This is a genomic window from Qipengyuania sp., from assembly GCF_043423005.1.
Lineage (GTDB): Bacteria > Pseudomonadota > Alphaproteobacteria > Sphingomonadales > Sphingomonadaceae > Qipengyuania.
Genome location: NZ_JBHWMI010000032.1, coordinates 1 through 55675, shown reverse-complemented (window position 1 = coordinate 55675; position 55675 = coordinate 1). Strand labels below are relative to the sequence as shown.

The following is a 55675-nucleotide window of genomic DNA, read 5'->3' as shown; positions in this document are numbered from 1 at the left end:
CTGGGCCAAAAGCTCAGTCCTCTCCCTCCTTTTCCTCGTCGTCATCGGCTTCCTGCTGGTCTTCCCAGTCCAGCGATCTGCCCGGCGTCCACGACGTTCCTTCGGCGACCGTGGCCAGTTGCTCGTGATGACCACGCGCCGTTTCCGCCAGCTTCTTGTAATGCGGGTCCGCCATCAGCGGCTCGAGCTGCGTCCGCGCCAACGCGATCTTGCCTTCCTCCGCCAGCATCAGGGCCGTATTCAGTGTCAGCGCGCGATCGAACGGCGCGAGCTGCGATGCGCGTTCCAGCGCATGACGGGCAGTCTCGCTGGGCCTTACCCCTCGCTTGATTTGGCTGCGGTACAGATAGATCAGCGGCAAGGGATGGTCGGTTTCAAGCGCGTTGAGCGCCGAGAAGGGTGCCATCGCAGCGTTGTAGGCCGACGCCTTGTTGTCGGCATCCTCGGCCTTGCGGAACAGGGCAAACCCCTTCTGCACGAGGGCGTTCTTCTGACGAGGATCGAGCGCCAGTGCCTGATCGGCCGCCTGAATGGCCCGATCGTCGTTCCCGGCGTCGAACTCGGCTTCGGCAAGGGCGGCCAGAACACCGGGATCGCCCGGATAACGGGCCGCGAGCTCGCGCGCATCCTCGACCAGCTTGGCCGCTTCTTCCTTCGACACCCCGCGCTGTGAAACGATGCGCAAGTTCATCGCCGCCGCCTCGCCAGCCGGCAGGCGGCGCAAGGTGATGTTGTCGTCCCTTGTGGCATCGGGCTTGAGATCGAAGCCCAGCAGCCGACGTTTCTGGAGATAACGGCGCAAGTCGCGGTCGAGCTTGCGCAGATCGCCAAAAGCCTCCGTCCCGGCCTGTAGCGACGGGACCCCCGTGCGTACCTTTTCCCAATATTGCGCCAGTTGACCGCGGCGTTCCTCGGCAAAGGTCAGGTAATGGTACAGCAGCCAGCTACGCGCATAGAACTGGTCGTAGAGGATGCCGCGCTCTTTCTCGTAAATTTCCGGATCGAACAGAGCCTCGATGCTGACCCGCTCGGAATAGGCGAAGTCGTTCTTGCGGTGGAGGGCAGGGCGGCCGATCGAAACCGAGCCATCCTTGGCAAAGAACGCCGAGGCGAAGAACTCTGCCGCACCTTCGCTGAGCCAGGTCGGCATGGCGAAGCGTGAACCGGAGATCAGGAAATGGTGGGCGTATTCATGCAAAAGCACGGTGGTGCTGAAATGCGGGTAGCCCCCGCTGCCATCACGAATGTCCTGAACAAATGCGCGCGAGGCACCGGCACGCGGGATGTAGAAGCCCGCCACGCTCCTGCTGCCGGCAAGCTGGCGCATCTTGCTTTCGGAACCGACGACGAAGATCGTTACGCGGTTCGAATCGCTCGGCTTGGGAACGCTGCGCCGGGTGACGAATTCCATCGCCCAGTGAAACTTCTCGAGATTGCCGACGAACTCGCGGATATCGTCCTCTTTATCGTCGGCATAGACGACGAAATGATCGCTGGACGCCTCATACCAGTCCGCCTTGGCCGGCACGGCGACCATCGTCACAGCAAGCGCTGCCAGAATACCCTTGAACATGCGAACCCCCTTGTGCGTCTGGCGAGACTAAGCATTACCTTGAAAGAGTAAATGGCGTTTTAGGCGGCTGGTCGAACCGAACCCTGCCGGCCTGCAATGTGACGCGAAACGTTTTGCTCGAGCACGTCGAGCGGGACATTTCCGCCCAGAACCACCGCATCGTTGAACGCCGCGAAACTGTACTGCGAACCTAGCGCGGTCTCTGCGCGGGTGCGCTGGCGCCGAATTTCGCTATGGCCCAGCTTGTAGCCGCAGGCCTGCCCCGGCCAGCTGCAATAGCGGTCGACTTCGGAGACCACTTCTTCGTATTTCGAGCCGTTGCGTTCCACGAAGAATTGCCGCGCCTGTTCGCGGGTCCAGCGCTTGTGGTGCAAGCCGGTGTCGACCACCATCCGGCAGGCACGGAAAGCCAGGCTCTGCAGATACCCGAGCCGGCCGACCTTGAACTCGTCATAGGCACCCAGCTCGTCCGCGAGCTGTTCGGCATACAGCGCCCAGCCTTCGCTGAACGCATTGAAGGCGAGGATCGACCGGATCAGCGGCAGGCGGTTCGAATATTCGCCTTCCCACACATGGCCGGGAATGGTCTCGTGATAAGTGAGGTCGGCGAGGTCGTATTTCCGGTGCAGATCGGTTGTCCGCAGGTTGATCCACATGCGCCCGGGGATCGTGCCGTCCTTGCTGCCCGCACCGCCATAGGCACCCGGCGCGCCGGGTTCTTCGGCCAGGGGCAGGCGGCGCAATTCGAGATTCGGATCCATCAGCGTGTTGAACGCCCGCGGCATCTGCGCCGTGATCCAGGCGATCCGTTCGTTGATGAAAGCCATGATCTCTGCGCGGCCGGGATCGCCCTCGGCAAACATGTACCGGGGATCGCGGCTGAGCGCCTGCATCCGTTCGCCGACCGTCCCCGATATATAGCCGATCTCGCGCAGGATCGGGCCCATCCGCCGGTGCAGATCGTCGAGTTCCGCCAGCCCTTGGCGATGGACCGCTTCGGGATCGAGTTCGGTAGTCGTACTGGCCTTCAGTGCCCAGCGATACCATTCCTCTCCGCGAGGCTGCGCCCACAAGCCGGCATCGTTGCGAGCCACCGCCCTTGCGGTGCGGATTTCGGCAAGCTGGCGTCCCAATGCCGCGGCAATCGGACCCTCGACCAGCTGCTCGACCCCGCCGGCATAGCTTGCGGGCAATCCGGCGGCATCAAGCGCGGTCCGCATTTGCGCGGTGAACAGCGTGCCTTGCGCGGCTTCAGCCTGCGTGCGGGCGAGCTGCTTCTCCGCGGCATCGAGAAGGAAGTGGGGCGGCACCACACCCAGCGCGCGCGCGTCCTTCATGCGCTGCAATTCGCCATCCAGCACGGCGGGAAACTGGGCCAGCCGGGCGATGTAAGCGTCGGCATCGGAGGCATTGCGCACCGGGTGCACGCTGTCCATGAATCGCGGCATGTCGAGATAGCTGCCGACGTTCTGGATGACGACATAGGGGGCATTGCGCCAGCTTCCTACCGCGACGTCGCCATAGGGCAGGGCGAAACCTTCAAGTGCGGTATCGTAGGCGCTTTCGACCACCTCGAGGCTGGTCATTGTCTCGGGCGAAAGGCCTACCTTCGTCACCGCGCGGACGCGGGCAAGATCGTCCTTCAAAGTAGCGGCGTAGGCCTGCTGGCCCGCCGGCCCCTGATCTTCGAGCCGGGTACGCAGATAGGCATGGGCGCCGCTATCGACGCCAAGACCGGTCGCCCGTTCCGGCTCGTGCTCGAGAAGATTGTAGGCGACCTGTTCGAGCAACGTATCCGCATCGAGCGGACCGGCATCCGCCAAACCGGCGAAGCGCGCATTCGTTGCGCATCCGGTCAATGCCAGAAAAGCGGTGCCGCCAAGCCCTGCGAGGGCTTGGCGGCGGGTGAGTTCGCTGAAATGTGAAGCCATAAGGGGATGTTGCGGACCCCTTATGGCGGTGTCAATCAGTCGCGCAGGTCAGCCGGCACCTTTCCGCCGTTGGCGGCCAGTTCCTTCATGACCCGCTTATGCAGCCAGATATTGTCTTCGGCGCTGCCGCCATAATCGCTGCGGCCGAGTTCCTGCGCCAGTTCCTTGCGCGATGCAAAATCGGAATCGATCCCGACCAGCTTCATCAGATCGACGATCGAGGTGCGCCAGTTCAGATTGTCGGCACCGGGCATCGCGTCGAGGCTCTGCTCGACATCCACGACATCGACCGCCTTTTGCTCGACCACCGGGGCTGCGGCCCAGGCGTTGCCCGGTGCTGCCGGCGTGGCCGAAGGGGTCGCCTGCGGGGCAGTCTGCGCATGGGCCTTCTTGCCGAAGATCGCGTCTTTCAACTTGCCGAAGAGATTCATTGGGTCCTCCTTCTCGGCCGCCTCGATGAAATTGGCGGCGGGGTCGGCTATCAAACGGCAGGCCATGCGGCGCGTTCCGCCTTTTCTCCGCCGCGGCCGCTCTGTATGCCCGCGGGTGATGGATACTGTTCTTTCGCTGATGGTCCTCGCCGCTCTGGTACTGATCGTGGGGGCGCTGATGCTTTGGCAACGCACAGGCAACCGCAAACAGGCGCTGCTGATGCTGTTGCTGGCGGTGATCGCGCTGGTCAATGTGGGTATCTGGACGGTTCCGGATGCGTCCGGTGACGCCCCGCTCGACAAGGTCGAACAGGGCGCCAGCTGAACCTTTCCGGCGGCGCACCGCCTATTCCGGCAGCACCCAGCGGACCGCACCATCATAGGTCCCGGCAACCGGTTCGCCTTCTCGCCCGCGGGCCGGCTCGAACCGCGCCCGATTGCGCAGAAGGGAACAGGTGGCCCGGTCAAGCTCGTCATGCCCGGTGCTGCCCGTGACCCGGCAGCCGGTGATCGTACCACTAGGCGAGATATCCAGCCGGAAGCGGGCGGTGCCGGTCAACTCGCGATTGATCCACGAGGAACGGTAATCGTCGTCGCGAAGCCAGCGGGCGGGATCGTTGCGCGGTTTGGCACCTACCGGAGCGAACCCGGTCGCCGTTGCCGAGGGCAACGGGGCGGGCGGCGGCAGGGGGTCCGCCACCGGTCCGGGTTGGGGCAGGGGCGCCGGAGGGAGGATAAGGTTTGTGGTTGGTCCGGAAAGGGGCGTTGTCGCCAACTCCACCGCGGTCGGCGGAACATGGCGGGGTTGGCTCGTCTGCGGCTGCGTCTCGGAAGTCCGCGGCGTGGGCGTCGGTTCCGGCGGCGGCGGAGGTACGGGCGTCCTGAACTCGATAACCGGCAGGGTTTTCTCGTCTGCCTTGATCACGCCCGATACGGTCAACCCGGCGACCAGCGCCAGTCCGATCGCGGCATGAACCCCGATCACCGCCGCCAGCGAACCCGGCGAGGGACGCGATGTTTGCGTTACGTACGACATCAGCCGACTCCTCTCTGCTGTTATGTTGTATCGTGTATGATACAACATAACTAGCCATCGGCAAGCGTCTAGTGTTCGCGCTGCGGCGTCGGAGCCAGGCGTGAGGGTCAGGTTATCGGGCAGTCCGGCGAAAGGCGGAAATTGAGGTAATTGTCCACCGCCGCCATCAGCTCGGTCTGCTCGTTCTCGAAGAAGTGATTGGCGCGCGGAATTTCTTCATGGTGGATGGTGATGTGCTTTTGCGTGCGCAGCTTGTCGACCAGCTTCTGGACCGAATTGGGCTGCACCACGGTGTCCTGCGCGCCGTGAATGAAGATCCCGCTAGCCGGACATGGGGCCAGAAACGAGAAATCGTACATGCTCGCCGGTGCCCCGATCGACAGGAATCCGCGAATCTCGGGGCGCCGCATGAGGAGCTGCATGCCGATGAGGGCGCCGAAACTGACCCCGGCGACCCAGGTCACCTGTGCTTCGGGATGGATCTGCTGCACCCAGTCGAGCGCGCTTGCGGCATCCGACAATTCGCCGACGCCATTGTCGAAGCTGCCCTGGCTGCGGCCGACACCGCGGAAATTGAACCGCAAGGTCGCAAAGCCGCGATCGACGAAGTTCTTGTACAGCTTCTGCGTGATTTGCTCGTTCATCGTGCCCCCGCCCTGCGGATGCGGATGAAGGATCATCGCCACAGGCGCGCGCGGGCGTGGAGCGGGCGAGAAGCGGCCTTCGAGGCGACCTTCAGGGCCGGGAAAGATCACGGTCGGCATGGGGAAACACCCTGTCGGAAAAGTTGGAAACGCACCGCCCGAAGGGCTTGCGCGGAGTGGCGCGCTATATAGGGTTCCGCGCGAAAATCGCAATCGTTTCGAGCTTTGTCATCGTCGACCGCATCTACCTCGATCATGCTGCCACCTCGCCGCTGCGTCCCGAAGCACGGGCCGCGATGGAGGCCGGCTTCCGGCTATGGGCCAATCCGTCGAGCCCACATGCCGAAGGGCGCAAGGCGCGGGCGGCGCTGGAGGACGCACGGGACCGGGTGAAGGCCGCGCTCGGCTGGCCGGGAGAGGTGATCTTCACCAGCGGGGCGAGCGAGGCGGCGGCGCTGGGCCTGGCCCGCGCGAAAGGCGGCGCCCGGCTGGTCAGCATCGTCGAACATGATTGCATCCTGCAGGCCGCCCCCGACGCGGAACGCCTGTTCGTCGGTCATGACGGCGCGCTCGATCTCGATGCCTTGCCGCAAACCCTCGACCGTGAACGGCCGGTCGTGGCGGTGCAGCATCTCAATTCCGAAACCGGGGCCGTCCAGCCCCTGCATCTGATCGCATCCATCGTCGAGGAGGCGGGTGGGACGCTGCTTGCCGATTGCGCGCAAAGCGCCGGCAAGCTGGCCTTGCCGCCGTGCGACATCGCACTTGTATCGGCGCACAAGTTTGGCGGCCCGATCGGGATCGGCGCGCTGCTGGTGCGTGATTACGCGATGCTGGAGCCTGCCGGAGGTCAGGAACGGGGCTATCGCCGAGGCACGGAAAACCTGCCCGGCATACTGGGCATGGCGGCGGCGCTCGATAAGTGCGGCGACCCATATGTCCCCCATGACGTCCTCACGCCGTTCGACGAACTCGCCGAGGCCTGCCGTGCCGTGGGCGGGATGTGGTTGTCCGACCGGTTGGCTGCGCCGTCCCCCTATGTGAAGGCGCTGTCGATGCCGAACATGAGTGCCAGCGCCCAGGTCATGCGCTTCGATATGGCCGGTATCGCGGTCAGCCAGGGCAGCGCCTGTTCGAGCGGCAAGATGAAGACCAGCCGCGTCCTCGAAGCAATGCAAGTGCCGCCTGAAATTGCTGCGAACACCATCCGCGTCAGCATCGGGTGGAACACCACCCGCGCAGAGGTGGAGAGGTTCTGCGAGGTCTGGCTCGACCTTGCCGCGCGGCAACGTCCGGACGCGTCGCGATGATCTATCTCGACTATCAGGCAACCACCCCCTTGGCCCCCGAAGCGCGCGAGGCGATGCTGCAGTGGCTCGACGGGACGGACGGGGGCGGCTTCGGCAATCCACATTCGCCGCATCGGATGGGGCGGCAGGCGCGGGCTGCAATCGAGGTCGCACGGGATCAGGTGGCGGCGCTGTTTCCGCCGGGTGGAAGCATCGTCTTCACCGGCAGCGCGACCGAGGCGATCAACCTCGCAATCCGCGGCAGCGGGGCGGGCGGGACGGTCGCAGTATCTGCGATCGAACACGCCGCGGTGCTCGATACGGCCGGCGCGATCGGACCGTGCCATCGGCTGAAAGTCGACGGTAAGGGTGTCTGCGATCCCGACCAGGCCTTGCCCGCGGATACGCGGCTGATCTGCGTGATGCAGGTCAACAACGAGATCGGCACGATCCAGCCCGCCGGCCGGTGGCATGGGCGGGCGCAGGATGCAGGGGCCCTGTATCTCTGCGATGCGGTGCAGGCCTATGGCAAACTGCTGCTCGCCGACGCGGACCTTATCACGATCAGTGCCCACAAATTCCATGGTCCGAAAGGCGTCGGCGCCTTGTGGATCAGGGACGGCGTCAAACTGACGGCGCAGATGACCGGGGGTGGACAAGAGGCCGGCATCCGGTCGGGTACCCTCAGCCCGGCGCTTGTTGCAGGAATGGGCGCTGCGGCGGCCGTGGCGGCGCAGCGGATGGACGACGACCGTGCGCATGTCGAACGGCTGTGGAAGGCGGCGCGCCGCCTCATGGCGGATTGGGACCTGAACGGCAGCGAGATGGACCGCTGGCATGGCAATCTGAACCTGCGCCGTGAAGGGCTCGACGTGAACCGCCTTATGAACGATTGCCGGGAGGTGATGTTCTCTGCCGGCAGCGCCTGTGCCAGCGGCTCGGGCCGGACCAGCCATGTGCTGGCAGCCATCGGGCTCACCACGCGCGAGGCCAAGAACTCGATCCGTCTCGGCTTCGGCCGCTATACCACGATGGTACAGATCGAGGAGGCGGCCCGCCTGCTCAACGAAGGCGCGGAGGCGCAAGGGGTATGAGGCTGCATTTCACGACCGCGCGCGGCGACGAGGTCGAGGCCGAAGGAGAGCCGGGCGAGACCCTTCTTCGCGCCGGCCAGCGCGCCGGCATGGCTTTGGAAGGGACGTGCGAGGGGCAGATGGCCTGTTCCACCTGCCATGTGATCATCGCGCCGGAGTGGTTCGAACGTCTCCCCCCGGCAAGCGACGAGGAGGAAGACATGCTCGACCTTGCCGCCGGGGTGCGGAGGACCAGCCGGCTGTCCTGCCAGATCGTCCTTGGCGAGGAGCATGACGGGCTGGCTCTGACGATCCCCGCGGACAGCTACGACATGCGCGCGCGTTAGCTGTTCTCCAATTCGGTAAGACGTTGAAGAATAGCATATGCTCGACACAGCAGGTTGGTAGCAACAGCAAAAACCCCGCCGGTAAGGACGGGGTTTTTTCAGATATGTGAATGGGCGGTCAGGCGGTCGCCATTTCGCTCTTGTTCGCTTTCGCGCCGACCGCGTCGATCAGCGCCTTCGAAAAGGCGGGAATATCCTCGGGCTTGCGGCTGGTGATGAGATTGCCGTCCGCCACGACTTCCTGATCGACGACCTTGGCACCGGCATTTTCGAGATCGGTCCGGATCGAGGGCCAGCTGGTCACGGTCTTGCCCTGGATGAGGCCCGCTTCGGCCAATAGCCACGGAGCATGGCAGATCGCCGCAATCGGCTTGTTCGTCTTGGCGAACATCTTCACGATCTTCACCGCCTGATCGTTCATGCGCAAAATGTCAGGGTTCATCTGGCCGCCGGGCAGCAGCAACGCGTCATAGCCTTCGCAGCTGGCAATCTCGTCGACCGTCTTGTCGACTTTGACGCTGTCGCCCCAGTTCTTGTCCTTCCAGCCCTTGATCTCGCCTTTCTCAAGGCTGACGATCTCGGTCTGGATTCCGGCGTCCTCGAGGTTGGCCTTAGGCTTCATCAGTTCGGACTGTTCGAACCCGTCTGTCGCGAGGATGAGTACCTTGCTCATTGCTTTTCCTTCATATTGCATATGTCATTTCAATGGCTGGGGACGGGGGTGCGTTCCGCGTTGTTAGGTGGGGCGAGACAGTGATAGGGCGAGCCGCATGGCCACCAGCGAGACTACCCGGCGCGGCGGGAAAGACCCGTTCGATGCGATCGTCGATGCCCCGTTCGATTCCGCCCTTTCCGAACGCTATCTCGTTTATGCGCTCTCGACGATTACCGCCCGCTCGCTGCCTGATCTGCGCGATGGCCTGAAGCCGGTTCACCGGCGTCTGTTGTGGGCGATGCGCCAGCTGAAGCTCGATCCGTCCAGTGCGTTCAAGAAATCCGCCCGCGTCGTCGGGGACGTGATCGGCAAGTATCACCCGCACGGCGATGCATCGGTCTATGATGCGATGGTGCGCCTCGCGCAGGATTTCGCCCTGCGGTATCCCCTGGTCGAAGGGCAGGGCAACTTCGGCAACATCGATGGCGATAACGCGGCCGCCTATCGCTATACCGAGGCCCGGCTGACCCGCACGGCCCTGCGCCTGATGGAGGGGCTGGACGAGGGGACGGTGGATTTCATCCCCACCTACAACGGCGAGGAGCAGGAACCGGAGATTTTCCCGGGCCTGTTTCCGAACCTTCTGGCCAATGGCGCCAGCGGCATCGCCGTCGGCATGGCGACCAACATCCCTTCGCACAACGTCGCCGAGATCATCGATGCGGCGCTCGAAGTGATCGACAATCCGCACGTCGGCCACGAACGGCTGATGGAACTGTTCCATGGCCCCGACTTTGCGACCGGCGGCGTCGTGCCTGAAAGCGCCGCCACAATCTCGGCGGCCTATGAAAGCGGGCGCGGTTCGCTAAGAGTGCGGGGGCGGTTCTACGCCGCCGAAGCCGAAAGGGATGAAGATCGCGAGGCCGGCATCGAACGGCTTGGCGGCGGTCAATGGCAACTGGTCATCAGCGAAATCCCCTATCAGGTTCAGAAGGGCAAGCTGATCGAGCAGATTGCCCAGGCGATCGCCGATCGAAAATTGCCGATCCTCGAGGACATCCGCGACGAAAGCGAGGAGACGGTCAGGCTCATCCTCGTCCCGCGCAGCCGGAACGTCGATCCGGAACTGCTCAAACAGAGCCTCTACAAGCTGACCGATCTCGAAGTGCGGTTCGGGCTCAACCTTAACGTCCTCGACCATACGCGCACCCCGATGGTCATGGGCCTGAAGGAACTGCTGGACAACTGGATCGCCAGCCAGATCGAGATCCTCCAGCGTCGCAGCCGCTACCGGCTGGAACAGATCGCCCGGCGGCTGGAACTGGTCGAAGGCTATATCGTGGCCTTCCTCAATCTCGACCGGGTGATCGAGATCATCCGCACCGAGGACGAGCCCAAGCCGGTGATGATGGCCGAGTTCGGACTCACGGATCGCCAGACCGAGGCGATCCTGAACATGCGCCTGCGTTCGCTCCGCAAGCTCGAGGAAATGGAATTGCGGCAGGAACGCGATGCCCTGGCGAAAGAACAGGCAGAGCTGGAGAAGCTGCTCGGCTCGCCTGCCCGCCAGCGGACCAGACTGAAACGCGATCTGGCGACGATGCGACGCGATTACGGTCCCGATACGCCGCTTGGACGGCGGCGGACCACTATCGCGGAAGTCGCCCCGACGATCGAGTTCAGCATGGACGCCATGATCGAAAAGGAACCGGTGACGGTCATCCTGTCGCAAAAGGGGTGGATCAGGGGCGCACGCGGGCACCTGCCGCTCGATCAGGATTTCAAGTACAAGGAGGGCGACGGACCGGCCTTCGTGCTTCACGTCCAGACGACCGACAAGCTTCTGCTCGCAGCGGACAATGGCCGTTTCTATACCCTGGGGGCGGACCGCCTGCCGGGCGCGCGCGGGTTTGGCGAGCCGCTGCGCAACACCCTCGATATCGAGGCCAGCGCCAGCATCATCGCCGCGATCGTGCACCGCGAAGGGCAGCGGCTGCTGCTCGCGGCGGATACCGGGCGCGGGTTTGCAGCGAACACCGCCGACCTGCTCGCCGAAACACGCAAGGGACGCAACGTCGTGACCCTGCGCGACGGAGCGGCCCTGCGGGTAGCGCGGCCGATTGCCATGGGGCACGATCATGTCGCCGTGGTGGGGGACAATCGCAAGCTGGTCGTCTTCAACCTCGACGAACTGCCGGTCATGAGCCGGGGGCAGGGGGTCAAGCTGCAAAGCTATCGCGACGGCGGACTAGCCGATGCGACGACCTTCACACTGGACGAAGGCCTCAGCTGGCGGATGGGCGGCAAGGAAGGCCGCACCCGGACCGAACAGGAGATGTGGCAGTGGAAGGTGGCCCGCGGCGGGGCGGGGCGCCTGCCGCCGCAGGGCTTCCCGCGGGACAATCGCTTCAGCTGATCAGCGCAAGACACAAAGAGAAGGGGCCGGAAGCTGATGCGCTTCCGGCCCCGTTCTTCTATGCCCGATCAGGCTTCGGGTTCGGTGACGCTTTCGTCGTCCTGCGGAGCATCGGCCGGTGCGGTCGCATCATCCGTGGGGGCAGCCTGAGCCGCGGCCGGAGCAGCGGTCCCGGCCATCGCGGCATCGATCTGCGCATTGGTCAGCCGGGCCATAAGGCCATGCTCGCCCGCAGTGAAATATTCGCGCAGCAACGTCACCTTCCTGGTTTCGTCACCGCCGCGGGCGATCACGATATTGTCGCCATTGATCTCGATGATCGTTCCGAGCGGGGCGTGATCGGCAGCCATCACGTTCGCACCGACAACAAGGGCGGCATCGCGCGCGGCAGTGGCTTGGGCGGTGGCTTGCGCCACCATGCCTTCGAGCTGGGCCTTGGTGACCGAAATGACCAGCCCCTTGTCGTTCTGGCCATAGCTTTCGATTGCCAGCGGTACCTTGTGCGTACCGGTATCAAGGACGGCCTGACCGTTGCCCACGGATACTACGGTCCCGACCTGATTGCCTTCCGGACCATACACGGTCGCGCCTGTAGTGACCTCGGCCTGCGCCTGAGCCAGCACTGGCGAGGCAGCAAAGACTGCAGCGACGATCGCCATTTTCGCGAACTTCATGTCGTATTCTCCATTTGTTTTCCGACCCGAGCCAAGCCCCGCGGGCAAGGCCGCAGATGCAGCAGGCACCAAGCCGTGAACTGCATCCTCCATTTCCCTCATAGGGACGCCGCAGATACGGCGCGCATGCAAGATCGCTTGCGTGGAGGCAAATTCGCTCCGCCAGATTAAGCCTGGATGAAGCGGCCCTAGCCCGGGCCCTTCGAAGCAGACAGGGCGACCTTCCGCTGCGTCAAAACCTCCTCAAGCAGCTGCTGGACCCGCGGTTCTTCGGGAAACCCTTCGTCGATCCAGCGGGATTCGACCGTGCGCAGGATCCGGGCGACATCCGGGCCAGCGGCGATTCCGCGGGCGACGATGGATCCACCCGTAAGCGGCAGCCGTGGTACCTCCCACCCGGAAAGGGGCGCGGTGTCGCCGCCGCCCAGCAGCACCCGATCGAGCGCACAGTCCAACCCGGCGCGGTAGGCAAGCGGCCGCGCGCCGTCGGCATCGCCGGGTTCGCGTTCGGCGATGCAGACCAACCGCGCCCGCTGCTGGCGCGAGAGGCGCAGCCGTGCGGCAACGTTTTCGGCGATCGGCGGCATCGGCGGTATCAGCGCCCCCAGGCGCCGCACGGGATCGCCCGCGATGCCTTCGCCGCGTTCGTGAAGGACGAGCATGCACAAGGTTTCGATTTCGCGCTGGCCGGCTTCGGGAAGGATGACTGCCAGCACGCCGAGCGTCCTCATCAGCATGACGGTAGGCGAAGGATCGGGAAGCGCGAGAATCGCAAGCAGTTCCATCGCCACCCGTTCGCGGCTCAGCCCCTTCAGCGTGGGGGCAAGGTCGCGGCAGGCCTCCAGCGCCTCGTCATCCGCCGTGTCACCGAACCGCGCCTGGAACCTGAAATAGCGCAGGATGCGCAAGTGATCCTCGCGAATACGCTCGCGCGCATCGCCGATGAATCGCACCCGCCGCGCCGCCAGGTCGGCCAGCCCGCCGAAGAAATCCTCGATCATCAGAGTGTGCGGATCGGCGTACAGCGCATTGATGGTGAAGTCCCGCCGCGCCGCATCCTCGTGCCAGCCGGCGGCATAGGTGACGGTGGCGCGCCGCCCATCGGTCGACACGTCCCGGCGCAGGGTGGTGATCTCGACCGGGCCCTGGGTGAGCAGGGCGGTGACCGTACCGTGCTCGATCCCGGTCGGCACGGTGCGGATGCCCGCATCCTTGCAGCGTTCGATCACCGATTGAGGCAGCAGCACCGTGGCCAGATCGATATCGTGAATTTCGCCGCCAAGCAGGGTATCGCGCACGGCGCCGCCGACATAACGCGCCTTGCCCTCGCCCAGAGCCGCGATCAGGTGGGCCAGATCAGCGCGGCTGGTCCATTCGGCGGGGGGCAGACGATCGGTCATCGAACGTAGCGCTTAGCAGGTCAGCCGGTCCATGCCAGCCGGCGGGACAGGTTGTGGCAGATCGCCGCTGTCACCCCCCAGACGCGGTAACCTTGATAATCCATTTCGAGATAATGCCGCGTCGCACCGCGCCAGAAGACCGAATTGCTCTGCCAGCGATCACGGTCCAGCAGCAGGGACAGCGGCATCTCGAACCAGCTTTCGACTTCCCGAGGGTGCGGGCGAAGCGGCAGGTCCGGAGGAATGGTGGCCAGCACCGGAGTGATGTCGAACCCGGTGCCGGTCTGATACCTGTCGCTGGAGCCGACCAGGCGCACGTCCGCAGCGGCGATGCCAAGCTCTTCCTCGGCCTCTCGCAGCGCCGCGACCTCGGGGGTTTCGCCCGGCTCCAGCTTGCCCCCCGGAAACGCCACCTGCCCCGGATGGTCTCGCATCGTACGCGGGCGTTGAGTCAGGATGACGCCCGGTTCGTCGCGCTCGGTAACCGCGACGAGCACGGCTGCTGACGCGGTGCGGCCGGCTTCGGCAAAGCGCGCATCGGTCAGCAGGTCGGGCAACTCCTGCGCGTGACCCGCCTCGAAGGCCAGGCTCAGGCGATGAAAAAGGTCGCTCATGCAGGGAGGATGGAGAACACCTGCCCCCCGCTCGCAACGGTCCAGTCCTCGCCCCTTTCGAGCGCGATGTCGGCAAGCTGGGCGTAGGTCGATCGGTTGAGCCGCGCCTCGCAGCCATGGCGCACGCCAAGGTACAGCGCGGGCCGATCTGCATCGCCCGCAGCACGCAAGGGGTGCGATGGTCCGGCAATGACAAGCTCGTCGGTGTTGAGCCGGAACGCCAGCGACCCATCGGTGCTGGCTACGTCCACGGCCTGAAAACACGCATCCTCGACCTCGATCGAAAGCTTCTCGAACGGAGTAACAAGCCAGTACCTGCCGTCCTCGTCAGGCCGCAAAAGGCCGGCGAAGGCGCGGATCATCGCAGGCCGGGCGATGGGCGATCCCTGATGATACCAGGCGCCGTCTGCGGCAATGCGCATCTCGCTGTCGCCGGTTTTGGCGGGTGCCCACTGATCGACCGGCGGCAGCTTGCGGAGGGCGACCTGTTCGGCGATTTCCGCCAGTGACAGGCCGGCAAGTTCGGGGGGCGGGGTATAGACCATAGGTGTCTATCTGGAATGCCGGGGGAGGCCGTGCAATAGGCGGGGTCCGCCTTCGCTTCAGCCTCTAACTCACCGGGGCCAGGGGCCGAGTATGCCTTCGGTCGGAAGTATCGCCGGATTCCCGGTGCGGACGAGGAGGCGGTCCGGATCGAACGAGCCGGGACAGGTCCAGCCGCCGGTATGCCGCGCCGTGAAGTCCCACCGCCTGTAATAGTCCGGATCGCCGATCATCACCTGCGGCAAGGGCGGGGCACCATCGTCGAAGCCTGCTTCAAGCGCGCCGAGGCTGGCTGCCATCAGTGCCTTGCCATAGCCCTGGCCCTGATACCCCGGGGCGACCGCGACCGGCCCGACCATGATCATTGGATGGGGCCGCCCGGCTGGATCGAGCAGCGCCACCGGCCACAACTGGATCGACCCGGCGAGATACTCGTCCTCGTCGAGAGCGGCGAAGCTGACGCCATCGAGCACCGGCGCCCCGTGACGGATGCGATAGGCAGTGCGTGCCCGCCGCTCGATGCCGAAGGCAGCGTCGAGCAGCTGGTCGATCATCTTGGGATCGACGGCGGACAGGGGAACGATGGTCGCCATGAGGCGGGCCGGTAGGCGGTCCCGCCTCAGGTGTCGATACAGCTTGCCTCAGGTGCCCGGGCGCAGTTCCAGAAGGCGGCCATTCTCACCGTCCTCGAGCACCCACAGCGCCCCGTCCGGACCTTCGATGACGGCGCGCAGCCGCTGGCCCATGTCGAACCGGGCGGCCTCACGCGCCTGGGTCCCGTTCACATCCACGCGGATCAATGCCTGGGTCTTGAGGCCCGGCATCAGCATGTCGCCCTTCCACCCGGCGAACAAACCGCCCTTGTAGAAGATCATGTTGCCGGGCGCGATGACCGGGGTCCAGTTGACGACGAACTTCTCGAACCCGTCGTCGGGGCTGTGATCGGGAATGTTCCGGCCGTCGTAATGGTCGCCGTTCGAGCGGACCGGCCAGCCGTAATTGGCGCCGCGCTTGACGATGTTGATCTCGTCGCCGCCGGCGGGGCCGTGCTCCATGTCCCACAGGTTGCCGGCCTCGTCGAAGGCGAGACCAAGGACGTTGCGATGGCCCCATGACCAGATCTGGTCCGACGGACTGTCGCGATCGGCCAGCGGATTGCCGGCGGCGGCCGTCCCGTCGAGGTTGAGCCGCACGATCGAGCCGAGCGTGTTCGACGTGTCCTGAGCCGGCTCCAGCTTCTGCCGGTCGCCGCTGCTGATGAAGAGATAGCGTTCGTCGGGACTGAACGCGAGGCGATGCGAATAATGCCCGCGCCCGGTCACCTTGGGGGTCTGGCGCCAGATGATGTCGAGCCCCTCGATGGTACAGGCTCCCTGGTCCGAGCAGACGAGGCTCCCGCGCCCCGCCACCGCGCCGCGCGTATCGCCGGCGCCGGCTTCGGCCCAAGTGAGGTAGATCGTGCGGGTGCCGATGGACGGCGAACTTTCGCTCGGCAGGAATGCCACGTCGCCAAGCCCGCCCTGACCGCCGTAATCCACTTGCGGCAGGCCCGACACGGAAATCACCGCGCCATTGCTGGTATCGACGATCTTTGCGGTGCCGGGTTTTTCCGTCACGAACAGGTGACGAGTACCGGGAATGAACGCGCCGGCCCAAGGTTCGTCGAACCGGCCGTGTTCCGTAATCGCGAAGCTGCCGGTGAAGGTGTCGCCGGCCGGGGTTCCGGTGCCCGTTCCGCCGGTGCCGGCACCCGCGGACGGGGTGGTGACGATATTGTCCCCCGATCCCGAAGAGCCGCAGCTTGCCGCGAGCAGGAGAGGCGATAGAGAGGCGAGAAGGATCGCAATACGTTTCATGTTTCATGCAACTCCCGAAAAGGGCCTCGGTGCCGCACCGCTCGTCATCGGGGTCGATGAGGCAGGCCGCGGCCCGCTTGCTGGCCCGGTTGTCGCAGCAGCGGTAGTGCTGTGCAAGCCTTGTCCCGGCGGGCTGGACGATTCCAAGAAGCTGTCCCCCCTCCGCCGCGCCCAGCTCGAACCGCAGATCCGTCGGCGCTGCGCCTGGGGTATCGGGGTCGTCGACGTGGACGAGATCGATCGCCTCAACATCTTCGGGGCGACGATGCTGGCGATGACGCTGGCGGTCGCCCGACTGGTGGCAGCTCTCGACTGCGAACCCGAAGCGATCCTCGTGGACGGCAACCTCACGCCCTGCGGCCGCCATCCGGACTGGCGCTGGCCGGCGCGCGCCATCGTCGGCGGTGATGGCAAGGAGAAAAGCATCGGCGCCGCGTCGATCCTGGCAAAGGAGCATCGCGATCGGTTGATGCGGGAGGCGGCACGCGAGCACCCGCAGTACGGCTGGGAACGCAACAAGGGTTATGGTTCGGCCGAGCATCTCGCGGCGCTGCGCGATCATGGCCCGTGCCCGCTGCACCGCAGAAGCTTTGCCCCCGTGGCGCAGGCCGACCTGTTCTCGCTCGGCTGAGGGGGCGAGTCTTTCGCGTCACACTCCGGCGTGTTCCCGGCACGCTTGCTGCAACCGGGCGACATCGCGCTTGACGCGGACTCCCTTTGGACTCACCCTGTGGATAACTAAGCCAAGGGGATGGAAAGATGGGGGTCGTTGAGACCGCAACGCCGCGCATGGCGCGATTGCCTGGGCGTGTCCGGGAGGCGCCGCCGCAGCTGCCCCTGGGGCAAATTCTTGGCGGGGACTGTGTGGCGGCGATGGCGTCGCTGCCTGCAGCCAGCGTCGATCTGGTATTTGCCGATCCCCCCTATAATCTCCAGCTGGGCGGCGATCTCAACCGTCCGGACGGCAGCCACGTCGATGCGGTCACTGATGCCTGGGACAAGTTCGAAAGCTTTCGCAGTTATGATGAGTTCACGCGCGCCTGGCTGAGCGAGGCGAAGCGGGTGCTCAAGCCGGACGGCGCCTTGTGGGTCATCGGCAGCTATCACAACATCTACCGGGTCGGGGCCTTGCTGCAGGATCTCGGCTTCTGGATCCTCAACGACATCGTCTGGCGCAAGACCAATCCGATGCCCAATTTCCGCGGTACACGCTTCACCAATGCGCACGAGACGCTGCTGTGGTGCAGCCAGGGCGAGAAAGCCAGGTATCACTTCAATTATCGCGCGATGAAAACGCTGAACGACGAATTGCAGATGCGCAGCGACTGGGTGCTGCCGATCTGCAGCGGTCAGGAACGGCTCAAGGAGGGCGGCCACAAGGTTCACCCCACCCAGAAGCCGGAAGCCTTGCTGTACCGGGTGCTGCTGGCGACGACCGAGCGGGGTGACGTCGTGCTCGACCCCTTCTTCGGTACCGGGACGACCGGTGCGGTCGCCACGAGGCTGGGCCGGCAGTGGATCGGCTGCGAGCGCGAGGACAGTTATCGCACAGCCGCCGCCAAGCGCATCGCCAAGGAACTCCCGCTCGATGAAAGCGCACTGACCACCATGCAGGCCGGGCGTGCTGCGCCCAAGGTGGCATTCGGCGCGCTGGTCGAGGCAGGGCTGGTCCCGCCTGGGACCGAGCTGTTCGATCGCCAGCGCCGCTGGACCGCCACGGTCCGCGTGGACGGATCGTTGATTTGCGGAAAAGCGGCGGGGAGCATTCATGGCCTCGGCAAGGACCTCCAGGGGGCGCTGAGCTGCAACGGCTGGACGTTCTGGCACTACGAGAAGGATGGCCAGGCGATGCCAATCGACGCTGCGCGCCAGCTCTACCTGCTCGCGGTAGAGGATTGAGCGGTTCCGCCGCCCCGCCCATGCGCGGTTGCAATACTACAACAGCCCTCGGCAAACCTGACTGAACGGCGGGCGCCGGGACTTTCGCGCCTGCCTTCGCGCAGCCGACCGTGTTAACGATCTGTATGCGACAATAAGAATGGGGATACGAACATGAAGCGGGAAGCCATCACCATGGGTCATCACAGGCGGGCAATGCTGGCGGGCGCGGCGGTCCTGGCGCTTCTCGCCCCGGCGGGTACGGCGTGGGCGCAGGATGCCGACGCATGCGTCGATGCCGATGCCGATGGTCAGTGCGACGATAGTGTGGACACCGCGCCGGAAGCGCAGTCGGTGATCACCGTTTCGGGGACCCGCATCCGCACCACCGAATACGATTTCGCCAGCCCCGTCGTCGCGATCGACGATACCGCGATCCAGAACAGCGGCGTCACCAACCTGACCGACTTCCTGACCGAATCCCCGGCACTTGCCGGCTCTTACGATTCCAACGACGGGTCGGGATCCAATGCCGGGATCGGCGGCGTCGGCCTCAACCTCCTTGACCTGCGCAATCTCGGTACGCAGCGGACCCTTGTGCTGATCGACGGACGGCGGCACGTCGCCGCGGTTCCGGGCGATTCGGCGGTCGACGTCAACTCGATTCCGATCGACCTTATCGAACGGGTCGACATCGTGACCGGCGGCACCTCGGCGATCTACGGCGCCGATGCCGTCACCGGCGTCGTCAACTTCATCACCAAGCGCGATTTCGAGGGGTTCACCCTGCGCGCCCAGACCGGCATCTCCGAACAGGGCGATGCCGGCGCCAGCTTCGTTTCGGTCACGGCGGGCAAGAACTTCGCCGATGGCCGCGGCAACATCGCGGTCAATTTCGAATACGGTCACGACGACCGCTTCGTGCTGTCGCAGCGGCGCGAATTCGGCCCTTCGTTCCGCGCTTTCTACGATAATCCGGCGGAAATCGGGGGCCCCGACGATCCGAATGTCCCCGACCTGCTGCTTGCCTCGGATGTGAACTACCTCGATTCAAGCCCGATCGGCGCGATCGATGTCGACGGTGACTTCCTGCCGGATTTCCTCGGCGATGGTTCGGTCTACACCCCGGGCACCTTCCTCGGCAGCTTTTTCGAGAGCGGGGGTTCCGGCACGCCCGTATCGACCTATGGCGGGGAAATCCTGCCCAAGCTAGACCGGTATATCGGCAATGTCATCCTCAGCTATGACGTGACGGATACCGTGCGGGTCTTTGCCGAAGGCAAATACGCGCGGGTGGATTCAAACTCCTTCGGACAGCCGACGTTCGACTTCTTCATCGGCGTGCCGACCGACAATCCGTTCATCCCGGCAAACATCAATCCTGCGAACAATGCCTTCGACGGTCTGGGCATCGTGCTTGTCACCGGGCGCGACAATCTCGATCTCGGGCGGCGGGGCGAGGACAACCGCCGCGAAACCTATCGCGGGGTCTTCGGGGTTCAGGCCGACGTTGCCGATACGATCACCTTCGACGTGTCCTACACCTACGGGCAGTCGGACAATACCGTCCGCCAACTCAACACCCGTTTCAACGACCGGTTCTACGCCGCGCTCGATGCAGTGGACGAGGGTGAGTTCCTGACCGGAACGCCCAACGGCAACATCGTCTGCCGATCGAACCTCACCGGCGATGCGACCAGTTCCAGCCAGTACGTCACCGGCGCATTCTTCTTCGAAGATTTCGACGAATTGTCCTTCACGCCCGGTGCGAACAGCGGCTGCGTGCCGTTCAATATCTTCTCGCAGGAACAGAACCAGGCAGCGAACGACTGGATCAACACCACTGCGGTGGACACCAGCCGGATCAAGCAGCACGTCGTCAGCGCATTCTTCAGCGGCACGGCCGGCGACAACATCGCGCTGTGGGGCGACCCCATCGGCTTCGCCGTGGGTGCCGAATACCGCAAGGAAATCAGTTCGAGCATTCCCGATCCGGTCAACACCACCGGATTGACCTTCGGCAACGCCCTGTTTCCGGAACGCGGATCGTTCGACGTATGGGAAGGCTTTGCGGAGCTGCGCGTCCCGATCGTGCAGGATCGTCCGTTCTTTTACGATCTGACCGCCAACGCCGCGGTCCGCGTGTCGGACTATTCGACGATCGGCACGACCGTGACCTATCAGGGCGGGCTAGTCTATGCTCCGGTGCCGGACTTCCGCCTCCGCGGTACCTACGCTCAGGCCGTGCGCGCGCCCAATATTGGCGAACTGTTCGCGCCGTCGAACCAGACCTTCGCGTTCATCGACGATCCTTGCGCCAACGACCAGCTCGACAACGGCAGTGCCTTCCGGGAAGCAAACTGTATCGCACTGCTGCAGGGGCTCGGATTGACGCCCGCACAGATCGCCGATTTTACTGGTGATGCCGGCGTCAGCCTTCCCGGCCTGTCGACCGGCAACCGCAATCTGGGCGAAGAGACGGCAAAGACGTTTACCGTCGGCGCAATTTTCCGCCCGACGTTCCTCCGCGGATTGATCATCTCGGCCGATTACTACGATATCGAAATCGAGGACGCGATCTCGACGCCTTCCGTAACGACCTTGCTCGAGCTGTGCGTCGATGCCGAAACGCTCGACAATCAGTTCTGCGAGAACATCGAGCGCATCCCCGCCGGACCCGGCTTCGATCCCAACGATTTCGGCCTTGTGAGCGGCTTCGTCCTGCGCCCCGAAAACGTCGCCGCCTTCACGACCAAGGGCATCGACTTCTCGCTGCGCTACGCCCAGCCGACCGACAATCTCGGCACCTTCAATTTCAGCTTTGTCGGGAACCACCTGATTTCGCTGAAGACGCAGGGAACGCCGGGGGCGCCGATCATTGAATCGGCCGGTGTTTCGGGACGGCCGGAATGGCAGGTTAATTTCGACTTCAACTGGACGCTCGACAATTTCAACCTGAACTACGGGATCAACTACTTCGACGAGACCTTGCGCTTCTCGCGCGAGGATATCGCGGCGGACCCCGATATCGTTGCGCCCGAGTATCTCAAGATCGATGCCAAGTGGCAGCATGATGCACAGCTGCGCTGGACCACTGACGACAACATGAGCTTCTATGTCGGGGTCAACAACATCTTCGATCAGGAGCCTGACGTCGGCCTGCAGTTCTATCCGGTCAGCGCGGTAGGCCGGTTCTTTTACGCCGGCATCCGCATCGCCGGAGACGACCTCGGCTTCTGAAGCCGACATTGCCGATCATCACGAAGGGCTCCGGTTCGCGCCGGGGCCCTTTCGTTTGGCACCGGCACTGTTCCCCTCCCGCCGGCGGCTGCTAGGGGCGGGGAATGACGACGACATCCATCTATATCCGCCCCATCGGCTTCGCTCCCGGCCCGCAAAGCGAAGATGGCAACGCGATCCGCCTCGCCGGCGGAATGGTCTACGCCAGTCGCTTCGCGATCGTCATGCGACGCGGCGGCGAAGTGACGGGGCGGTGGCTGGCCTCGCCCGATACCATGCCGGAGGCGCTCGGCCGGCTGCCGGATGATTGCGCCGCCGAGGCCGAGTCGCAGTGGTCGAACCTCACTCTGGCCCATCCGCCCTTGACCCTCGGCCAGCGAACCGTTCGCCTGGACCAGCCGCAGACGATGGGCATCCTCAACATGACGCCCGACAGCTTCAGCGATGGCGGGGCCCATGACGGCGTTTCAGCGGCGCGGGAGCATGCGGCCGCGATGGTCGAGGCGGGGGCGGCGATCATCGATATCGGCGGCGAAAGCACCCGTCCGGGCGCACAGGCTGTGTGGGAAGGCGACGAGATCGACCGGGTTGTGCCAGCCATCGAAGCCTGCGCGGCGATGGGCGCGGCGGTCAGCGTCGACACCCGCAAGGCGGCGGTGATGGAGGCGGCGCTGGCAGCCGGCGCGCGGATCGTGAACGACGTGTCGGGCCTCATGCACGATCCGCGTAGCGCCGAAGTCGTAGCGGCCGCGAACTGCCCTGTGGTGCTCATGCATGCGCCGGGGCGGGGGGAAGACCTGCATGAGGGTGGCGGTTACGATAACGTCGTATTCGATGTTTTCGATGAGCTTGCCACACGCCGGGACAGGGCGATTGAGGCCGGAATTGCGCCCGCCAACATCATCCTCGATCCCGGGGTTGGTTTCGGCAAATCGCTGGCGCAGAACCTTGCGATCATCAACGCGCTGCCGCTGTTCCATGCGCTGGGCCATCCCCTTCTGCTCGGGGTCAGCCGCAAGCGGCTGATCGGCGCGCTCGACAATGAGGCAGCCCCTGCCGACCGGCTCGGCGGAAGTCTTGCGCTCGCCATCGCGGGGATGGATGCGGGCGTGCAATTGCTGCGCGTCCACGACGTGCGCGAGACGGTGCAGGCGCGCAATGTGTGGCGCGGCTTGCGGGACCAGGCGCTGACCGATTTCGGCGACCTTCCGGGTTAGGCGGCCAGCCCTTCCATCAGGCCGCGTTCTCCTCGATATAGCTGTCGACGTCCTTCTTGCGCCGGGTGTAATCGGCATCATGCGCTGACTGGAAGGCAAGGTATCTGACGCCCAGCGTGCGCCGCAATTCGGCATCAACGGTACGGCGAAAGTCCGGCAGACCCTGCCGCTCTTCTTCGGAAAGATGCTTGCTGTTGCGGACGTTGGCCTCGTCAACCTGATCCCACCATTCCTGCGAACCCACGGTCAGCTTCGCCGCAGCCTCCATGGCCTCGGCGATCTCGTTGTGATCGTCGATCGCATCCTCTGTCGTCTCCTCGGCGCTATCGGAATCCGCCGCTCCCTCACCATCCCTGAGCAGTTGCGGATAGAAGAAGTTCTCTTCCGCCTGTGCGTGGGATTCGAGGTGATTGCGCAGGCGGTCGAAGATCTTGCCGAGCGAATCGATGTCGCCGCGCGCCTCGTCCAAGGCGGCGAACAGGCGGCGCTGGTCGGCGTGATCGTGGAGAATGGCGTCGACGATATCCATGGCAGATCCCTCATAAGGCTGGCGTTCCAGCCCATAACGGGATCGCACCGCGCCCGGTTCCGGACGGGCGTTGCGCGTCAGGCTGCGTTGTCGATCCCGAGTTCGGACAGCTTGCGGTAAAGGGTCGAGCGTCCGATGCCGAGGCGGCGGGCCACTTCGGTCATGCGCCCACGGTAGTGTCCGATCGCAAGCCGGATGACGTCCGCCTCGATTTCCTCCAGCGGGCGCAGGTTGCCGTCTTCGGTATACAGCAACACCCCCACCCCGCGCGCCCGGCTTTCTCCGCGGGCCGGATTGTGGCCGAGCAGATTAGAAAGTTGCGGAAAGCAATCGGCGGTGAGAGCCTCACGCTCGCAGAACAGTGCGGCGCGAAACAGGACGGCCTGAAGCTGACGGACATTGCCCGGCCAGTCATAGGCTTCGAGCAGCGTCAGCGCGCTGTCGGCGATCGAATGGTGAGCCAGGCCCGGGCGCTGGCCGAAACGCGACAGGAAATAGCGGGTTAGCGCCGGAATATCGCCCAGCCGCTGGCGTAGCGGGGGCAGCGTGATGTGAGTCGCCTTTAGCACGTCGAACAGATCGGCCGAGAACTCCCCATCTTCCACCAGCTGCTCGAGCGGCTGATCCGACGCGGCAAAAACGCGCACGTCGACGCGGAAGCCATGACTGGCTCCGGTCGGACGGACGATCCCGGTAGCGAGGACCTGTGCCAACCGTTCCTGCGAAGCGGGGCTAAGCTTGTCGACCTCGTCCAGCATCAGCGTCCCGCCGTCGCAGGCTTGCAGCAGGCCGTCCTGCCGGTCGAAGGCGCCGGCGAACGCACCCTTCTCATGGCCGAAAAGGAGGGAATCGAGCGAATTGGCCTGCAACGAACCGCAATTGACGAAACGGTCGCCGTTGCGCGCTCTCGTGCTGGACGCCTGCATGGCGCGCATCAGCATCTCCTTGCCGGTGCCGGGTTCCCCCTCGACCAGCACATGCCCATGGCTGCGCGCAGCCGTCGCGGCTTTGGCCAAAGCGGTGCGGAACGGCGCAGCAGTCCCGACCATCGCATCGAAATCGAGCCGTTCGTCCAGCTTCTCGGTCAGGGGCTGAAGCTCGTCGCGCGGGGTCTGCGCGCGGGTCGCGCTGCGCAGAGCCTTCAGCAGCCGCTCCGGCGCGACCGGTTTCATCAGGTAGTCGGTCGCCCCGGCGCGCATCGCCTCCACCGCGAGGAGCGGCGAGGCACTCGCCGTCAGCATCAGCAGCGGCATGTGGGGGCGCAAGGTCCGGATCTGGCGGATGAAATCGCACGCGCCGTCGCCCGGCACCCACTGGTCGAGCAGAACCGCGCCGATCGTATCGCCATCGGGAGACGTCAGGCTGGCCAGCGCCTTGTCGCAGCTGTCGACGACCATCGTCCGCCAACCTTCGCGCGCGGCCAGCGTGCACACGAGACGACTTTGCGCCGGCTCGTCATCGATAACCATCAGCAGACGGTCGTCGCTTTCGGCCATGTCCGAAATCTCCCCGTTGGCAGGAAACCAGCCAGGCCCCTGTTCATGCGGGAATTTACCAAACACATCTTAAAAGCCGCTTAAGCGTGGCATTTGTATTCGTTCAGGGAAACCTGCCCCTCTTGCCGGGATGGGCGGCGGCAATTAGGACATCTGGCACAGATATTCGATCGAGGGACCAGAAACGACCATGCAATCCGCCAACGACATGAAGGCGCATTCGCGCACCTACATCAAATTCATCGCCATGCTCAAATGGGCTGTCCCGCTGCTGGCGCTGATTACCCTGGCAGTCGTGGTCGCGATTTCCGGCTGAGCCTGACCGGGCCATGCTGATCGCGGCGCTGAAGGAAACCGCAGCGGGCGAAACGAGGGTCGCCCTGACGCCGGAAACGGTGCGGAAATTCGCGGCGCTGGGGGCTTCGGTCGCCATCGAGAGCGGAGCTGGCGAAGGGGCGGCGATCCCGGACGAAGCATTCCGCGAGGCCGGGGCGGCCGTTGGCCCGGGCGCCGAAATCATCGCCGGTGCCGATATCGTGCTGGCGGTCCAGCCTCCCGATGTCGCGCAATTGGGCCCGGTCGCATCCGGGGCGATGGTGGCGGCGATGTTCGATCCCTTCCGCCGCCGCGAGCGGGTCGATGCCTATGCCGGCGCGGGGCTCGAGGCGCTGGCGCTCGAACTGATGCCCCGCATCACGCGGGCGCAGAGCATGGACGTCTTGTCGAGCCAGGCGAACCTGGCCGGATACAAGGCGGTCCTCGCCGCGGCCGACACCTATGGCCGTGCGTTCCCGATGATGATGACGGCCGCCGGAACGGTGCAGTCCGCGCGCGTTTTCGTAATGGGTGTCGGTGTTGCCGGCCTGCAGGCGATCGCCACGGCCCGGCGGCTGGGCGCACAAGTTTCGGCCACCGATGTACGCTCGGCCACCCGCGAGCAGATCCAGTCGCTCGGTGCCAAGCCGGTCTTTGTCGAGGACGTCGCGGGGATCGAGGGCGAGGGCGCCGGCGGCTATGCCACCGAGATGAGCGAGGCCTACCAGCGCGCCCAGGCCGAACTCGTGTCAGCTCATATCGCCAGGCAGGACATCGTCGTCACCACGGCTCTGATCCCGGGAAGGCCCGCCCCGCGGCTGGTCAGCGATGCCCAGATCGCCAGCATGAAGCCGGGCAGCGTGATCTACGATCTCGCGGTGGCGCAGGGCGGGAATGTCGAGGGGTCGGAGGCGGATCGCATCGTGCGCCGCCACGGCGTGACGATCATGGGATACAGCAACACCCCGGCGCATCTCGCCGCCGATGCGAGCGCGCTCTATGCCCGCAACCTCTACAACTTCCTTTCCGCCTGCTGGAACAAGGAGGCCGGGCGGCCCGTGCTGGACGAAGAAATCGGCAATGCGGTGCGATTGACGCAGGGTGGCAGGATCGTGAACGAGGGGCTGGCAGGATGAGCGACAAGGCAGACTGGCTGCAACAGGCCGCAGCCCGCCACGTGCTTGCGGACGAGAACATCCTTCACCAGCAGATCGAAGGGGATACCTACATCGGGATAACCGACCGGCGTATCGTCATCGTCAAGGTCGGCTCCTTGATGGGCGAGCGCTCGCAATCGATCCCGCTGGGAGCGATCACAGAGGTGTCGACCACGGTGAAGGACGGCAAGGTCGTGCTGTTGCAATTCGCGGTGCCGGGCCGCTCCTTCGGCGAGGCCTATCTGAGCGGCGAGGACCTGACCCGTGCGATGCACGCACTCATCGCCGCGCTGCCGAGCCATGGGGGCGGCCGCTGATGGATTTCATTTCGATCCTGTCGATCTTCGTTCTGGCCTGTTTCGTGGGCTATTTCGTGGTCTGGTCGGTCACGCCGGCACTGCATACGCCGCTGATGGCGGTGACCAACGCGATTTCCAGTGTCATCATCGTCGGCGCGTTGATCGCGGCGGCGGCGGCGGATGTGCCGGGGGCGAAGTGGCTGGGGCTGCTCGGCATCGTGCTGGCATCCGTCAACATCTTCGGCGGGTTTGCGGTGACGGCGCGGATGCTGGCGATGTACAGGAAAAAGGAGAAGTGATGCCTCGCCTTCTCCTTGCGGCGCCTTTCGCGATGCTGGCCGCGCCTGCCCATGCTTCAACCGGTGAAGCAGTGAACCCGTGGGTGGCGCTCGCCTATCTCGTGTCGGGCGTGTTCTTCATCCTTGCACTGCGCGGCCTCTCGTCGCCCGCGACCAGTCAGCGGGGCAACCGCTTCGGCATGATCGGTATGCTGACCGCGGTGGTGACGACGCTGGTGACGCACGAAATCGCCAGCCTGCCCGAAATCCTCGCCGCGATAGCCATCGGCGGCGCGATCGGCATCACCATCGCCCGTCGCATCGCCATGACCGCGATGCCGGAACTGGTCGCCGCCTTTCACAGCCTCGTCGGCCTCGCGGCGGTGCTGGTGGGCTGGGCGGCCTATCTCAATCCGGGCGCATTCGGGCTGCTGGTCGGCGATGGTATCGGCGCGATTTCCAAGGTCGAAATGGCGCTCGGCATCGCCATAGGTGCGATCACCTTTTCCGGCTCGATCATCGCTTTCCTCAAGCTGTCGGGACGGATGAGCGGTTCGCCGATCCTGCTGCCTGCGCGCCATGTCATCAACCTCGGCATGCTGGCGGCGATCATCGTGCTCACCGCGCTGTTCGCCATGGCGTCCGGGCCTGCCGAGACCATGCCGCTGATCATCGCGCTGACGGTGCTCGCCTTCGTGATCGGTTTCCTGCTCATCATCCCCATCGGCGGAGCGGACATGCCGGTCGTGGTGTCGATGCTGAACAGCTATTCGGGCTGGGCGGCCGCCGCGATGGGCTTCACGCTCGGCAATACGGCGATGATCATCACCGGTGCGCTGGTGGGAAGTTCGGGCGCGATTCTCAGCTACATCATGTGCCGCGCGATGAATCGCAGTTTCATCTCGGTGATCGCCGGCGGCTTTGGCGCGGAGGCCGCGACTGGAGGGGAGGCACGCGAGCAGCGCCCCTACAAACAGGGCAGTGCGGCCGATGCGGCCTATATGCTCGAACAGGCGGAAAAGGTCATCATCATCCCGGGCTACGGCATGGCGGTGGCGCAGGCGCAGCACGCGCTTCGCGAGATGGCCGACAAGCTCAAGGAGAAGGGCGTGGAGGTCAAATACGCCATTCACCCGGTTGCCGGACGTATGCCGGGGCACATGAACGTGCTGCTGGCCGAGGCGCAGGTGCCTTATGACGAGGTCTTCGAGCTGGAGGACATCAACAGCGATTTCGCGCAGGCCGACATCGCCTTCATCATCGGCGCCAACGACGTGGTCAACCCGGCGGCCAAGACCGACAAGGGCTCCCCGATCTACGGGATGCCGGTATTCGTCGTGGACAAGGCAAAACAGGTCTTCTTCATCAAGCGCAGCATGGGCGGCGTCGGCTATGCCGGGGTCGACAACGACGTCTTCTACATGGACCAGACGATGATGTTGCTGGCCGATGCCAAGAAGATGGTCGAAGATATCGTCAAGGCGCTGGACTAGGCGCTCGACAGGATGACCCGTTCGGCCAGGCGCATGCTGATCGTCGTGCTGTTCCTGCTGGCGTTGGGTGCCGCCGTATGGCTGATGCGGGGCGGGGTCGAACAGACCGCCCGCCAGCGGATCGAGGCTGCCCTCGTCGAGCGCGGGCTGCCCACGCCCACCGCCGCCTGTCTGGCCGAACGATTGGCCTCGCGTCTTACGGTCGCGCAGTTGGCCGAGCTGGAACAGGTGGCGAGCGAACTCGGCACGCAAGGGCCGGCTCTTTCGCTCGGGGGGCTGCTGACGACGGTTCGCCAGATCGAAGACCGCGAGATCGTCGAGGTCACTGCAAGTTCCGCGGCGATCTGCGCTTTCGCCGCCTGATCTGCGGACAACCGGTTTGACGCTGGCGCACCGGCGACATAGAGCCCACCGGCGCGGCCGGTGCATCCGGCCTATCGACCTATGGGCTATTTCGGGGGAGGATCGTGCGCAAAATCGGGCTGATCGGCGGCATGAGCTGGATTGCCACGCGCGCCTATTACGAGCGCATCAACCGGCGGGTGCAGCAGCTGGGCCAGGCGACAGCCAGTGCGCCGATGCTGATCGAGAGCCTCGATAACGCCCCCATTTCGCTTGCCCGGCAGAACGATGACTGGGAAACGATTGCGGCGGTCCTTACGGAATCGGCCACGCGCCTTGAAAAGGCCGGGGCGGAAGGACTGGTGATCGCTTCCAACGCCATGCACCGGGCGTATGACGACATTGCCGCTGCCGTGACCATCCCCGTCCTGCATGTTGCGGATGCGGTGGGCGAGCGGTTGCAGAACGCCCGCGTCACCAGTGCCGCGCTGCTGGGCACGCGCGCGGTAATGACCGAAAGCTTCTATCGGCAACGGCTCGTGTCCTATGGCGTCAATCTGCTGCCGCCCGAGATGAACGATGTCGAACTGGTCGATGGCATCATCTACAAGGAACTGATGCTGGGCCGGGTCACGCGGGCGGCCGAACGTGCGCTCAAGACGGTCATCACGACCCGCGAGAAGCGCGGCGCACGGGCGATCGTCCTGGCAAGCAGCGAACTAGGGCTGGTGGTCGATACCCGGGCCAATGTGCTGCCCGTTTTCGATGCCACGGAAATTCACTGCGATGCCATCGCGAACTGGTCGCTCGAACGAACGGAGCCCTGACGTGGCCGAGCGGAGAGCAGTTTGCCGTAAACGGTTTATCAACCATCAGGGCGGCAAGATGGGCGCTGGGGAAACCATGACGGGATAGCGAACCCGATCGGTCGGTACCGGTCGCTTCGCTTTACACCGGGGCCGCGCATTCGGCCTGGATGCGCGGCCTTCCGCTTCAGCCGGAAGGGCAAGGTTCGTCTTTCGTTCACGTTGTGGGGGCCGCTATGCTGGCATAGAGCGCAGCGGGCATGACCAGAGCACTCTATGCCGCCAATCCCGCCGACAGCCGGGGGCGTGAATTTCCCGAAGGGCGCGAAGGCGCGCGCGGGCCGCGCACCGAATTCCAGCGCGATCGCGACCGTATCATTCATTCGATCGCCTTTCGCCGGTTGCGGTCGAAGACGCAGGTCTTCATCGCGCCTGATGGCGATCACTATCGCACTCGCCTGACCCACAGCCTCGAGGTGTCGCAGATCGGCCGGGTCATCGCGCGCGCGCTGGGCCTCGATGAGGATCTGACGGAGGCGCTGTGCCTCGCCCATGACATTGGCCATCCCCCTTTCGGCCATGCCGGCGAAGCCGCGTTGAGCGAGGCGATGATCCACGCCGGCGGCTATGATCACAACGCCCATGTCATTCGCACCCTGACACGGCTGGAAAACCCCTATTGCGGCTGGCCGGGGCTGAACCTTTCGTGGGAAACGCTGGAAGGCTTGGCCAAGCACAATGGCCCGGTCATCGCACCCAACTGGGCTTTGGCCGAGATAGACGAGGCCTATCCGCTCGCCCTCGACGAATGGCCCTCACTCGAGGCGCAGGTCGCCGCGGTTTCGGACGATATCGCCTATGACAATCACGATATCGACGATGGGCTGCGCGCCGGCTTCCTCGAGCTCGACGACCTCATGACGATCGATTTCGTGGCGGATCAGTATCGCCAAGTCGAACGCCGCTTTCCTCATGCCACCCGGGACCAGCATCTGCGCGAACTGGTGCGCGAGCAGATCGGCTGGATGGTCAACGATGTGATCGAGCAGACCCGGTCAGCGGCGAGCGGGCTTGGCAGCATTGCCGAGGTGCGCGGTGCCGGCCGGCAGATCGGCGAGTTCAGCCCGGCAATGGCGGCGGACGAACGGCGGCTGAAACGGTTTCTCTACGACCGGCTCTATTACCATCCCGAACAGATCGCGACCGCCGAACGGGCAAGGGAGGTCGTGGCCAGCCTTTATGCGGCATACAGTCAGGACGAGACGACGATGCCGCCAGCCTGGCTGCGGGGCCTGCCGCCGGGGCAGCCCGAACGCAGCCGGCATATCGCCGACTTCATCGCCGGCATGACCGATCGTTTTGCGATCGATCAGTATGCGCGCATCTACGGGCGGGTGCCGGCAGGCCTGTCGAATGTCTGATGCGCCGCTCGGCATCACGCTGGTCGGCGCGACCGGGCTTATCGGTCAGCGGGTGATGGCAAATTGCGTGGCCCGCGAGGATCTGCGCCTTACCGCTATCGCTCGCCGCGAGGCACCCCTGCCGGCGGGTATCCGCATGGAGCTGTTCGTGGCGGAGCCCGCGAAATGGGGCGAAGTCATCGAGGCGGTTAGACCGACCGCGGTGATCTGTGCGCTCGGCACGACATGGAAGAAGGCCGGAGGAGACGAAGACGCGTTTCGCGCAGTCGATCAGCGTCTGGTGCTTGATCTTGCCTCCGCTGCCCGCAGCCACGGGGTCGAACGATTTGTCGTTGTCAGTTCGATCGGGGCGGATGCGGCCTCGCGCCAGTTCTACCTGCGCGTCAAGGGCGAGGTCGAACGGGACCTGGCAAAGCTGCGGTTTCCGCGGCTCGACATCCTGCGGCCCGGTCTGTTGCTCGGACCGCGCGAGAGTGACCGCCGTCTGGCCGAGAGGATCGGGCAGTTTGCCGCCCCGCTGTGGAATCCGTTCCTTCATGGCCGCTTTCGGCAGTATCGCGCGATCCCTGCCGATACCGTGGCAAGAGCGGCGTTATCCCTGGCGCGGCGACCGGCGCGGGGACGATTCTTTCACGATCACGATGCGTTGCAGCGGGCGGCGCGCAGCCTTCCGCAACCGGCGAGGGACTGACCGATGTGGGATACGATCTTCAACTTGGGCAATGGCCTGGCCCTGCTCATGTGGCTTTGCCTGATCGCCCTGCCGCGCTGGCCGGCGCTGCTCGCGGCGGTGCTGTATCTTGGCGTCGCAGTCCTCTGCCTCGCCTATGCCGGGTTGCTGGTCGCGCTGCTGGGCGGGGTAATCAATCCGGTGCGCGAAGCCGGGCTTGGCGGATCACGCGGCTTTGGCGATTTTTCCCTTGGCGGGATAGCCAGCCTGTTCCGCTCGCAAGGCGGGGTCACGGTCGGCTGGCTGCATTACCTCGCGCTCGATCTGTTCGCCGGGCTGTGGATCGCGCGCGATGCCGATGCAAAAGGTTTCTCGCGGTGGATTCAGGCGCCGATCCTGCTGCTGACCTTCCTCGCCGGTCCGTTCGGCTTGCTCGTATGGCTGGTCATTCGCGAACGGCGCGCGCGGGCGACAGGTCGCTGGTCGTGAAGCGTGTGGCGCCGGCCGCGACGCGCAATGCCGGGCCGGTTGCCGAGGTGCTGGAGCTGGAATTGCCGGTCGAGGGCACGGTGCTGGAAATCGCCAGCGGGACGGGCGAGCATGCGGTATTCATGGCCCGCCGCTTCCCTCGTCTGGTGTGGCAACCTACAGATCTGGACGGGGACAATCTGGCCTCGATCGCCGCATGGCGCGATGAAGCGGATGTGCCGAACCTGGCGCCGCCGATTGTCCTCGATGCGGCGGCGAGCGTCTGGCCGATCCGGCAGGCGGATGCGGTCTTCTGCTGCAATATGGTCCACATCAGCCCGTGGGCGGCGACCGAAGGGTTGTTTGCCGGGGCGGCAAGACTTCTGGCCAAAGGCCAGCCGCTGTGCCTGTACGGTCCGTTTCTGGAGGCCGGGGTCGAAACGGCGCCCTCGAACCTTGCCTTCGACCGGTCGCTAAAGGAACGGGACCCCCGCTGGGGCCTGCGCCATTTATCGCAACTGGATGCCTTGGCACAGCTGAAGGGCTTCGTGCCCTCCGCGCGTCATGCGATGCCGGCCAACAACATCATGCGCATCTACCGGCGAACGCTGGCCCCGTAACGCAAAAGGCCCACCCTTTCGGGCGGGCCTTTATGGAAAAAGCCGATGGCTCAGATTTCCTCGTCGACCTCATTCGCCGCCGATTCCAGATCCTGTCCGGCGCCGCGCACGGTGTTGCAGGCGGTGGCGGTCAGCGCCATCGTGGTGATGCCGAGAGCGAGAAGAACTTTCTTGACCATGTTTCTACCTTCCCGAATGCCCGTGATTGAGCCTTCCACGCCTTTCAACCCGATAGTGCCGGGCAGGTTCCCGTGGGGCTATGTGGAGACTGCCGTACATTGCACCGGATGCCTGTGGCTGGCAGGCCTGGGGAGGTGACGTGGCGCGAACCCCATTTCGTGCTGTTCGCCAGCGATGCTGCGCTTCTTGCGCTGTGGGGCGTGGCCGCGCTGGCGGCGGCGGCCTTCGCGCTGGTCATGGAACGGCGCCGTGCGCGCCGCATCACTATCGCGCGGATCGGCTGGATGCCGTGGACCGGCATCTTTCTCGTTTGCTCGGTGATCGGCGGAGCGCTGCTGGCGGTCGCCGTACCCGCCCTGTTGCAGGGGTAGGCGGTTACAGGCAAGCTTCGAGATAGGCCTGATCGAAGCCGAACTGCCGCGCCTTTTCGAGCGTGTAGGGACGCAGGCCCGAGGACCGGAACTCACCCAGGATCTTGCCGTCCTCGCTCTCGTCGAGGTACTCGAACTTGAACAGTTCCTGGGTGACGATCACGTCGCCTTCCATCCCTATGACTTCGGTGATGTTGGTCGTGCGCCGCGAACCGTCGCGCAGGCGCTTGACCTGGACGATAAGATCGACCGATTCCGCAATCTGGCGGCTGATCGCTTCCTTGGGGATCTTGATGTCGCCCATCAGGATCATGTTTTCCATACGGCCGAGGCATTCGCGCGGGCTGTTGGCGTGAAGCGTACACATCGAGCCGTCGTGGCCGGTGTTCATCGCGGCGAGGAGATCGAAACATTCCGCGCCGCGAATTTCGCCAAGGATGATGCGGTCGGGGCGCATACGCAGCGCGTTCTTGACGAGGTCGCCGATGGTGATTGCGCCCTGGCCCTCGAGGTTCGGCGGCCGTGTTTCGAGCGGCAGCCAATGCGGCTGCTGCAGGCGCAATTCGGCGGCGTCCTCGATCGTCAGCACGCGTTCGCCCGGGTCGATCATCTTGGACAAGGCATTGAGCATGGTCGTCTTGCCCGAACCGGTGCCGCCGGAAATGACGATGTTCATCCGGCACGCGCCCGCGATCTTGAGGGCGGTTGCCATCTTTTCGCTCATCGAACCGAAATCCTTGAGCATGTCGATGGTGATCGGCTTTTCGGAGAACTTGCGGATCGAGATCGCGGTGCCGCGCAGGGACAGCGGCGGCACGATTACGTTGACGCGGCTGCCATCCTTGAGGCGGGCGTCGGCCAGCGGGGTCGTCTGATCGACCCGGCGGCCGACCTGATTGACGATGCGCTGGGCGATCTGGAACAGATGCGATTCATCGCGAAACCGGATCGGCGCGATGATCAGCTTGCCCTTCTTCTCGATGTAGGTCTGGTCCGGCCCGTTGACCATGATGTCCGAGACATCCGGATCGTTGAGCAGTTCCTCCAGCGGACCAAAGCCAAGAAGCTCGTCGACCAGCACCTTTTCCAGCGCAAACTGCTCGCGCCGGTTCAGCGTCACCTTGAGTTCGGCGAGCACCTCCATGATGATCGGGCGGAATTCTTCGGACAGTTCTTCCTTGGTCAGCGTCGCCGCCGCTTCGGGATCGACCCGTTCGAGCAGGCGCGGCAGCACCTGCTCCTTGATCTTGTGAATGCTCGCTTCGAAGCCGCCGACCGTAGATTCGCCCGAATGGACCGTGTTCATCCGCTCCGACAGGCGCGCCATCGCGTCGCCGCCATTGAGGGGCGAGCCTGCGCCAAGGCTATCGGCGTCGGGCAAGGGGGGAAACTGTTCGCCCCCGCCATGATCGCCGCCGGGATTGTCGGACGGAGCGCCGGTGCCGCCGCGCATCGGTTTCGCGATGCCGAACTGCGGCCGGCCCCCCGGGCCACTTTTCCGTCCGAATGCGCTCATTCCAATGAAACCCCTGCACGCGCTGTTGTTGTCGTTCTGTCTCGCGCCCTGCCACGACCGGCAACAGGACGGCGTTTCCGGGCTTGGTGAATAGGTTGGAAACCTTGATTATTCCCTAATGTCCGGACAGGGCGGCCCGCGCGTCTGCAACCGGCGCGCAAGGAGATACCCACGATCATGCGCAATGCCGACAGTTCCGGGATCCTGTTCGCACTGACAGGCTTCGCGCTGTTGAGCACCGGGGATGCGATCATCAAGACGATGGCCGGCGAATGGTCGCCGCTGGCCGTGGCGGCCTTGCGCTTCGCGTTCGGTGCGGCGGGGCTCTCGGCGCTTCTGCTGACGACGCAGGGCCCTGCCGCCTTCCGGCCCAGCCATCCGTGGCTTCAGGTGGCGCGGGGCTTCTGCCTGTCAGCGGCGACGCTGTTGTTTTTCACCGCGATCTTCATCATGCCGCTGGCAGAGGCGACCGCGCTGGTTTTCATCGCCCCGATCCTTACCGCCCTGCTCAGTGGCCCCTTGCTCAAGGAACAGGTGCGACGCGCGACCTTCATCGCCTCGGCCATCGCGTTCGTCGGCGTGCTGGTGGTCTTGCGCCCCAATTTCCTCGAACTCGGCCCTGCAGCCCTGCTACCCCTCGCGTCGGCCCTCTTCATGTCGCTGCTGGTGATCGCCAACCGGGCGTCCGCAGGGCAGGGGAGTGCGCTGTCGATGCAGGTCTATGTCGCCGTTATCGCCGCGCCGCTTCTCGCGCTGGCGGCATTGGGCGGATACGCTTCGGGCGAGGAACGCTTTGCGGTAGGCTGGCCCCCGCCCGGCGTGGTGCTGCGCTGCGCAATTGTCGCGATCACCGCGAGCACGGCGCATTATCTCGTGTATCTGGGGACCACACGCGCCAATGCGGCGACCATTGCGCCGACGACCTATGTCCAGCTTCTTGTGGCGACAACTCTGGGATGGTGGTGGTTCGGCGATCGGCCTGACGCCATGACGCTGGTCGGTGCGGCGATCATCATCGCTGCGGGTCTATATCTTTGGCGCGATAATCGCAGGCGCCTGGAATCGGCGGCTGCGCCTTCCTGACGAGGTGTTTGACCGCCCGGCGCTTTGCTCTACATCGCGCGGTTCCAGAGTTGACGGCGGAGATCACGGACCATGTGCGGCATCATCGGCATTGTCGGCAACCATGCGGTTGCCGATCGACTGCTCGGCGGGCTCAAGCGGATGGAATACCGCGGCTACGACAGTGCCGGAATCTGCACCCTTCATGCCGGGCAACTGGTCCGCCGCCGCGCAGAGGGCAAGCTTGCCAATCTCGCCGCCGAACTGGAAGCGCATCCCGCGCCGGGGGACATCGGTATCGCCCATACCCGCTGGGCGACGCATGGCGCGCCCACCGCGCGCAACGCCCACCCCCACGCGACGGAACAGCTTGCCCTCGTGCACAACGGGATCATCGAGAATTACAAGGATCTGCGTGCCGAACTGACCGCGGCGGGCCGCGTACTGGAAAGCGATACCGATAGCGAGGTGGTGGCGCACCTGATCTCGCGCGAGGTCGAGCAGGGTGCCGCACCTGCCGATGCGGTGCGAACGGTCCTGCCGCGGCTCCGCGGTGCCTTTGCGCTGGCGATTGCCTTTCGCGACCACCCGGACATGCTGATCGGTGCGCGCCTTGGCTCGCCGCTGGTGATCGGCTGGGGCGAGGGCGAGACCTATCTCGGATCGGACGCGCTCGCGCTGGCACCGCTGACCCAGCAGATCACCTATCTAGAGGAGGGCGACTGGACCATCGTCACCCGCGACGGCGCGATGATCTACGACGAGACCGGCGCCGAGGTAACGCGCGAGGTCACCACGTCGGGCGCATCGGCGGCGGCGGTCGAAAAGGGCAACTACCGCCATTACATGCAGAAGGAGATCTTCGAGCAGCCCACCGTCGTGGCGCAGACGCTCGGCTCCTATGTCCGGCAGGCGGACGGTTCGATTGCCCTGCCGCAGTTCGATTTCGATATCTCCAGCGTGCGCCGCGTAACCATCGTCGCCTGCGGTACGTCCTATTACGCCGGGCTGGTGGCGAAATACTGGCTCGAGCAATTCGCCCGCGTCCCCGTCGATATCGATGTGGCGAGCGAGTTCCGCTATCGCGATCCGGTTCTGGAGGCCGGCGGGCTGGCGCTGTTTATCTCGCAGAGTGGGGAAACGGCCGATACGCTGGCGGCGCTGCGTCACTGCAAGGAGCAGGGGCAGACGATCGCGGCGGTGGTCAACGTGCCGACCTCGTCCATGGCGCGCGAGGCCGATCTGCTGCTGCCGACCCACGCCGGCCCGGAAATCGGCGTCGCCTCCACCAAGGCGTTCACCTGTCAGCTCGCGGTGCTTGCAGCGTTCGCCGCGCACATGGCGGTAAGGAAGGGGCGGATGAACCGTGCCGAGGAACAGGCGGTGGTCGAACATCTGCTGCAGGCCCCGGCGCTGCTTAATGCCGCGCTCGATCATGATGACGATATTGCCGCCATGGCACCGCTGATCGCCCCGGCGCGGGATGTGCTCTATATCGGGCGCGGTCAGGATTTTCCGCTCGCCCTCGAGGGGGCCCTCAAGCTGAAGGAAATCAGCTATATCCACGCCGAAGGCTACGCCGCGGGCGAGATGAAGCACGGCCCCATCGCGCTGATCGACGACGAGGTTCCGGTGATCGTCATCGCCCCCTCCGGCCCCCTGTTCGAAAAAACCGTCTCCAACATGGAAGAGGTGCGCGCGCGGGGCGGCAGGATCGTCCTCGTGTCCGATGCCGCCGGGCTGGCCCAGGCGGGCGAAGGATGCCTCGCGACGATCGAAATGCCCGAGGTCCACCCGCTGATAGCGCCGCTGGTCTATGCCATCCCGGTCCAGCTGCTGGCCTATCATGTCGCTTGCGTCAAAGGAACCGACGTCGATCAGCCGCGCAATCTCGCAAAATCGGTCACGGTCGAATGAGGGCTTTTGCGGAGGCAATTAGCGCATAGTTATATCTAAATCGGTCCTGACACATCTAATTGGGTTCTGACATATGTAATTCGGTTGTGACACGCTCCGGCCTGTTCATCGAATTAGGTTTTGACACCCAGCAAAGATCGTAAGCCGCTATCGCGAACACAGCCTAGGAAGCTGCATCACGCGGTATAGGTTGAGGAACGTCGGCAATAGAGTGTCAGATCGCCCGGGCTAGTCGGGGGCGCGGTCGAGCTTGGAGAACGAACTCTCTCCTGACTTGCGTGATGTACTGAGGAGGGAGGCCAGCGCTTCTCATCACCATCCACGGATCGTCCTCCGCGCGATCGAGACAGTTCCGAACATGCCATCTCATCCGGCGTGCACGAAATTCACCTACGCTTTCCACGATCTCGCTCATAGCAAGCGCGGATATCGGCAGCTTCTCAATCCGCTTGGCCAGCCAATCCCGCCCATTGAGTTGCTTCTCCAGCGACGCGGCGGTCACACGGACCGGAGGCGAGAGTCGTTCCATGCGATAAGCGCGCTCGCGCAGCGCGATCGAATACTCCCGATCGATGGCGTGCCAATCAATATCGCTGCCGCCGGTCTCCGGTTCTGATGCCTTAACCGCTTGCGACCCAATCGCGTCGATCCGTTCGGCCCTGCGCTCGTCCGGCAGCCCTTCCATCGCGTCGAGAAACGCCTCCAACAAGATGTGATGAAGCGGAGAATGCGCTCCGCCAGCAGAGCGCACGATCGAGTTCAGCCATGTCTCGCATCGCGCGACAGGTCTCGTGCCAGGCATGCGATCCAGGAGTTCACCGAAATGGTCCACGAAAAGGGAATGCAGTTCTCTCTGGCGGACCTTATGGCGTCCCCGAACTAGGCCAAGGTCACGAAGACGCTCGCGGTATCCGTCCCGCAGTTCTTGGAGATTCGATGCTGGCCGCTCCCGTGCGGTCAGATCAGCACATCTGCTAGCTAGTTCGGTCGCGAGTGCCCTGCTGCGTCCTCGCAATTCGTCCGTCACCGGCTCGCTCTCGTCCGGACAGACCAGCCGAGAGGCGGCAACGTAGGCGTGCCGGTTGCTGGCCTGCAACTTGACCGCGCTGCACCGGAGCCGGCGATCATGACGGTCGCACACGAGCACTCCGGGCAGTTGATGGTTCACGCGCCAATAGCGAAACCCGTGATCGTGTTCCTGTTGGATGGCGCAATCCGGACAGAACTGCAGATAGGCCGGACGGCCGGTGCGGAACACCGAGGCCCCGAGCAGGAAGTGGACGCTTCCTTCACCCCCGAACATAGCCTCGAAAGCCATCTGCCGCAGTTCCAGCGATTGGAATGCGGTGTAGTAACCGTAGAGCGTGTGACCTCCGATCAAATGGCGCGCTGCGCTTCGCCGGGACGGCAGCCTCCCCAGCAAGGTCGACAGATTGTTCGGCAGATCGACGGTCGCGATCATGTTCGCCCGGCCATACAGATCCTTCATCAGTCCCTTCGGACTCGTCAGACCGCTAAGCACGCCGTGACGGGCGAGGGCGCTGTAAAGAAGTTCTCCCGGCAACAAGGGTGGAAAGAAGACCAGTCCCCTCATTCCAATGATTCCTCCAAGGATACCGCGGTGATCGTACCGGCTATTGCGGAGGTGTCTTTGACGCCCTTGAGTCTCGACCTGAGATCGTCCTCGTCAGTGGGCGGTTTCTCCTTCGGCTTGTCCTTGCGCAACCGGTCCGTCGCCGACAAGGCCGACCGATCCTTCTGCACGGCCGATACTAGGCCCGCCAGATCGCCGCTCTCGATCAACCGGCGATGCCGCGCCACGATCATCTCGCGCTCTTTCACGGCGATGCCCAGCCCTTCGAGGAGCTGGTCCACTACCGTCACATCAATGCCGTCCTCGGTTATCATAGGCGGAAGATGCACGGCACCGTGCTCCACGTCGTGAAGAGGCTCCTGCTCGGCAAAACCCAGTCCCTCGACCTGCTTCATGAACCAGTCGCCCGAACCCATCAGGTCCTCGAACTTCGCCAATGCCTTGGCATCGTTGTTGCGAAGCGCGTCGATGAACGGCCGGACGGCGTTGAAGCTGCTCGCGGCGACCTCATGGATGAGCGCGGCCGTGATGATCTCCTGGGTGTCCGGCCGAGCCGACGTGATCATCATCAAGCGCATCTGACAGAGGATGAAGAGCTTTACGACGAGATCGGTGATTCCCTGCGTCTCGCTGTAGAGAGCGTTAAGAACCCCCACCGAGAGTTCGGTGGGGGTGTTCGTATACTGCCATCGCCACATGCGCTTCACGAAGCCTTCGAACGCAGGACCATAGATCGGAGCTGGCGCGCCACGCTCATCGTCCGCGACCGCGATAGCAGATCCCGGAGGCGGAGTTGTGGCAGCACCGGGCATGCGTTCGAAAACGACCGAACCGAAACCGTCCCCGCGACGCGCATCGCGGAAAGTGCGCTGGACTATCGGAAGTGCCGTCATCGTCCCGATCATCAGCATCGAAATCCCGATCGAGTTGCGCAGCGTCACGAGGAAGTTGAGCAGGGAATTGCCGTCCTTGCGGTTCACGCCGACATGCTGAACCTCGTCGATGACCAGAAGGCCGATCGCATGGAGGTTGGCGACGCGGGCCATTCCGGTGAGGAGAACGGCGAGGGGCTTGGTCCGGTAACGTTTCTGAAGATCGGATTCGAATCCGGCGTGCCGAAGAGCCGTGTCGACCGCCGCGAAGAAGAACCGGCAGAGCGAGACCAGCGATCCGTCCGGGGGGCACTCGATACGGAGCCAGGTAATCTGCGCGACCTGGACCGGTTCGGTATGAAAGATGACCTGCGGATAATAGGATAGGCTCGTAGCGCAGGAATGCGTCTTCCCGGTTCCCGGCGGTCCGACCATCATGAACGACATGGAGGTGTCCCTGGTGGGCGACAACTGCTCTAGCACACCTTGGCCCGACGGATCGCGCCGACCGACCTTTTCCCTATCCTTCTTCGCCTCGCGTTCCTCCTCCACCGCGCAGGCATGGGCGAACCGCAACCAGTCCGAACTGCCCGGATTGCGCCCCAAGTATCCCTGACGCATGATCATGTCGATCTTCAGGCCCACGTCCCGCGACTGGACGGACGGCTGCGAATAATGCAGCAATCGGAGACAGGCGTGCATCCTCGCTTCGGATCCCCGACGCCTGTCCAGTTCGGTATGGATCGGTGGGCAATTGAAGCTGCGCTGGATCTCCGCGAGACTGCGTATCGGAGGAAGCCGATTGATGAACGCATTCTCCGCATATTCCGGCAGGGTGAGCAGTTCAGGATCATCGTCAGACATCATCGATCTCGTCCAGGTCTGGGACCGAATAGCTCGGTCGAGGAGAAACTGGCAGTTTGTGGACGGTCGCCCCTGCGGAGCGTCGGTCGCACGTGTCCGAAGCTCGGAGCGAGAACGCCGCTTCACGTTCCGCCTGACGTTCGGCGCGCCTGCCTGCGGCATTGTCGGCCCTGATCTGGACGACCGTGCGGGTATCCGTCACGGACCCTGAAGAGCGTCCCTCACGGTCGCGCCTGTCTTCGAATGCCTTGTGTGCGCGTTTGCGATCCTCCTCCACGCGCCGGACCTCTTCTTCTTCCCGACGCGCTTCCTCGAGTGCCCTACCGTCCTCGAAACGAAGACCCCGCAGCGATCGGTCGCGGTCCGCCAGTTCGCAGGTGACGAACCCCGATGGCGCATCGGTGTGCCAGAGGACGCGCTGTCCGCTCAGATCATAGGAGATCTCGACCGGGCGCGTTCTTCCCGAACGGTTGGCTTCGGCCTGCAACGGCTCGAGTTCCCGCGTGGTGAACACCCTTCCCTCGAAATGGATGCCATCGGAGTATACGCGTGCCCTTGCGCGCGGCATCATGTGGAAACGGACCTGTTCCGGATCCCATCTTCTCGGCGCGCCACGGTTGGCTATCCCCCATTCGAACATATCGGAAGGAACCCGTGCGACACCAGCCGCCAACATGTCCGGATCAGCGTCATACCCAGTCAAGACATGGTCGTTGTTGAAGCCTAGGATGAACTGAATGACCTTGCGCTCGAACTCCCATATGGTGTCGAGCTGACCGGCCGCTGCGGCCGCGAGATCGGCGTTGCGCTTCGCCTTCGACCTGTATCGAGAGGGAGGGATGCGACCCTTAGTGGTGCGAGACCACTCGACGTCAGCCCACTGGAAGAGCGATTCGACCGCACCCTTCAGGTCACCGCGTTCAGCGCTGGTCTGCTCGAACGTGATCGCCAACCTGCCAACGAGCCAATCCCCCCAGTGTCCCGTGAGCTCGCCGCCATCATGCAGCAGGGAACCGCAGACATGCGCCGATGGCCAGCGATCCACCTGCGGATCGAAGCCGAACTCCTTCAACACTTCATCCTTGGGCGTAAAGGCATTCAGTAGAGCCAGGGCAGCGGTGATCTGCGATGGTGCCTGCAATCCAAGGTAGTAGCCGACGATCATCCGCGACCAGACGTCCCTCACGAAGTAGAGATATGGTCGACCCAAGAGGACATTCTTGTTGGTCTTCGAGGTCACGCCGAAATTCACGACCGTCGCGTCGATCTGGAACCGCGCTCCTGGACCCCACGTCTCGTAGGTGGAGGTGCTGCGAATGGCCCGGTTGTCCTTTTCGTAGATCGGCGTTCCGAGGACCTTGCGACTGGTCTTCTCGTGCCTGCCATCGTTCCTATACCAATAGAGGAACTGGGCGTAGGTCGCCGGGGCCTTCGTCTCGTATCGTTCGTGCAAACGGGTCGTCCGAACACCATCGACCTCGACCTGCACGTGACACGCTTCAGTCTTCCAACGCTCGTATGCGCCCGAGATCTTGAAGGCCTCCCCAGTGAACTTCACCTCACGATCGGTCGCTGTCGCGAATTCCTTGGCCAGTGCCGGTGTGACGTTCTCCGGTCGCACTCCAGATCTCTGCGAAGGCCGGCCCAGCTTCTTCCAGTCGTCCCTAGTGTGACCCGCGCGTCGATGACCGCATCCTTCGTAGCGGTCGAGCAAAGCGTTGGCGCACCGACCGTTGGCATAAAAGCGCAGAAGCCACTTCTTGATGCTGTTCCGTGCCCGACCGGACTGCCGCATCGCCTTGGCGATCAACTTTCCCCTCTCCAGTGGATCGAAGATCGCCGGGCTAGCGTCAATCAGCGGTCGGATGACTTCCATCCTCGCATCGCGCTTTTCACGTTCCTTCTTGTCGATCTTCCGAGTCAGCCAGGATGGCGAAAGCCGCTCGGCGGACTCCAGGATCATCCCGTCGCGCTCGATCCGAGCGATGACCGCACTCAACCGTTCGAGCCGGGGCCAATCATCGTTTTGAGCAGACATTAGAGCCACGACGTCGCGATCCTCATCGACCCATACGACGATCTCGCGATCCATCCCGGAACCGTTGATAAGCGGATCATAGGGATCGGCAGCCGGACCGAACATGTCTTCGGGTCGCAACATCATGCCCCCAGACCCATGTTAAGAGCGCACGGTGAGAACGCGTTCGACGACATGTCGAGGGAGGGTTCTCCGAGATGGAAATCGTAGGCAATCCGCTGCCTGGCGATGAGGTGGCGGAGCGTTGAAAGAACGTCGCCCGATCCAAAACCACCCAGTTGCTCGAGATGAACGATCAGATCGCGCAATGTCGCATGTTTGCCGGAGACAAGCGCGGCCTCGACGAACTCGCAGCGCCGCGTCCAAACGGCCATGGATGCGCCGGCGTCGATGGGCAGGTAGAACCATTCCCTCGCCCACATCATTGCGTTGAAATACTGCGTCCTTCGCAATGTGCAGTCCAGTAACGGCTTCCAGGTGTAGCCGAACCGGGCCCAGTATCTGCGCTCGATCTCCTGCTTCACGACAGTGCGGTGCTTGAGGAGGTCTTCGGACTGCTTGACGGAGAAGACCCGGGACACCGCCCTGCCGCTGGCGGTGCGGAAATCGACGATGAGATCGGAGGTCATCACGATGTCCTCCCCCGTCCACGGATCCGCGGGGTGGGACACCCCCATCGCATGCGCGATCCTGCGAGTGATGTCCCGGTCCAGCGGGAACTGTTCACGAATGTCGATGACCTGCGGTTGACGCTCGAAATAAAGAACGGCGTTGCGCTCCAGGTCCGACATCAGGTGCATCACCCGGTCGTGCAGTATGCCGCGCATCCGGCTCTTGCGGCCAGATGACTTAACGTTCCTGACCTCGAGCCAGGGTCTGTATTCCGCTCCCGTTCCCTGCCCGCGACCTTCCTTGATCCATCGCAGGCGTCGACTCTCGAAGAAGGCATAGGGACTGCGTTTCGGATTACGCACGCTGCATCTCCGCAGCGCTCAGTTGCCGAAAATGCCGCGCCGACCTCACGTCAATCGATGACGACCACCTGAAGCCTGTGCGGGAATGCGCGCTGTGCGCTTGCGATCGATCAATCGGAAGACCTCGACCGACGCGAGCCGGCTCCGGTCGCCACCGTTCCTGCGCCCCTCGATATCCCACTGCAAATCGCAAGAAAACTCTCCCGAACGGATGGTTATTCCAACGGGCGGATGCACGGAACGGATATTGTTTACAAGGAAAATCGGTATGCCGGGACTTCGATCTGCAATTTTGGAACGGGGATCGGTGAAAGTAAGCCACCCGGTCTTGCGTGACATTCGCGATCGCATGATAAGCTGCGGCGGAATGACCAACATGGATGACATCGCAAGAGATCCCTGTTGGCTGAGGCTTCCTGCCGGAAGACGCGAACGCGCCCTGCGACGCCATGAGGCTCTGCTCGAATACCGGGGGGGGCCGGAAAGCGTGGAACGTGCGCAGATCGCGGCCGACAAAGCAGGCATGTCCCTGAGTTCGCTCTACAAGCTGCTTCCCAAGTGGGAAGGCCCCGCAGGTCCCGACATCTGGGCGCTCGTCCCCTACGCGCGCTCGACCCATCTCGGTCAGCCGCGGCTCGATCCCGAAGCCGAACGGACCCTGCACAGCCTGATCGAGGAGGCAATGGCAGATGGCGTGCGTGGCACGGTCAGGATTTCCGGCGAGGTCGTTGCCCGATGGCCGGATGGTGGACCCGCCATGCCCGCATCGAGCACAATCAGGGATCATGTCGACAGCCGCGGCGGGATTGGAAGCATCGAGAAGGGAACGATCAGCCTCAACACCGGACGTCACGCGCAGGAAACCGCCGACACCGCTACCGCCTTCGGCGAGGTGCTGGTCATCGACCACTCCGCGATCGACCTGTTCCTCGATCACCCCAAAGCACCCCGACGCGTCACCATTACCCTGGCGCTCGACCTCTTCAGCGCATCCGTCGCCGGAGCATGCATATCCGAAGGCCCACCCAATCCGAATCTCGTCTTGGCAGCTTTGGACGATGCCGGAAGGCGGAGCAGCCAATCCAGCGGGACAGCAATCAAGCCCAGGCTTCTCTTCTCCGCCACCAATGGTGAAGGCTGGCGGGCACTCGTCGAAAGGATCGGCCAGCGCGGTCTCATCGCTAAGGTGCGATGGGGCACGCGCCTCCATTTCGGAGGACCGATCAGGCGCATGATCGGGACGAAACTTGCCGACCTCCGACTGCTCTCGCGCAAGAGTCACAGTCGTAGCGGTGCCAAGGACCGCTTCGATCCGGCGGTCCACGCGCTCGTGACCATCGAGGAAGCGCGGCTGGTCGTGAACGACGCTATCGATCGATTCAACGCTGAACGGTTGAGAGGACAGTCTATCGTGCCGATCGACACGGGAAGCCAAGTTGCACACGACTGACATCAGTCCGCGCGGTTGTCCCGAGCTTTGGCCGGCGCGTCAGTTCGCGCCACCGCCGTCCGTGCGCTTTCCGGTCGGTGCCACCGTCCGGCATCGCCCCCACCGTGCTCCCCGCCTGGCGATTTCCTCGAGCGGACATTCAACACCGGGACAGCGAGCGTCGCCAGGTCGATCACCACATCGTCAGCCAGGATCTGCTCAAGATTTCCCAACGCGAGAACGTTCTGTCGGTCGAGCCCGGCGATATCGCGAACCTCTCCGACGCTGATGGTGGGAGCGCCCCAGTCCCATCGTGTGTCCGAAACCAGCAGTGAGAACAGGGCGCCCTGAGGAAAGGTGCGGAAAATCATCGGTGTCTCACGATCGGAAATGATCGGATCGACAGGATCGAAGTGCCTCGCGAGACCGAAACGAAGGGATATCACCACGCTGTCAGAGCAGTGTCCGGCGAGCGTGGCCACTGTCGCAGCGTCAAGAGCCCCTCCATCGATCGTTATCCGTCTGCCATTGACCACGATTTCGGCATCCGGAGTCATCCGTGAATGACCATCGAAGCTCGGGTCGACGAGGTCCGGAAAAGGTTCGAGCTGCTTCATGATTGCACGGTCCGACCGGGCCTACTGCCAACGGCGAAGCGATCGCAGAACGCGAGCTTCATGAAATGCTCGGTCAGGGCGCGAGCGCCGTCCTGCGTCACCATCTCGCTCCAAGCATCCCAGCGATCGATGCGCTCGAGGAGCCAGAGGTAGAATCGGTCCCGCGCATGGCGGTCGCCATCGGACCATGACATCGTCCACAAGGTGCTGCGAACCGGAATCTCGCGAGTGATCCGCAGTCCGATCAGCTTCACGATTGGATCTCCACCGATCGTATCGATCGCGAAACGATGTGCCATGCGCGCAGCGACGCGTTCGCGCCTTTCCACCTTTTCGGCAGCTTCCCTTCGTTCGGAATGACCTGCGACCGTCCTGTTGGCGACGATCCAGTCGAGACCGACATCTTCCTGGGCATCCTCGCGCGTCCGCGTGGCGATGAGCATCAGCAGCACGGCCCGCCCTTCAGGCGTCGGCCTGCCGTCAGTTTCGTTCACCAGGCCTGCAGCCAGCAGGTAGGCCCGGAAGAACTGGTCGAGGTGACCGTCACCCAGGAAGATGTCCCTGACGCGCTCTTCCGGCGCGACGAAGCGACCGTCGGCAATAGCGAGATAGCTCGCCATGAAGTCCATGATCGCGTTCGCCCACCCGGAATGAATGGAGGGCAGGCCGAGACGATCGCTCCAGAAGGCCTCACGGACCGAACCCCATTGGCGCCCGCGCTCGTCGACCAGCGGCGGCTGTCCGGGAATGGCCCCGCTTGAAACCATCCAATAACCCCACGGAAGGTCGGGATGCCGATCGTCGCCGTAACGTTCGTCACCCGAGCGACCGAAAGGCGAAAACGGGCCAGTCATCGCTCTTCCTCGCGTTCGGAAGGTGGAGGAAGTCCGAGCGGCTCACGAGCGGTCGTATCCCTGTCCGCATCGATCAGCGATTTCAGCTTCCGCGCCAGCTCGATGCAGTTCGAGTAGACGAAGGACTGGTCGCGATAGATGTCGCCCTTGCGACCTTCGCCGTATCGACCGTTGGGGACGAGATCGCCCGGGTGGTCGGTGTCGAAGCCCAGCCACCACAGGTCCTCGTGGAACTCGTCCTCGGTGGTCTGCACCGTGCGATATTCCTGCACCCACCTGACCCTGGTCACGTGGCATACTGTGTAGCGCTCCTTGCGCGGCTTCCCCCAAGCCACGCGTGCAAAGCGATTGACCTCACAGGCCTTGCCGTATGTCACGCCCCCGTGCACCGTGTTGGAAACGCCGACCGGCACCGCATCCGCCTCGAACCCGAAGAGCGGATGCTCGGGGCCGACGCCCACGTAGCCCGAGATGGTCCCGTTCTTCTGACGGAGCATGATGCAGCCGAGGCCCGTCTCCGCGTCGACCCACGCGACCTTATCGGCCTCGTTGTTCCAAGGCCCGTCACCCGAAGGACGTCGATCAGGGTTGTGATAGACCTGCAGCGCGGTGATGCTGGTGTCCGCCACCGCGTAGGTGACCGGCGCCTCGTTCATCAATCCGTCCGGCAGCTCCGCCTTCACGACCTGCTTGCTCACTTTCTTTCGTCCGGTGGGCTTCCTCGCCAATTTCGCTTCTCCTGTGCTGGTTCGTGAGGACATGGATCAGTCGATCAGCCGCGGCCGCCTCGACGGTAACGGCTGTAGGCGTCCTGACGCGTCAGCCGCGGCCCGAGGGCTCGTGCTTCCTTTCCGCTCGCGTAGACCTCGCTGGCCAACCAGGCCTGTTCGTCCAAGAGGCGGAAATCCATGACCTCACGCCACCAGACCTGCGCCTTCGGATTCCAGCGGTAGCCGCGCATCCGCAGTGCGTCCTTGGTCGGGAAGGCTGCACCGACTGCCTCGATGACGAAACTGTCACACGACGAGGTCCCGTCGAGCTCGTAGAGCAGCGGGCGACCATCGGTCCGTTCGTGCCGCAGAAGCTGAATCAGCGCGTCCACATCGCCTTGCGCCCGGTGTGCATCGTAGAACCATCCAGCCTGGGCGCAGAGCCAGCCAAGCGACCGGCCTTCGAAACCCGCAGCCGCCCAGTCGATCTCTACGCACGAGCAGGCCCACTGCTTCGTCGGTAGTGCGGTGAGGCGCTTCTCCACCATGGGGCGGTCGAACGCCGCGTTGTGAGCGATGACCACGTCGGCCGACGATATGATGTCTGTCGCTACTCGGTCGTCGATCCGCCGTCCAATGAGGTCCTGGTCCGTGATGCCGGTGATCCGAACGATGTCTTCAGGCAGCGGAACGCCGGGATCCTCGCGCCAGCACCACGCACGACCTATCTCGGTGATGTGTCCGGCGGGATCATACTTGAAGCGGCGCACAGCCAGTTCGATGACTCCGTCCGCGTCGGGATCGAGCCCGGTCGTCTCCACGTCCAAGACGGCCGCTACGCGCTGGGGATCGTCCGGATCGCCGAAGCCCGTCTCGCCCACACGAAGATCTACGCGACGTAGCTGCCTGATGTCGGACGGCGCCGGTTCAGCCACGTCCGGTCTCCAGAGATGCCGAGCCTTCGAGGAGAAGTCGATCGATCGTCGCAGGGTCGGCGTCGAGACCGAGACCCAGGCCATGCAGCAGAATGGCCTTTGAGCACGCATCCTTGTCCATGCAGGCCTCGATCGGCGGGCGGCCTTCGAATAGTGCGAGCGGGGAGACCATCCAGCCGACGGGATCCTCGGCCAAGCCGTCCCGCTGCATGCGGGCGCCGGTCTCTGCAGCCACGCATGCGATCCGAATGAGCGCGACGCGGCGAACCGCCATCATGCCCCCGCTTTCGTCCTCGAGCGGGTCGAGCGCCCAGTTCGCTGCGGGCTCCTCGAAGTAAGGGTCGAATTCGTAATCCGCGGTATCGCTCATCGCACCGCTCCCCACGTTCCGCACCGGACCTACCGGCGCCTCGTGACACGGCACATAGCATGAACAGAATTTAATTCAATAGGTAATGAAGTATTGAATTAACTTGTCGGTAGGGATCACTGACGCTATCAGCAGGAGAATGGAAAAGATGGATGCCGTCGCGAAACTCAGTGCCCTGGCCCAGCCGACCCGGCTGGAGATATTCCTGGCCATAGCGCGAGCGGCGAACGGCATCACCTCGACCGAAGTCGCCGAGCAGACGGACACGATGCCCAACAATACGTCGGTGCACCTGTCAGTACTGCGCAATGCCGGTCTGGTTTCGTCAACGAAGGAGGGGCGCTCGGTAACCTACAGAGCGGAACGCGGAGCGCTCCGGAACCTGGCGGCCTTCCTGTCAGAGGCCGCCAAATAGCACCGTGTCGACAGGACTGCGGTCGATAGCTGTTGGTTCAATCTTGCTCTGTCCGTAGTGAACCTGAGGGACGATCAGCCTTGGACTTTGTCGGCGGTCGTGTGGCCAAACAAGTTCCATCGAGGAGGTGGAAGGTGAGAAATACTCTCTCGCTAGCTCGTGTCCGCGCACGTCGCGGGTTGGTAGCTCCGGACGCGATGAGCAACCTTCGGTCAGGCCGGCCCAGTTGGCCGCCCAGTGCACTGGGCGAAGAGCGCAATCGCCTTGTCGCAGACTGCGCAATGTCCCTCGCAGCAATCGCGCATAAGAAACGCGACGAGATCCGACAGCGCCGGGAAGATGGCGCTGTAGATGATGGACCGGCCCTCGCGGCGGCTCTCGACGAGACCCGCTTGCTCCAGCTGGCTGAGGTGAAAAGAGATACGTGAGGGCTGTGCGCCGAGCGCCTCGGCGATGAAACCGGCTGACCGGCCGTCGGCACCTGCCACCACCAGCATGCGGATGATGCGCAGACGCGTCGCATTCGAGATGGCGGCAAATGCACCCAGGGCTTGATCTTCATTCATATGGCCGATAGTTCAACTTTACTTGAAATATAGCCGTCCACGTGGACGGCGCAAAATGGACAGTCGGATGAACCTTACCCGGATCGCCACGTGCGGGCCAGCGATCGGCGTTGTTCCACACTCAGAAAGCCTGCGGTTTCTCCGCTCGCTTCTGACGCGGCATCATCAGGCAACAAGGCGATTTCGCCTGTTGGCACTCGCCCTCGTGGCGATTGCCCTAACAGCGCTCTCGAATTCAGCCTCCGCGCAAACTGCGCCTGCGCAAACCATCTGGAGGCTGCTCGACTACATCGCGGTCGATTACCCCGAGGCTGTCGAAAACGGCCAAATCATCAACCAGACCGAATATGACGAGATGCTAGAGTTCTCGGCCACAGCCAGCAGGTTGATCGGCGAGCTCCCGGCTTCTTCCGCCAAGTCTCCTCTCTTGCGCAGAGCCGCAGAGCTCGAACAGATCATTGCCGCGCGATCTCCTGCACCGACGATCGCGTCGGAAGCACGAGGCCTCGCCGCTGATCTCATCGCCGCCTACCCGGTTCCGCTGGCTCCGACCGTTGCACCGGACTTCGCGCGCGGGAAGGCGCTCTATGCAGAGCAATGCGCAAGCTGCCACGGCGCGACGGGAGGCGGGGACGGCCCGGACTCCATCGGTCTCGATCCACCCGCTATCGCGTTCACTGATGAGGCGCGGGCGCGCGAACGGAGCATCTTCGCTCTCTACCAGGTGATTGAGCAAGGGCTTGAAGGGACCAGCATGATGAGCTTCGCTCATCTGCCGCCGCAGGACCGGTGGGCTCTGGCATTCTACACCGGATCGCTTGCTTACTCGGAAGGGGCGGCACGCCGGGGTGAAGCTCTGTGGGAGAGCGACGCCGAGTTGCGCAGGCGGCTAAACCTCGAGAAGCTCGTCGGCACGACGCCGGCGGTCCTCGCCGCCGAAGTGGGCGAGGACGAAGCGCGTCACCTCATGGCCTACCTGCGGCAAAATCCGGAGGCAGCTGCCGGAGCACAAGCGACCGGGACCCTGACACTCGCGCGCACGAGGCTTGGCGAAGCGCTGGCGGCATACGAGCGGGGCAACCGCAAGGTCGCGACTGATCTTGCGCTGTCGGCCTACCTCGATGGGTTCGAGCCGGTCGAAGCCGTGCTGTCGGCACGCGATCATGCGCTGATGATACGCATCGAACAGGCGATGGCCGAGTTACGCTCCGGAATCGCTAGAAACGAGTCGGCCGAAGCAATCCGTGAACGTGTCGCGACGCTCGACGGGTTGTTCGAACAGGCGGAGAGCGCGCTGGCGCCCAGCGAGGCTTCAGCAACCTCCAGCTTCGTCGCCGCCTTTACGATCCTGCTGCGCGAAGGCCTTGAAGCGATCCTGATCGTCGTCGCCATGATCACTTTCCTGACCAAGGCCGATCGGCGTGATGTGCTCCCCTATGTGCATGGCGGCTGGGTGGCGGCACTTGTTGCCGGTGCTGCAACCTGGGTGGCAGCTACCTGGTTGATTACGATTAGCGGAGCCAGCCGCGAACTGGCGGAAGGGTTCGGTGGCGTATTCGCGGCCCTGGTTCTGCTGTGGGTCGGCATATGGATGCACGGCAAGAGCAATGCCGATGCGTGGCAGCGCTATATCCGTGAGAAGCTGGGCGCCGCACTCAATCGTCGCTCGGCATGGTTCCTGTTCGGCCTGGTATTCGTGGTCGTTTACCGGGAGGTGTTCGAGACAATCCTGTTCTATGCCGCGATCTGGAGCCAGGGGAATGGCGGCGCGGTCCTTGCCGGCGCGCTCGCTGCATCCGCGGTGCTGGCAGTGATTGCCTTTGCAATGATGCGCTACAGCCGAATCCTGCCGATCGGGAAGTTCTTCGCCTATAGCTCGGCGCTGATCGCCGCACTCGCGGTGGTGCTGATTGGCAAAGGAAGCGCAGCGCTGCAGGAGGCAGGTTACCTGCCCATCACCCCTTGGCGAGGATTCCCGCGCAGCGATCTGCTCGGGCTTTATCCGACCCGTGAGACGGCGTTGGCTCAAGTCATCATGGTCGTGCTGCTCGCGCTCGGATTTGCCTGGAACCAGCGTAAGTTCCGTCAGCAGCGCACCGCCTGACGGCACACCGCCCGCGCAGTATCCAGGACAACCGAATGCAGAAGCTGCTCAGCCTCGTCGAGAACAATCTCTTGCTGCTTGCAGTTCTGGCAGCCGCTTTCGGTCTGTTCGTTCCGTCGGTTGGCATCGCCCTCTCAGGGAGCATCGAGCCGCTTCTGGCTGCGCTTATGCTGGTCATCAGCCTCACCTTCGATGCGCATGCAGTGAAGCTGGTGCTTCGCTTCGCAAGCCGGACCGGCAGCTCTGGGCTCTCGGGCTGGTCTATGGTCCGATGTCTCTGGCGGGGTGGCTCATCGGCCGCGTGTTCTTCGGCTCGGGTCATCTCGCGGCGGGTCAGATTTTGGTCGGTACGCTGCCGACGGACGTCTCGGCACCGCTGTTGGTCCTGCTGGCGAAAGGCAACGTCGCGCTCGCCGCAGTGCTGAACGCGGTGAACACCGCCCTCTCACCGTTCATCGTGCCGTTCCTGTTTCTGCTGCTAACCGGCATCGAACTCCAGGTTCCGGTGGGATCGGTTGTGCTCGAGCTGATCCTCGTTGTGCTGGTGCCCACGGTAGTCGGAGTATACCTGCGCACGCGCTTTGCGGCCGCGGTCAGCCGCCACGACAGTGCCTATCCCGCGATCGGTTCGATATTCTATCTGCTGCTGCTGCTGGCAGTCGTCGGACCCAACGCAGACACTATCCTCGGCTATGGCTGGTTCGCCGTGGTCATCGCCTTCGCGGCCCTGCTACTGAATCTCATTGGTTATGCGGTGGGCTCGATCGCAAAGGTCTTCGCAGCGGACCGCGAAGAGGTCATCGCCTATCTCTTCACCGTTAGCAAAAAGGAATTCAGCATCGCTGCGGCTTTCGTGGCAGCGTCCGGTCTGCCGACCGAGATCGCCGTCCCGGCGGCCTTCTTCGCCGTCATCCAGATGATCACCTCGCCGATAGCCGCCAAGCTGCTGGCCTCACGCACGCCGACCCCAAGTTCAGCGAACAAGACCTAGGCCAGCTATACGAGCGTAGGCTCGAGCAGAGCCCATAACAAAGCCGGGATCGTCAGCAACGTTGCTGCGGACAGCATATATATCGTGGCACGTGCCGCTCGCTTGCTGGTGCGATAAGACTGTCGCGCCATAGTCGTTGTGAGTGCTCATGGGCGAAACTGATCGCCCCTTTTGTGTTCGGTGCCTTCCTCGTCATGGATGTCCATGTGGGCATCACGCAGGATCTGGATGCCGCCGTAGAAGGCGATGCAGGCCACCGCGACACCCACGAGCAGGTCGGGCCAGTTGGCGCCCGTCAGCATCACGACGACGCCCGCGATGATGATGCCGCCATTGGCGATGAAATCGTTGAAGCTGAAGGTCGTCGCCGCGCGCATGCTGACGTCCTTCTCCTTCGTCCGCTGGAGCATCCGGAGGCAGACCAGGTTCACGACTGCGGCGACCGCAGCCATGGCCAGCATCATGAAGCCGCCCGGATCCGACCCTTCCAGGAACCGGCGCACGGCATCGGCGATGACACCCGCGGCGAAGACCAGGAGCATGATGCCGGAGAAGCGTGCGGCACCCCGCTGCCAGACGCGCGAGCGGGTCAGCGCCAACAGGCTCAGCGCATAGACGATCGCGTCAGATGAGTTGTCGAGCCCATTCGCCAGAAGCGCATTCGAATCCGCGAAGTAGCCGACCACGAAGAACCCGATCGCGATGGCGACGTTCAGCCAGAGCACGATCCACAGTGTCCGGCGCTTGCCGGCCGAGCCGAGATCGATGTCGTGGTCCCCGCTCATGCCACGCTCCCCCCTCTCCTGGCCCACTCCTCGGCGCGTTCGCGCTGGGATCGCGGAAAGAACTTCATCTCGGCGAGGAAGAGCGGATCGAAGAGCTTAGTGCCCCATTCTTCCCACTTGCTGTCGCCAACGATGGCGATCCGACCGAAGCTGTCCTTATGCCGGGCGTCGAACTTAAGGTCGCGCCAGACGCCCCCCAGATCCCAGCCCGCGAAATCCGGCGCGAGTTCAATCAGCATCGCGACGGTGCCGGGCGTGCGCTGGGCGATACGTTCGAACCGAGGCGCGAAGTCATCGTAGTCCGACCCTTCGAGTTTGCCACCGGCGCGTATCCGCACCAGTCCGTCGTCTTCATCAATCTTCAGCATCGTGTTCTCCTTTCCCTAACCATCATGCGATGTCCGTCAGCTCGCGCCGCTCGTCGCTGGTCGCGTTCCGGCGCAGGCGGTCCCACCACTTCTCGCGCCAGCTTCGCTCGTCATCCGAACGGTGGAGCACGAGGCGCGCGATAGCGGGCAGGACGAACAGCGTGAGCGCGGTCGCCGTGATCAATCCGCCGATCACCACCGTAGCCAATGGACGCTGCACCTCGGCACCCGTTCCGGTCGCGATGGCCATGGGCACGAAGCCGAGCGAGGCGACCAGCGCTGTCATCAGCACCGGCCGCAGCCTGGCCAACGCACCGTCGGAGATCGCGTCGTCGAGTGACATCCCATTGTCCAGCCGCTGGCGTATCGCGGTCATCATCACGAGCCCGTTCAACACGGCGACACCCGAAAGGGCGATGAAGCCCACCGCAGCGGAAACCGAGAACGGCATCCCCCTAAGGGCGAGGGCGAAGACACCGCCCGCCAGCGCCATCGGGATGGCGCTGAATACCGCGAGAGCCGGAACCCAACCGCCGAGCGCCATGAACAGGAGCAGCAACACCAGCGCGAAGTAGACCGGCACGACAAGGGCGAGCCTTGCCTGCGCAGCCTGGAGGTTCTGGTATTGACCGCCCCATTCGATGAAGGAGGCAGGTGGCAACTCGACGCTCTCGGCGACGCCTGCACGCGCCTCCTCGACGAACGAACCGAGATCGCGTTCGCGCACGTTCGCCGATACGATCACCAGCCGGCGACCCTGTTCGCGCCGAACCTCGGCGAGACCATCGACGACCCGGAAATCAGCCAGCGTTCGAAGCGGAACCGTGACCCCGCCGTCCAGAACGATGGGAAGGGCGCCGAGCTGATCGAAATCGTTCCGGTTCGCATCCGCGAGCCGGACGACCACTTCGAAACGGCGGTCACCCTCGAACACCAGTCCCGCCGGGCGACCGCCCAGCGCGATGGCCACGGACTGCGCAACGTCCTCCACGGTCAGGCCATAACGTGCGATCGTCGGACGATCGAACGCGATGTCCAATGTGGGGAAGCCCGTAACCTGCTGGACCTTGACGTCCGCAGCGCCCTCGACCCCGCGAAGCACTTCCGCCACTTCTCCGGCAGACCGGGTCAGCGCCGTGAGATCGTCGCCGTAGAGCTTGACCGCGACATCGCCGCGGACACCAGCGATCAGCTCGTTGAAACGCAGTTCGATCGGCTGGCTGAACTCGTAGACGTTCCCGACCAAGCCGCTGAGAGACTCCTCCATCTGCGCGACGAGTTCGTCCTTCGGCAGATCGGGATCAGGCCATTCCGCCCGCGGCTTCAGGATCACGTAGGCGTCGGACGCGTTCGGCGGCATCGGATCGCTCGCGACCTCCGCCGTGCCGGTGCGCGAGAACACCAGCTCGACCTGCGGGAAGGTCTCGAGCCG

56 protein-coding genes are annotated in these 55675 nt (G+C 64.0%); 27 read left to right on the top strand and 29 right to left on the bottom strand.

What is annotated here, in order from left to right; translation table 11 throughout:
- Positions 1 to 13 precede the first annotated feature (13 nt).
- Genes ACHFFA_RS05730 through ACHFFA_RS05720 form a run of 3 tightly spaced genes read right to left on the bottom strand, consistent with a single transcriptional unit; the run spans position 14 to position 4001 of the window.
- Positions 14 to 1573, bottom strand: coding sequence for a tetratricopeptide repeat protein (locus ACHFFA_RS05730; protein ID WP_394269883.1), 1560 nt, complete (start codon positions 1571 to 1573; stop codon positions 14 to 16).
- 59 nt (positions 1574 to 1632) lie between these two features.
- The gene (locus ACHFFA_RS05725) at positions 1633 to 3504 is read right to left on the bottom strand and encodes a DUF885 domain-containing protein (protein ID WP_394269882.1); all 1872 of its coding nucleotides are present in this window, start codon (positions 3502 to 3504) and stop codon (positions 1633 to 1635) included.
- A gap of 35 nt (positions 3505 to 3539) precedes the next feature.
- Positions 3540 to 4001 carry a DUF3597 domain-containing protein gene (locus ACHFFA_RS05720; protein ID WP_394269881.1) on the bottom strand — a complete coding sequence of 154 codons (462 nt, stop codon included), beginning with the start codon at positions 3999 to 4001 and terminating at the stop codon, positions 3540 to 3542.
- Positions 4002 to 4053: 52 nt separating this feature from the next.
- Here ACHFFA_RS05720 and ACHFFA_RS05715 point away from each other — a divergent pair, with 52 nt between their 5' ends.
- Positions 4054 to 4260, top strand: coding sequence for a hypothetical protein (locus tag ACHFFA_RS05715; protein ID WP_394269880.1), 207 nt, complete (start codon positions 4054 to 4056; stop codon positions 4258 to 4260).
- Positions 4261 to 4281: 21 nt separating this feature from the next.
- Here the strand turns inward: ACHFFA_RS05715 and ACHFFA_RS05710 are convergent, their stop codons facing one another.
- On the bottom strand, positions 4282 to 4971 hold the full coding sequence (locus tag ACHFFA_RS05710) for an energy transducer TonB (RefSeq protein WP_394269879.1): 690 nt from the start codon (positions 4969 to 4971) through the stop codon (positions 4282 to 4284).
- 107 nt (positions 4972 to 5078) lie between these two features.
- Positions 5079 to 5735, bottom strand: coding sequence for an alpha/beta hydrolase (locus tag ACHFFA_RS05705; protein WP_394269878.1), 657 nt, complete (start codon positions 5733 to 5735; stop codon positions 5079 to 5081).
- A gap of 56 nt (positions 5736 to 5791) precedes the next feature.
- On the opposite strand from ACHFFA_RS05705, the gene ACHFFA_RS05700 reads away from it, so the two are divergent.
- From ACHFFA_RS05700 to ACHFFA_RS05690, 3 genes are read left to right on the top strand one after another with little or no spacing between them, the layout of a single operon-like run.
- Positions 5792 to 6925 carry a cysteine desulfurase family protein gene (locus tag ACHFFA_RS05700; protein WP_394269877.1) on the top strand — a complete coding sequence of 378 codons (1134 nt, stop codon included), beginning with the start codon at positions 5792 to 5794 and terminating at the stop codon, positions 6923 to 6925.
- Positions 6922 to 7998, top strand: a complete 1077-nt coding sequence (locus ACHFFA_RS05695; protein WP_394269876.1) for a cysteine desulfurase family protein — start codon at positions 6922 to 6924, stop codon at positions 7996 to 7998. Before ACHFFA_RS05700 ends, ACHFFA_RS05695 begins: the two co-directional genes overlap by 4 nt.
- A complete protein-coding gene (locus ACHFFA_RS05690) occupies positions 7995 to 8324 on the top strand; it encodes a 2Fe-2S iron-sulfur cluster-binding protein (RefSeq protein WP_394269875.1) in 330 nt (109 codons plus the stop codon). The genes ACHFFA_RS05695 and ACHFFA_RS05690 overlap by 4 nt, the downstream gene beginning before the upstream one ends.
- A 118-nt stretch (positions 8325 to 8442) precedes the next feature.
- Here the strand turns inward: ACHFFA_RS05690 and ACHFFA_RS05685 are convergent, their stop codons facing one another.
- Positions 8443 to 8997 carry a type 1 glutamine amidotransferase domain-containing protein gene (locus tag ACHFFA_RS05685; protein ID WP_394269874.1) on the bottom strand — a complete coding sequence of 185 codons (555 nt, stop codon included), beginning with the start codon at positions 8995 to 8997 and terminating at the stop codon, positions 8443 to 8445.
- A 97-nt stretch (positions 8998 to 9094) separates the two neighbouring features.
- Between ACHFFA_RS05685 and parC the strand changes: the two genes are divergently transcribed.
- Positions 9095 to 11395, top strand: coding sequence for a DNA topoisomerase IV subunit A (parC, locus tag ACHFFA_RS05680; RefSeq protein WP_394269873.1), 2301 nt, complete (start codon positions 9095 to 9097; stop codon positions 11393 to 11395).
- A 68-nt stretch (positions 11396 to 11463) separates the two neighbouring features.
- Here the strand turns inward: parC and ACHFFA_RS05675 are convergent, their stop codons facing one another.
- The 6 genes from ACHFFA_RS05675 to ACHFFA_RS05650 all read right to left on the bottom strand — a co-directional run bounded on the left by ACHFFA_RS05675 (position 11464) and on the right by ACHFFA_RS05650 (position 16482).
- On the bottom strand, positions 11464 to 12069 hold the full coding sequence (locus ACHFFA_RS05675; protein ID WP_394269872.1) for a hypothetical protein: 606 nt from the start codon (positions 12067 to 12069) through the stop codon (positions 11464 to 11466).
- Between the two features lie 188 nt (positions 12070 to 12257).
- Entirely contained in the window at positions 12258 to 13469 is a 1212-nt protein-coding gene (locus ACHFFA_RS05670; protein WP_394269871.1) for a CCA tRNA nucleotidyltransferase, read from the bottom strand.
- 20 nt (positions 13470 to 13489) lie between these two features.
- Entirely contained in the window at positions 13490 to 14083 is a 594-nt protein-coding gene (locus ACHFFA_RS05665; protein WP_394269870.1) for a CoA pyrophosphatase, read from the bottom strand.
- The gene (locus tag ACHFFA_RS05660) at positions 14080 to 14628 is read right to left on the bottom strand and encodes a DUF1285 domain-containing protein (RefSeq protein WP_394269869.1); all 549 of its coding nucleotides are present in this window, start codon (positions 14626 to 14628) and stop codon (positions 14080 to 14082) included. The genes ACHFFA_RS05665 and ACHFFA_RS05660 overlap by 4 nt, the downstream gene beginning before the upstream one ends.
- A 69-nt stretch (positions 14629 to 14697) precedes the next feature.
- Positions 14698 to 15219, bottom strand: a complete 522-nt coding sequence (locus tag ACHFFA_RS05655; RefSeq protein WP_394269868.1) for a GNAT family N-acetyltransferase — start codon at positions 15217 to 15219, stop codon at positions 14698 to 14700.
- Positions 15220 to 15267: 48 nt separating this feature from the next.
- Positions 15268 to 16482, bottom strand: coding sequence for a PQQ-dependent sugar dehydrogenase (locus ACHFFA_RS05650; RefSeq protein WP_394269867.1), 1215 nt, complete (start codon positions 16480 to 16482; stop codon positions 15268 to 15270).
- Between ACHFFA_RS05650 and ACHFFA_RS05645 the strand changes: the two genes are divergently transcribed.
- The 4 genes from ACHFFA_RS05645 to folP all read left to right on the top strand — a co-directional run bounded on the left by ACHFFA_RS05645 (position 16481) and on the right by folP (position 22817).
- Positions 16481 to 17113: a ribonuclease HII gene (locus ACHFFA_RS05645; RefSeq protein ID WP_394269866.1), complete on the top strand. Its 633-nt coding sequence runs from the start codon at positions 16481 to 16483 to the stop codon at positions 17111 to 17113. The two genes, ACHFFA_RS05650 and ACHFFA_RS05645, sit on opposite strands and share 2 nt — an antisense overlap.
- 158 nt (positions 17114 to 17271) lie before the next feature.
- Complete coding sequence (locus ACHFFA_RS05640; protein ID WP_394269865.1) at positions 17272 to 18381, top strand: site-specific DNA-methyltransferase; 1110 nt, start codon at positions 17272 to 17274, stop codon at positions 18379 to 18381.
- 153 nt (positions 18382 to 18534) lie between these two features.
- Positions 18535 to 21600: a TonB-dependent receptor domain-containing protein gene (locus tag ACHFFA_RS05635; protein WP_394269864.1), complete on the top strand. Its 3066-nt coding sequence runs from the start codon at positions 18535 to 18537 to the stop codon at positions 21598 to 21600.
- 104 nt (positions 21601 to 21704) lie between these two features.
- On the top strand, positions 21705 to 22817 hold the full coding sequence (folP, locus tag ACHFFA_RS05630; protein ID WP_394269863.1) for a dihydropteroate synthase: 1113 nt from the start codon (positions 21705 to 21707) through the stop codon (positions 22815 to 22817).
- A 16-nt stretch (positions 22818 to 22833) separates the two neighbouring features.
- Here folP and ACHFFA_RS05625 read toward each other — a convergent pair whose 3' ends face one another.
- Complete coding sequence (locus ACHFFA_RS05625; protein WP_394269862.1) at positions 22834 to 23346, bottom strand: hemerythrin domain-containing protein; 513 nt, start codon at positions 23344 to 23346, stop codon at positions 22834 to 22836.
- 77 nt (positions 23347 to 23423) lie between these two features.
- A complete protein-coding gene (locus tag ACHFFA_RS05620; protein WP_394269861.1) occupies positions 23424 to 24842 on the bottom strand; it encodes a sigma-54-dependent transcriptional regulator in 1419 nt (472 codons plus the stop codon).
- A gap of 190 nt (positions 24843 to 25032) precedes the next feature.
- On the opposite strand from ACHFFA_RS05620, the gene ACHFFA_RS05615 reads away from it, so the two are divergent.
- The 11 genes from ACHFFA_RS05615 to ACHFFA_RS05565 all read left to right on the top strand — a co-directional run bounded on the left by ACHFFA_RS05615 (position 25033) and on the right by ACHFFA_RS05565 (position 32711).
- Positions 25033 to 25158: an aa3-type cytochrome c oxidase subunit IV gene (locus ACHFFA_RS05615; RefSeq protein ID WP_394269860.1), complete on the top strand. Its 126-nt coding sequence runs from the start codon at positions 25033 to 25035 to the stop codon at positions 25156 to 25158.
- Positions 25159 to 25171: 13 nt separating this feature from the next.
- On the top strand, positions 25172 to 26293 hold the full coding sequence (locus tag ACHFFA_RS05610; protein ID WP_394269859.1) for an NAD(P) transhydrogenase subunit alpha: 1122 nt from the start codon (positions 25172 to 25174) through the stop codon (positions 26291 to 26293).
- A complete protein-coding gene (locus tag ACHFFA_RS05605) occupies positions 26290 to 26631 on the top strand; it encodes a PH domain-containing protein (protein WP_394269858.1) in 342 nt (113 codons plus the stop codon). The genes ACHFFA_RS05610 and ACHFFA_RS05605 overlap by 4 nt, the downstream gene beginning before the upstream one ends.
- Complete coding sequence (locus tag ACHFFA_RS05600; protein WP_394269857.1) at positions 26631 to 26912, top strand: NAD(P) transhydrogenase subunit alpha; 282 nt, start codon at positions 26631 to 26633, stop codon at positions 26910 to 26912. Before ACHFFA_RS05605 ends, ACHFFA_RS05600 begins: the two co-directional genes overlap by 1 nt.
- A gap of 32 nt (positions 26913 to 26944) precedes the next feature.
- Entirely contained in the window at positions 26945 to 28384 is a 1440-nt protein-coding gene (locus tag ACHFFA_RS05595) for an NAD(P)(+) transhydrogenase (Re/Si-specific) subunit beta (RefSeq protein WP_394269922.1), read from the top strand.
- A 12-nt stretch (positions 28385 to 28396) separates the two neighbouring features.
- Entirely contained in the window at positions 28397 to 28747 is a 351-nt protein-coding gene (locus ACHFFA_RS05590; protein WP_394269856.1) for a hypothetical protein, read from the top strand.
- Between the two features lie 104 nt (positions 28748 to 28851).
- Positions 28852 to 29553 carry an aspartate/glutamate racemase family protein gene (locus tag ACHFFA_RS05585; RefSeq protein WP_394269855.1) on the top strand — a complete coding sequence of 234 codons (702 nt, stop codon included), beginning with the start codon at positions 28852 to 28854 and terminating at the stop codon, positions 29551 to 29553.
- Positions 29554 to 29792: 239 nt separating this feature from the next.
- Positions 29793 to 30953, top strand: coding sequence for a deoxyguanosinetriphosphate triphosphohydrolase (locus ACHFFA_RS05580; RefSeq protein ID WP_394269854.1), 1161 nt, complete (start codon positions 29793 to 29795; stop codon positions 30951 to 30953).
- Complete coding sequence (locus ACHFFA_RS05575; RefSeq protein WP_394269853.1) at positions 30946 to 31644, top strand: NAD(P)H-binding protein; 699 nt, start codon at positions 30946 to 30948, stop codon at positions 31642 to 31644. The genes ACHFFA_RS05580 and ACHFFA_RS05575 overlap by 8 nt, the downstream gene beginning before the upstream one ends.
- A gap of 3 nt (positions 31645 to 31647) precedes the next feature.
- On the top strand, positions 31648 to 32112 hold the full coding sequence (locus ACHFFA_RS05570; protein ID WP_394269852.1) for an ABA4-like family protein: 465 nt from the start codon (positions 31648 to 31650) through the stop codon (positions 32110 to 32112).
- Positions 32061 to 32711, top strand: a complete 651-nt coding sequence (locus tag ACHFFA_RS05565) for a DUF938 domain-containing protein (RefSeq protein WP_394269851.1) — start codon at positions 32061 to 32063, stop codon at positions 32709 to 32711. Before ACHFFA_RS05570 ends, ACHFFA_RS05565 begins: the two co-directional genes overlap by 52 nt.
- 50 nt (positions 32712 to 32761) lie before the next feature.
- On the opposite strand, the gene ACHFFA_RS05560 is transcribed toward ACHFFA_RS05565, so the two are convergent.
- Positions 32762 to 32890, bottom strand: a complete 129-nt coding sequence (locus ACHFFA_RS05560) for a hypothetical protein (RefSeq protein WP_394269850.1) — start codon at positions 32888 to 32890, stop codon at positions 32762 to 32764.
- A 135-nt stretch (positions 32891 to 33025) separates the two neighbouring features.
- On the opposite strand from ACHFFA_RS05560, the gene ACHFFA_RS05555 reads away from it, so the two are divergent.
- On the top strand, positions 33026 to 33262 hold the full coding sequence (locus ACHFFA_RS05555) for a hypothetical protein (RefSeq protein ID WP_394269849.1): 237 nt from the start codon (positions 33026 to 33028) through the stop codon (positions 33260 to 33262).
- Between the two features lie 4 nt (positions 33263 to 33266).
- On the opposite strand, the gene ACHFFA_RS05550 is transcribed toward ACHFFA_RS05555, so the two are convergent.
- The gene (locus ACHFFA_RS05550; RefSeq protein ID WP_394269848.1) at positions 33267 to 34778 is read right to left on the bottom strand and encodes a CpaF family protein; all 1512 of its coding nucleotides are present in this window, start codon (positions 34776 to 34778) and stop codon (positions 33267 to 33269) included.
- Between the two features lie 177 nt (positions 34779 to 34955).
- Here ACHFFA_RS05550 and ACHFFA_RS05545 point away from each other — a divergent pair, with 177 nt between their 5' ends.
- A complete protein-coding gene (locus tag ACHFFA_RS05545; protein ID WP_394269847.1) occupies positions 34956 to 35861 on the top strand; it encodes a DMT family transporter in 906 nt (301 codons plus the stop codon).
- Between the two features lie 72 nt (positions 35862 to 35933).
- Entirely contained in the window at positions 35934 to 37757 is a 1824-nt protein-coding gene (glmS, locus tag ACHFFA_RS05540) for a glutamine--fructose-6-phosphate transaminase (isomerizing) (protein ID WP_394269846.1), read from the top strand.
- Between the two features lie 214 nt (positions 37758 to 37971).
- On the opposite strand, the gene ACHFFA_RS05535 is transcribed toward glmS, so the two are convergent.
- The 4 genes from ACHFFA_RS05535 to ACHFFA_RS05520 form a co-directional block, all read right to left on the bottom strand.
- Complete coding sequence (locus ACHFFA_RS05535) at positions 37972 to 39351, bottom strand: TnsD family Tn7-like transposition protein (protein ID WP_394269845.1); 1380 nt, start codon at positions 39349 to 39351, stop codon at positions 37972 to 37974.
- Positions 39348 to 40775, bottom strand: coding sequence for an ATP-binding protein (locus ACHFFA_RS05530; protein WP_394269844.1), 1428 nt, complete (start codon positions 40773 to 40775; stop codon positions 39348 to 39350). The genes ACHFFA_RS05535 and ACHFFA_RS05530 overlap by 4 nt, the downstream gene beginning before the upstream one ends.
- Before the next feature lie 304 nt (positions 40776 to 41079).
- Entirely contained in the window at positions 41080 to 43251 is a 2172-nt protein-coding gene (locus ACHFFA_RS05525) for a hypothetical protein (protein ID WP_394269843.1), read from the bottom strand.
- Positions 43248 to 44099, bottom strand: coding sequence for a TnsA endonuclease N-terminal domain-containing protein (locus tag ACHFFA_RS05520; RefSeq protein ID WP_394269842.1), 852 nt, complete (start codon positions 44097 to 44099; stop codon positions 43248 to 43250). Before ACHFFA_RS05520 ends, ACHFFA_RS05525 begins: the two co-directional genes overlap by 4 nt.
- An 85-nt stretch (positions 44100 to 44184) precedes the next feature.
- On the opposite strand from ACHFFA_RS05520, the gene ACHFFA_RS05515 reads away from it, so the two are divergent.
- A complete protein-coding gene (locus ACHFFA_RS05515) occupies positions 44185 to 45549 on the top strand; it encodes a hypothetical protein (protein WP_394269841.1) in 1365 nt (454 codons plus the stop codon).
- Between the two features lie 2 nt (positions 45550 to 45551).
- On the opposite strand, the gene ACHFFA_RS05510 is transcribed toward ACHFFA_RS05515, so the two are convergent.
- From ACHFFA_RS05510 to ACHFFA_RS05490, 5 genes are all read right to left on the bottom strand, one after another.
- A complete protein-coding gene (locus tag ACHFFA_RS05510) occupies positions 45552 to 46145 on the bottom strand; it encodes a hypothetical protein (protein ID WP_394269840.1) in 594 nt (197 codons plus the stop codon).
- On the bottom strand, positions 46142 to 46999 hold the full coding sequence (locus tag ACHFFA_RS05505) for a hypothetical protein (RefSeq protein ID WP_394269839.1): 858 nt from the start codon (positions 46997 to 46999) through the stop codon (positions 46142 to 46144). Before ACHFFA_RS05505 ends, ACHFFA_RS05510 begins: the two co-directional genes overlap by 4 nt.
- Entirely contained in the window at positions 46996 to 47697 is a 702-nt protein-coding gene (locus tag ACHFFA_RS05500) for a hypothetical protein (protein ID WP_394269838.1), read from the bottom strand. The genes ACHFFA_RS05505 and ACHFFA_RS05500 overlap by 4 nt, the downstream gene beginning before the upstream one ends.
- A gap of 74 nt (positions 47698 to 47771) precedes the next feature.
- Positions 47772 to 48644, bottom strand: coding sequence for a 3'-5' exonuclease (locus ACHFFA_RS05495; RefSeq protein WP_394269837.1), 873 nt, complete (start codon positions 48642 to 48644; stop codon positions 47772 to 47774).
- Positions 48637 to 49014 (bottom strand): hypothetical protein, encoded by a 378-nt coding sequence (locus ACHFFA_RS05490; protein ID WP_394269836.1) that lies wholly within the window; start codon positions 49012 to 49014, stop codon positions 48637 to 48639. The genes ACHFFA_RS05495 and ACHFFA_RS05490 overlap by 8 nt, the downstream gene beginning before the upstream one ends.
- A gap of 139 nt (positions 49015 to 49153) precedes the next feature.
- On the opposite strand from ACHFFA_RS05490, the gene ACHFFA_RS05485 reads away from it, so the two are divergent.
- Positions 49154 to 49429: an ArsR/SmtB family transcription factor gene (locus ACHFFA_RS05485; protein ID WP_394269835.1), complete on the top strand. Its 276-nt coding sequence runs from the start codon at positions 49154 to 49156 to the stop codon at positions 49427 to 49429.
- 212 nt (positions 49430 to 49641) lie between these two features.
- Here the strand turns inward: ACHFFA_RS05485 and ACHFFA_RS05480 are convergent, their stop codons facing one another.
- Positions 49642 to 49995, bottom strand: a complete 354-nt coding sequence (locus ACHFFA_RS05480) for an ArsR/SmtB family transcription factor (protein WP_394269834.1) — start codon at positions 49993 to 49995, stop codon at positions 49642 to 49644.
- A gap of 190 nt (positions 49996 to 50185) precedes the next feature.
- Between ACHFFA_RS05480 and ACHFFA_RS05475 the strand changes: the two genes are divergently transcribed.
- Together ACHFFA_RS05475 and ACHFFA_RS05470 are read left to right on the top strand one after the other, a co-directional pair.
- A complete protein-coding gene (locus tag ACHFFA_RS05475; RefSeq protein WP_394269833.1) occupies positions 50186 to 52099 on the top strand; it encodes an FTR1 family protein in 1914 nt (637 codons plus the stop codon).
- Positions 52005 to 53090, top strand: a complete 1086-nt coding sequence (locus ACHFFA_RS05470) for a bile acid:sodium symporter family protein (RefSeq protein WP_394269832.1) — start codon at positions 52005 to 52007, stop codon at positions 53088 to 53090. Before ACHFFA_RS05475 ends, ACHFFA_RS05470 begins: the two co-directional genes overlap by 95 nt.
- A gap of 146 nt (positions 53091 to 53236) precedes the next feature.
- On the opposite strand, the gene ACHFFA_RS05465 is transcribed toward ACHFFA_RS05470, so the two are convergent.
- The 3 genes from ACHFFA_RS05465 to ACHFFA_RS05455 all read right to left on the bottom strand — a co-directional run.
- On the bottom strand, positions 53237 to 53875 hold the full coding sequence (locus ACHFFA_RS05465; protein ID WP_394269921.1) for a cation diffusion facilitator family transporter: 639 nt from the start codon (positions 53873 to 53875) through the stop codon (positions 53237 to 53239).
- Positions 53872 to 54243, bottom strand: coding sequence for an STAS/SEC14 domain-containing protein (locus ACHFFA_RS05460; protein WP_394269831.1), 372 nt, complete (start codon positions 54241 to 54243; stop codon positions 53872 to 53874). Before ACHFFA_RS05460 ends, ACHFFA_RS05465 begins: the two co-directional genes overlap by 4 nt.
- A 22-nt stretch (positions 54244 to 54265) precedes the next feature.
- Positions 54266 to 55675: efflux RND transporter permease subunit (locus ACHFFA_RS05455; RefSeq protein ID WP_394269830.1), on the bottom strand; the 1410-nt coding region annotated here is incomplete at its 5' end.

Coding starts and splice junctions, on each gene's coding strand:
- ACHFFA_RS05730 (WP_394269883.1), bottom strand. CDS start 1,573: ATGTTCAAGGGTATTCTGGCAGCGCTTGCTGTGACGATGGTCGCCGTG.
- ACHFFA_RS05725 (WP_394269882.1), bottom strand. CDS start 3,504: ATGGCTTCACATTTCAGCGAACTCACCCGCCGCCAAGCCCTCGCAGGG.
- ACHFFA_RS05720 (WP_394269881.1), bottom strand. CDS start 4,001: ATGGCCTGCCGTTTGATAGCCGACCCCGCCGCCAATTTCATCGAGGCG.
- ACHFFA_RS05715 (WP_394269880.1), top strand. CDS start 4,054: ATGGATACTGTTCTTTCGCTGATGGTCCTCGCCGCTCTGGTACTGATC.
- ACHFFA_RS05710 (WP_394269879.1), bottom strand. CDS start 4,971: ATGTCGTACGTAACGCAAACATCGCGTCCCTCGCCGGGTTCGCTGGCG.
- ACHFFA_RS05705 (WP_394269878.1), bottom strand. CDS start 5,735: ATGCCGACCGTGATCTTTCCCGGCCCTGAAGGTCGCCTCGAAGGCCGC.
- ACHFFA_RS05695 (WP_394269876.1), top strand. CDS start 6,922: ATGATCTATCTCGACTATCAGGCAACCACCCCCTTGGCCCCCGAAGCG.
- ACHFFA_RS05690 (WP_394269875.1), top strand. CDS start 7,995: ATGAGGCTGCATTTCACGACCGCGCGCGGCGACGAGGTCGAGGCCGAA.
- ACHFFA_RS05685 (WP_394269874.1), bottom strand. CDS start 8,997: ATGAGCAAGGTACTCATCCTCGCGACAGACGGGTTCGAACAGTCCGAA.
- parC (WP_394269873.1), top strand. CDS start 9,095: ATGGCCACCAGCGAGACTACCCGGCGCGGCGGGAAAGACCCGTTCGAT.
- ACHFFA_RS05675 (WP_394269872.1), bottom strand. CDS start 12,069: ATGAAGTTCGCGAAAATGGCGATCGTCGCTGCAGTCTTTGCTGCCTCG.
- ACHFFA_RS05670 (WP_394269871.1), bottom strand. CDS start 13,469: ATGACCGATCGTCTGCCCCCCGCCGAATGGACCAGCCGCGCTGATCTG.
- ACHFFA_RS05665 (WP_394269870.1), bottom strand. CDS start 14,083: ATGAGCGACCTTTTTCATCGCCTGAGCCTGGCCTTCGAGGCGGGTCAC.
- ACHFFA_RS05660 (WP_394269869.1), bottom strand. CDS start 14,628: ATGGTCTATACCCCGCCCCCCGAACTTGCCGGCCTGTCACTGGCGGAA.
- ACHFFA_RS05655 (WP_394269868.1), bottom strand. CDS start 15,219: ATGGCGACCATCGTTCCCCTGTCCGCCGTCGATCCCAAGATGATCGAC.
- ACHFFA_RS05645 (WP_394269866.1), top strand. CDS start 16,481: ATGTTTCATGCAACTCCCGAAAAGGGCCTCGGTGCCGCACCGCTCGTC.
- ACHFFA_RS05650 (WP_394269867.1), bottom strand. CDS start 16,482: ATGAAACGTATTGCGATCCTTCTCGCCTCTCTATCGCCTCTCCTGCTC.
- ACHFFA_RS05640 (WP_394269865.1), top strand. CDS start 17,272: ATGGCGCGATTGCCTGGGCGTGTCCGGGAGGCGCCGCCGCAGCTGCCC.
- ACHFFA_RS05635 (WP_394269864.1), top strand. CDS start 18,535: ATGAAGCGGGAAGCCATCACCATGGGTCATCACAGGCGGGCAATGCTG.
- folP (WP_394269863.1), top strand. CDS start 21,705: ATGACGACGACATCCATCTATATCCGCCCCATCGGCTTCGCTCCCGGC.
- ACHFFA_RS05625 (WP_394269862.1), bottom strand. CDS start 23,346: ATGGATATCGTCGACGCCATTCTCCACGATCACGCCGACCAGCGCCGC.
- ACHFFA_RS05620 (WP_394269861.1), bottom strand. CDS start 24,842: ATGGCCGAAAGCGACGACCGTCTGCTGATGGTTATCGATGACGAGCCG.
- ACHFFA_RS05615 (WP_394269860.1), top strand. CDS start 25,033: ATGCAATCCGCCAACGACATGAAGGCGCATTCGCGCACCTACATCAAA.
- ACHFFA_RS05610 (WP_394269859.1), top strand. CDS start 25,172: ATGCTGATCGCGGCGCTGAAGGAAACCGCAGCGGGCGAAACGAGGGTC.
- ACHFFA_RS05605 (WP_394269858.1), top strand. CDS start 26,290: ATGAGCGACAAGGCAGACTGGCTGCAACAGGCCGCAGCCCGCCACGTG.
- ACHFFA_RS05600 (WP_394269857.1), top strand. CDS start 26,631: ATGGATTTCATTTCGATCCTGTCGATCTTCGTTCTGGCCTGTTTCGTG.
- ACHFFA_RS05595 (WP_394269922.1), top strand. CDS start 26,945: ATGCTGGCCGCGCCTGCCCATGCTTCAACCGGTGAAGCAGTGAACCCG.
- ACHFFA_RS05590 (WP_394269856.1), top strand. CDS start 28,397: ATGACCCGTTCGGCCAGGCGCATGCTGATCGTCGTGCTGTTCCTGCTG.
- ACHFFA_RS05580 (WP_394269854.1), top strand. CDS start 29,793: ATGACCAGAGCACTCTATGCCGCCAATCCCGCCGACAGCCGGGGGCGT.
- ACHFFA_RS05575 (WP_394269853.1), top strand. CDS start 30,946: ATGTCTGATGCGCCGCTCGGCATCACGCTGGTCGGCGCGACCGGGCTT.
- ACHFFA_RS05570 (WP_394269852.1), top strand. CDS start 31,648: ATGTGGGATACGATCTTCAACTTGGGCAATGGCCTGGCCCTGCTCATG.
- ACHFFA_RS05565 (WP_394269851.1), top strand. CDS start 32,061: ATGGCTGGTCATTCGCGAACGGCGCGCGCGGGCGACAGGTCGCTGGTC.
- ACHFFA_RS05560 (WP_394269850.1), bottom strand. CDS start 32,890: ATGGTCAAGAAAGTTCTTCTCGCTCTCGGCATCACCACGATGGCGCTG.
- ACHFFA_RS05550 (WP_394269848.1), bottom strand. CDS start 34,778: ATGAGCGCATTCGGACGGAAAAGTGGCCCGGGGGGCCGGCCGCAGTTC.
- ACHFFA_RS05545 (WP_394269847.1), top strand. CDS start 34,956: ATGCGCAATGCCGACAGTTCCGGGATCCTGTTCGCACTGACAGGCTTC.
- glmS (WP_394269846.1), top strand. CDS start 35,934: ATGTGCGGCATCATCGGCATTGTCGGCAACCATGCGGTTGCCGATCGA.
- ACHFFA_RS05535 (WP_394269845.1), bottom strand. CDS start 39,351: ATGAGGGGACTGGTCTTCTTTCCACCCTTGTTGCCGGGAGAACTTCTT.
- ACHFFA_RS05525 (WP_394269843.1), bottom strand. CDS start 43,251: ATGATGTTGCGACCCGAAGACATGTTCGGTCCGGCTGCCGATCCCTAT.
- ACHFFA_RS05515 (WP_394269841.1), top strand. CDS start 44,185: ATGCGCGCTGTGCGCTTGCGATCGATCAATCGGAAGACCTCGACCGAC.
- ACHFFA_RS05510 (WP_394269840.1), bottom strand. CDS start 46,145: ATGAAGCAGCTCGAACCTTTTCCGGACCTCGTCGACCCGAGCTTCGAT.
- ACHFFA_RS05505 (WP_394269839.1), bottom strand. CDS start 46,999: ATGACTGGCCCGTTTTCGCCTTTCGGTCGCTCGGGTGACGAACGTTAC.
- ACHFFA_RS05490 (WP_394269836.1), bottom strand. CDS start 49,014: ATGAGCGATACCGCGGATTACGAATTCGACCCTTACTTCGAGGAGCCC.
- ACHFFA_RS05485 (WP_394269835.1), top strand. CDS start 49,154: ATGGAAAAGATGGATGCCGTCGCGAAACTCAGTGCCCTGGCCCAGCCG.
- ACHFFA_RS05480 (WP_394269834.1), bottom strand. CDS start 49,995: ATGAATGAAGATCAAGCCCTGGGTGCATTTGCCGCCATCTCGAATGCG.
- ACHFFA_RS05465 (WP_394269921.1), bottom strand. CDS start 53,875: ATGAGCGGGGACCACGACATCGATCTCGGCTCGGCCGGCAAGCGCCGG.
- ACHFFA_RS05460 (WP_394269831.1), bottom strand. CDS start 54,243: ATGCTGAAGATTGATGAAGACGACGGACTGGTGCGGATACGCGCCGGT.